The organism is Nonomuraea solani, from assembly GCF_900108335.1.
Classification (GTDB): domain Bacteria; phylum Actinomycetota; class Actinomycetes; order Streptosporangiales; family Streptosporangiaceae; genus Nonomuraea; species Nonomuraea solani.
Genome location: NZ_FNVT01000003.1, coordinates 283,304 through 340,974 on the forward strand (window position 1 = coordinate 283,304; position 57,671 = coordinate 340,974).

The window sequence follows — 57,671 nt, forward strand, 5'->3', positions numbered from 1 at the left end:
CCGGCGGCGTTGACGATCTGGGTGGTGACCTTGGTCAGCCGCTTGCGGGTGAAGAACGTCGGGGTCGTGCGGTCGGTGCACTTCACGCCGGAGTCGCAGATCTGGTCGAAGGGGACGTCCGGCCAGTGGCTGGCGGTCTCCTTCTTGAGCTGGTCGGCGGCGCAGGTGATCGTGCCGCTGGGCAGGCAGCGCTCGGCCACCTCGAACAGCACGCGGGCCGCCGGGGCCTTGGTGAACAGCTCGTTCTGCAGGTAGCCGTAGTCGATGCGGGCCAGGTAGGCGTTGCGCACGTACGGGGTGCCGAGCTCCGGCTTGGAGTTGCGGCCGTAGTGGTTGCCCTCCTGCGTGTACCAGTACGTGGTGGCGTTGCCGTGCGTGTCCACCTCGTAGTCGAGGTTCCACCGGTACGCCTGCTGGCACCAGGCGTTGGCCGGGGTGCTGTTGTAGCAGGGCTCACCACTGTTGTTGCCGAACACCGGCACCGTCTGGACCGACTTGGTCTCGGCCTTGCCGGTCGCCCAGCCGGGCAGGCGGTTCAGGCCGAAGGTGTACTGGGCGCCGTTGGCCGTGGTGACCCGCCAGTACTCACCGTTGTTGTCGCCGTTCGTGGCGCCGGTGAGATATTCGATGCGGGTGCCGTCGTCGCGCTTGGGCCGCCACTGCTTCGAGGTGGTGTCCTTGACGAGCTCGACGGAGGTGCTGCCGAGCGACAGGGTCGCGTTGTCCTGGTCCCAGCACAGGTCGCCGGTCTTCTTGCCGTCGAGGGTGCAGGACTTGTAGCGGCGCTCGATGAAGCCGCCGGGGTTGAGCTCGAAGCCCTCACCGACCCAGGAGGTCTGGTTGTTGGTGGAGGCGGTGCGGCCGTCCACGCTCTGCGAGGAGTAGCCGAGGCCGATCTCCGGCTCGTCGCCGCCCAGCGCGGGCGGCATGCGCATGTCGTAGGACCAGGAGAAGTCGCCGGTCTGGGTGCCGACGCTCCATTCCGCCGAGGGGGCCAGCGAGGTGGCCGAGTGGTCGCCCGACGGGCCGGAGGCGGCCGCGGTGAGCGCGTAGACGGCGCCGCTCTCGACCTCGGCGGTGATCGTACCGTTCTTGGCGTTGTTGTCGCTCTTCACCGGCTCGGGGGCCGCGCAGTTCGCCGCGCGGGCGTCCAGCGCGCACTCGTCCAGCTTGACCATCCGGAGCCGGGAGCCGTAGTCGCCGCCGTAGGCGTAACGGAAGCCGGAGTAGTCGATCTCCAGGCGGGTCTTCTTCGCCGTCCTGGCCGTGGTGCCCTGACCAGGGGAAACGCGCATCGCCAGGCCGAGCCGATCGGTGTCGAGCAACTCGACACTGACGGGGTCTGTCGCCTGTGCCGTCTTGGCCGTCCCTGGCGCCAGCTTCACGGGGAAGCCGGCGGCCAGGGTCGAGGCGGAGCCGCCCAGCTCCGCCTTCTGCGCTCGTGGCCAGCTGACGCCGGGTGGCGCCTTCCAGGCCTGTTTCTGTACGGGATCGGCCAGCGGCGGCTCGACCGGGACCGCCTTGCCGCTGACCGGGCTCTCCTGCTGCGTCGCCGGTGTCGGCCGCGAGGCGGCCTGGGCCGGCATGGTCTGCACGAGCGGCACGACCAGCATGACGGAGAGCATGGTCGCGAGCCGTCGTGGCCAGGCGGACTCGCGCTTGGGTCCCTCTTCGAAACGGTTCCAGGAGGGGTCGGGGAGGTCAGGTTCGTCGGGTGGTTGAAAACGGTTCCAGCGGGATTCGGGCAGCTCTAACTCATCCGGCAGATCCATGAACCTCTCCCAGTCGGGGGTGCGGTACGGGAGTTACTGGGCGGCTAGCTGGGCGATTTGCTCGGCGTTCAGAACACCGTCATAGGTGCGGACGTCGTCCACCGTCCCCGGCCAGTAGCCGGTGAAGGCGCCCGCGGTCTTGGTGCGGCCCAGTTGCAGCAGGCCGGTGGCGTTCCACGCGCTCAGGTGGTCGGTGACGGTGGTGGTGGACAGGCGGCCGTTGACGTAGATGCGGAGCTGACCGGCCAGCGGGTCGTAGACGCCGGCGATGTGGGTCCACTCCATCGCGAACGGGATGGCGTCGGACCGGGTACGGACGAGCGCCGCGGTGTCGGTGTCGGCCGCGGCCATGCCGAGGGTCCAGCGCTCCTGCTCCTTGTCGAAGCCGAGCTGGAACCCGGCGGCCCTGGAGCCCGGCTGGGCCACGGCCGCGGTGTCGCGGGTGGGCAGGTAGTCGAGCTGGGTCCAGGCGGCCACCGTGAATCCGGTCCCGGTGTTGACCGCGGGCGCGGTCGTCTGGGCGTAGCCGTTGACACCGTCGAGGGCGAGGGCGCCGTCCAGCCAGCCCGCCGTCCACGTGGCGGCTCCGGACAGCGTCGCGGCGGTCCCCCGGCCCGAGGAGTCGGCCGCCGTGGTGCCGGTCTCCTCGTCCAGCGTCCAGTGGCCGACCAGCGTGGCGGCGCTGTTGACCAGATCGGCGATCTCGTCGGCGAACATGGCGCGGCCGTAGGCCCGCACCTCGTCGATGTCTCCAGCCCAGTGGTCCGCGGCCACCCCGTTGACCTTGCCTCGTCCGATGGTCAGGGGGCCGGTGGCGTTCCAGGGTTGCGTGACGGTGGCGGTGCCCTCCAGCTTGCCGTTCACGTAGAGCGAGATCCGCTTCGCCGCCGAGTCGTAGACGCCGGTCAGATGGGTCCACTCGTTCAGCCTCGGGGCGGCGGCGGACAGGGCCCGCACCACCGGCGCGGCGTCCGCGTCGGAGCCGGCCACGGCCAGCGCCCAGCGGCCGTCGGTCTTCGAGTACTGCAGCGAGAACGCGCCCGTCCTGCCGCCCTCCTGGGTGACGGCGGTGGCGGAGGTCGTCGTGCCGGTCAGGCGGGCCCAGGCGGTGACGGTGTAGTTGCGGCTGGTGTCGATGACGGGGCCGGTGGTCTGGGCGTAGGAGTTGGCCAGCTTCAGCGCCGTGCCGGTCTTGCCGGAGGTCCAGGTGGCGCCGCGCAGCGTCGCCGGGTGGGCGCCCGTGGCGTCGGCGGCCGTGCTGCCCTGGCCCTCGTCCAGCGTCCAGTGGCCGCTGGCGGCCTTGCCCGGGTTGACGTTGAAGACGTAGGTGCGGATGGGGCCGGTCTGGCCCGCGCGGTCTTTGCTGCGTACCGAGAGCACGTTGGGGCCGTCGTGGCGCGGCGTCACCGCGATGGAGGCGGAGCCGTCCTGGCCGGCCGCGACCTCCGCCGTGGGCGTGGTGTCCAGGCCCCAGAGGTAGGAGGAGACGTCGGAGACACCGTTCGCGCCGAAACGGAACGTGCCGGGCAGGCCGACGCCGTCGCTCCAGCCGTTCTCGGTGTACTCGGGCGAGGAGATCTCCGGTTCCCGCCCAGGGGCCGTGGCGTCCACGGTGGCCTCGCACCAGGGGCCCCACGCGCTGCTGATCTTGCCGTCCTCGGCGCGGGCCCGCCAGCGGATCAGCGCGCCGTCGGCGTACAGGCTGATCGGGATGGCCGCGTGGAAGGCGTTGTTCGACGAGCCCATCGGGGTGAGGTGCTCGCCCGTCTTCAGGCCGGCCGCGTTGTACCACTCGAAGCGGCCCTGGACCGAGTTGTCGGCGTCCTTCAGCTTCGCCCACAGCTTCGGCGAGGCGGTGCTGATGATCGGCCGGCCGTCACCCGAGACGCAGGGGCCGCCCGGGTCCGACCACATGTCGGCGGCCACGGGCACGCTGGGGATCGAGTTGTACTCGATGACCAGGCTCGGGTTGTTCTTGAACTTCTTCCAGGCGTACACGTCGGTCTCGCTGGTCGCCCGCAGGCCGATGGTGACGTTGGCCCACTTCTTGGCGGCGGCGTTGACGACCTGCGGCGTCACGTTGAACTCGACCCCGCCGGGCAGGCAGCTCGCCCCCCAGCCCTTGGCGACGTTCACGGTGTCCAGCAGGGTGACCCACGACGGCTGCTTGGCCCAGGTGGTGGTCTTGCTGATGGTGTTGGTGGCCCACGCCTCGACCTTGCGGGCGGAGCATGAATACGACCACGTCTCGTACGTCCGCAGCGTGGCCTTGATGATGTGCTTGCCGTGGATCGTCGTACCGGTGTTCATCTGGTAGAACGTGCGGTTCTTCTGCGACTCCACGTGCCCCACCCGCGCGACGTCGCTGGAGTTGAGGTAGTTGGAGTTGGGCCAGTTGCTCCAGACGGCGGTCCAGGCGTTACGGGCGGCCGAGAAGAACGGGTCCAGGTACACGGGGAACTTGGTCCGCGCGTCCGTCATCATCTTCCGGTCCGGCCGCAGCCGCAGTTGCCGGCCCGTCAGCTCGACGCCCATCGTGGCCTCGTTGGCCTCAGGCGAGCGGCCCTCCTTGAGCGCCTGCGGGCTCGTGATCCCCTCGGAGTCCCACATCTTCGGGGTGGGCGCGATGAACAGCGTGCCCTCGTTGCGGTCGACGGCCTCCAGGTTGCCCGCCTGGTCCGCCTTCAGCGTCAGCCCCTTGGCGGTCAGCGGGAAGTTCAGCTCGGTCATCCGCGCCGCGGCCTCGCGCGACTTGACGACCAGGACGTGGGAGAAGCCATCCACGTCGGCGGTGACCTGGAGGTCCACGCCGGGCATGACCTCGGCGTAGGTGGCGGTGTCGCCGTTGAGCGTCGGCTTGGGCAGCGTGCCCGACCAGCCGAGCTCCATCGACTTGGCGCCGCGCGACAGGCTGGCCAGCGGGGCGCTGCCGCCGCCGGAGAACGTCAGGCCGACCGCGGTGGCCACGGGCTCGACCGCGCCATCCGGGCGCAGGCGGAGCGTGGTGTCCACGGGGACCCAGCCGTCGCCCTTGCGCACGCGTACGGGGCGAACGTTCATCTCCATGGTGAGTCTGCCGTCGGGCTGCGCGAAGACCTGACGGGTCTCGCTGCGCATCGACTCGACCTCGATGGGCTTGCCGGCGCTGCGGGCGAGCGTGAGCGCGCCCCGCTCGGTCTCCGCCTGCGAGGGCGGCGGCTCGACGGTGGGGACGCGTTGTCGTTCCTGATCGGCGGCCACCGGATGGGGCACCGCCAAAGTGGTGATCGTTAAAGCGGCCGCGACCAGTCCATGCACAACCCGCATACGTGCCTCGCCCATGCCGAGCAGAACGTCACGCTCGGACTACAAGCGCCCGGCGTCTCCGCGATCTTCGGTTGACGATCGGATTCTCACCCTCGTCAATCCGCAGGTCTAGAGTTTTGTTCGTTTTGCTCAAAAATTTCTTCATGACCGCAATCCGGCCGGAAATATCCGTCAGACCTCCGTGGGCAGCGGCTGAGCTGCGGGATTGACCCGCTTGACGATCTCGTTGAGGGCGATTCGGACGTACGGCTCCCCCACCCAAAGGTGCTTGGCCCCCTCGACTCCGATGACCTCCGCCTGAGGCACCCTGGCGAATCTGGTACGCGCCTCGTCGGGCCGCAGGTAGTCGTCGAACTCCGGCACCAGCGCCACCAGCGGCCGCCCGAACCGGGCCCAGGCGTCCAGATCCTCGTCGGTGGCCCTGTGCAGCGGCGGCGAGAGCAGGATCGCCCCCTCCACCAGCGGATCGTGCGCCCACTTCAGCGTCAGCTCGGTGCCGAACGACCAGCCGACCACCCACACATGGGGCAGGTCGTGGAATTCGGCGTATTCGAGCGCCGCGGCCACGTCGAACCGCTCGCCCTCACCCCCGTCGAACGCCCCCTGTGAGGTGCCCCGCTCGGAGGAGGTGCCGCGGGTGTTGAAGCGCAGCACGGCCAGGTCGGCCAGCGCGGGCAGCCGGTTGGCGGCCTTCTTGTAGACGTGGCTGTCCATGAAGCCGCCGTGGGTGGGCAGCGGGTGCAGGGTCACCAGCGTCGCCACGGGGGGCCGGTCGAGCGGCAGGGCCAGCTCGCCGACGAGGGTCAGGCCGTCGCCCGTGTGCAGTTCGATCGGCTCGCGCCGGGCGGGGAGCACGGTCGCCGCGCGAATCTCCACCTGAAGTCCTTTCAGTAACGGCTGCGGCCGGGGCCGCGGTCGAGTCTCTTACGCCAGCAGGTCTGGTGCCAGTGGCGGCGCTCCTGGTCGCCCCCGGTCCAGTTGGGCCAGGCCACGATATGCGGCTGGCCGCTGCGGATCTCCTGGTCACAACCGGGGCAGCGATAGTCCTTCGTCGAGGAGGCGCCGGTGAGCACGCGAACCTTCCACTCGCCGTCCGGCCACTCCTCCACCTTGTCCGTGCCGGTCGGGAAGCCGAGAGGGCGTGAGGCGTCCCTGCGGCGGGCGCGTCGGGGGCTCATACCGCGCTGTCTCCAGACCGTTCGAACACCATGCGTCCAGTTTTCCAGAGCCGCTAAGGTGGGTCGTCATGCGGCTGGTCATCGCGCGATGCAGCGTGGATTACGTAGGACGGCTCACGGCACACCTGCCGATGGCGCCGAGGCTCGTTCTGATCAAGGCGGACGGCAGCGTGAGCATTCACGCCGACGACCGCGCGTTCAAGCCGCTCAACTGGATGAATCCGCCGTGCAAGCTCAAGGAAGACGGCGAGACCTGGACGGTCACCCACGGCAAGACCGGCGAGAAGCTGGTCCTGACCATGGCGGAGATCATCCATGATTCCAGCTACGAGCTCGGCGTGGATCCCGGTCTGATCAAGGACGGCGTCGAGGCGCACCTGCAGGAGTTGCTCGCCGAGCACATCACGACCCTGGGCAAGGGCTACTCGCTGGTCCGCCGGGAGTTCATGACGGCGATCGGCCCGGTGGACATCCTGTGCAGAGACGCCGAGGGCGCGACCGTGGCGGTGGAGATCAAGCGCCGGGGTGAGATCGACGGCGTCGAGCAGTTGACGCGCTATCTGGAGCTGCTCAACCGCGATCCGCTGCTGGCGCCCGTACGCGGGGTGTTCGCGGCCCAGGAGATCAAGCCCCAGGCCCGCGTGCTGGCCACCGACCGCGGCATCTCCTGCGTCACCCTCGACTACGACTCCCTGCGCGGCATCGAACCGGAGAACCCGACGCTGTTCTAGCCACCCTGGTAAGCGATGGCTTACCGATCTATCGTGGCACTATGACGACGCTGACGTTCGACTCACTCAACCCGGCCACCGGCGAGATCGTCGGCAGTCACCTCAAGCACACCCCCGACGCCGTGCACGAGGCGGTGGGCCGGGCCGAGGCGGCGGCCGCCTGGTGGGCCGGCATCGGCGCCGCCGAGCGAAGGCGGCGCCTGCTCGACTACAAGGCGGTCCTCACCCAGCGCCTCAGGGAGCTGGCCGAGCTGGTCCACCAGGAGACCGGCAAGCCGGTCGGCGACGCCACGCTGGAGATCGTGCTGGCCATCACCCACATCGACTGGGCCGCCCGCAACGCGCAGAAGGTGCTGGGCCGCCGCCGGGTCGCGACCGGGATGATCGGTCTCAACCTGAGCGCCACCCTGGAATACCTCCCCCTCGGCGTCGTCGCCGTCATCGGCCCGTGGAACTACCCGGTCTTCACCCCCATGGGCTCTCTCGCGTACGCGCTCGCGGCCGGCAACGCGGTCGTCTTCAAGCCCAGCGAGCTGACCCCCGGCATCGGGGTGCGCCTGGCGGAGCTGTTCACCGAGTCGGTCCCCGAGCATCCGGTGTTCCAGACCGTGACGGGCCTGGGCGAGACGGGCGCGGCGCTGGCGGCCGACCCCCGGGTCAAGAAGGTCGCCTTCACCGGCTCGACCGCCACGGCCAAGCGCGTCATGGCGGCCTGCGCCGAGAACCTCACGCCGATCGTGGCCGAGTGCGGCGGCAAGGACGCGTTCATCGTGGACGCCGACGCCGATCTGGAGGCCGCCGCGGACGCCTGCCTGTGGGGCGCGATGTCCAACGCCGGGCAGACGTGCGTGGGCGTCGAGCGGGTCTACGTGGTCGACGCGGTCTATGAAAGTTTCATGCGGGAGCTGTCCGGCCGGGCGGCGAAGGTGAAGGCCGGCGAGGACTACGGGCCGATCACGATGCCGGGTCAGGTCGACATCATCAAGCGGCACATCGACGACGCCGCCAAAGCCGGGAAGGTGGTGTCCGGCGGGCCCGGGTCGGTGCGGGCTCCCTACGTCGATCCGGTGATCGTCGAAGACGTGCCCGAGGACTCTCCGTCCGTGCGCGAGGAGACGTTCGGGCCGACCATCACCGTCCGCCGCACCCGCGACGCCCAGGAGGCGCTGGAGCTCGCCAACGCCTCGGCGTACGGCCTGGGCGGCACCATCTTCAGCCGCAACGCCCGCCGCGCGACGGAATTGGCGCGCATGATGCGGTCCGGGATGACGGCCATCAACTCGGTCATCTCCTTCGCCGGAGTCCCGGCCCTGCCGTTCGGCGGCGTCGGAGATTCGGGGTTCGGGCGCATCCACGGGGCCGACGGCCTGCGCGAGTTCGCCAGGCCGAAAGCCATCTCGCGGCAGCGGTTCGCGCTGCCCGGGATGAACCTGACGTCGTTCGGCAGGGGGCCCGCTGAGCTTGAGCGGCTGATCAGACTTGTCACGTTCTTGCACGGTCGACGTAAAAGATAATCTTCTTGCCCTTTCCCAAAACCGATCATCCGTCCATAATTGTGTGCTCTGGGGGCCACGATCATGTTGGACGGGTGGAATGTGAACCGGTCTTACCGGGGAATGTCGGCTGAGCAAAGGCTGGCGGACAGACGCGAGCGGCTGATGACAGCCGCGTACACGCTATACGCGAAGCCGGGTTTCACGGCGACGACGATCGAAAGGCTGTGCTCGGAGGCGAGGATCTCCAACCGGGCCTTCTACGAATGTTTCGGCGGCCGCGAGGAGCTCCTCCAGGCCTTACACGAGCGCTGTGTGGAGGAAAGCCTCGCTACCGTGTCCAAGGCGCTACAGGACGCGCCCAACACACTGGACGGCAGGATCCGGGCGGGGATTCGCGCCTATATCGAGTTCACCACGGCGGACTGGCGGCGGGCCCGCATCATGCACGTCGAGGTACGAAGGTCGGGAGATGTCCTGACGCTCTCCCGCCAACGGGCGGTGGACGCGTTCGCCCGGCTCATCGAAGACGCGTCATCCGATTTCCCGCGGCCGGCGCCGTTGAATCGGCGGCTGATCGCACTCGGAGTAATTGGGGCGTTACAAGAGTTGCTCATCGAATGGCTACTCTCAGAAGATCAACCGGAGATCGACGAACTCGTCGCGGTGGCCGTGCACATCTTCAACCGCAGCCTCGAACCGGGCTGACCGCGCGATATAGGATTCACCACCGAGTTTTGTGCAACCGAAATCTACATTTTGTCTAAGTCGACAAGGAAAGAGCGGGTAACGGCTGATCGTCACCCGCTCCGATATGTCACATCAGGCCACCGCGGCTGCTGGAACCTCCACATGCAGAACCCGATTCAGCCGGGTCACCGCGAGTATCCGCATGATCCGCGGTGGCACCCCCCGAAGAACGAGGCGGCGTTGCACGCTCAGCGCGCGCCGATGCGAGCCCACGAGCACGCCGAGTCCGGTGGCGTCGATCATCTCCAGCTTGGAGAGATCGAGGATCAGGTCGCCGTCGCCGGAGTCGAGCGCCTTGTGCAGCCGCTCGCGCACTCCGGCGGACGTGCCAGCGTCGAGCCGCGCACCGATCCGCACCACCTGGGCCCTCGGATTGCCCCGGACGCGCATGCCACCTCCTCGATCAGGCCGTCTCCCGGCATCAGACATCGCCCCGCCGGGATGAACCCCCTGTACTCTCCCTACCCACCCAACGGGAGTGACACGACTGCGTTCAGCAGGAACTGTCCGCCGGCCGTCGGATGGGCCGTCAGCCTGCCGCCCAGAGACGCCAGCCGCTCGCGCATCCCGGTCAGGCCGGTGCCCAGGTCGGCTTCCTGCGGGCGGGTCACGCCGTCGTTGTGCACCCGCAGCTCCGCCTCCTGCTCGGTGAAGCGGATCGTGATCTCGCAGAAGCTCGCGGTGCTGTGCTTGAGCACGTTGGTCACGGCCTCGCGGACCACATAGGCGAACACCGGCCCCACCCCGGCCGGCAGCTCGCGGTAGGGAATCCCCACCTCACAGCGGACCCCTGCCGCTTCGAGCACACCCTTTACGCTATTCAACTCAGCGGTCAAGTCAAGCTCGCGGTAACCGCGTACGGCCTGCCGCAGCTCTTTGAGCGCCTTCCTGGTGAGCCTGTTCACCTCGGCCATCTCGGCCTGGGCGGCGTCGATGTCCACGTCCGACAGCCGGGTGGCCAGCTCGGTCTTGACCGCGATGGCGGAAAGCTGGTGCCCCACGAGGTCGTGCAGGTCCCTGGCGAACCGCAGCCGCTCCTCGGCCAGCGCCAGCCGGGTGTGGGCCTCACGGCCCTCGTGGGCCTCCTCGGCCAGCATCCAGATCCAGACCGACATCCGGGTGGAGGGCGGCATGATCCCGCAGAAGAACCCGTAGATGATCGCGTAGTAGATCATCGACGCCTGGAGGCCCATTTCGGCGGCCATGACGCTCGTCCCGATCACCGCGGAGAGGGCGCCGAACCCGACGCCCACGACGAAGGTCAGGCCCGACAGCAGGAAGCTCATGCGCCTCGGGATGTTCAGCGTGGCGACCGCCAGCCAGCAGATGAGCATGAAGCCGTAGCCGATCGTCTCGCCCCCGCCCACGCCGGTCCCCACCACCGCGAGAACCGCCGCCACCACCACCATCCTGGTGGGGTAACGACGGTCCAGCGCCGCGTTGACCATCTTGGGGAACAGCCAGGTGAACAGGACGGCCGCGATCAACGCGGGCCCGGCGCTCCACCAGTAGAGCCTGCCCACCTCGATGGCCGCCCCGGTCTGGAAGAGAATGACCAGCCACAGCATCACGATGTTCGACAGGAGCATCTTCCAGGTGAAGCGGCGCGCCCGGGTGATCGCGTCCATCTACTTGGCGCGCAGGACGTCACCGAGCTTGAGCCGGGCGCCCGTCCGCAGCACGGCCCGCTCGTAGACCTTGGCGCCCACGGACAGCACCCCCGCCACCGCCAGAACCATCGCGATCATAGAGGCACCCACCTGCCACAGCGGCACCTCGGTCGCGGCCATCCGCACCGGCATGATCATTGAGGAGAACGGGGGGATGTACGACATGACGGTGGCCAGCGTACCCGTGGGCTCGTTGGTGGCATAGAAGGCCACGAAGTACGTGATCATGATGGTCATGGTCAGCGGCGTCGTCACGGTGCTCACTTCCTCCTGGCGCGAGACCAGCGAGCCGAAGGCCGCCGACATCGTGGCGAAGAAGGCGTACCCGAGCACGAACCACACCAGCACGCCCGCCACCAGCCCGGGGACGCCGGGCGGGAAGTCGGAGGTGAGGCCGGAGACCGACGCCGAGATGAGGGTCACCACCAGGATCGTGACCAGGTTGATCAGGCCGACCACACCCAGCCCCACGATCTTGCCGCCGAGCAGTTGCCAGGGCCGCACCGAGGAGAGCAGGATCTCCACGATCCGGCTGCCCTTCTCCTCGACCACGCCCATGGCGACCATCACGACCTGCGACATGAGCAGGAAGAAGAGGATGAGAACGAGGAACACGGCGATCCCGGTGCGGGCGTCCTGGTAACGGGTGTCCGCGCCCACGGACTGCACCTGCAGCGGCGGCACGGACAGGGCGGCCTGGCCGAGCTTGGCCTCCCTGTTGACGCTCTGCAGGAGCACGCCGAGCTCCTCGTCGATCTCCCCGTCCGTGAGCACCCTGGCGTTGTCCACCAGCACCGCGTTCACATCGCCGTCGAGCACGGCCTTCTTGGCCGCGGCCTCATCGGGGAACGAGCGCCACTCGAACGTCGCGGCCGGCATGGCCGCCTGCAGCGGCAGTTGCTGGGAGTTGACGGTGCCGAGCGTGTAGGAGTCGGGGCTGTCGAGCAGCTTCGGCGCGAACGACACCGCCGCCGCCAGCACGGCCGTGATGAGCAGGCCGATCACAAATGCCCTGGTGCGCACCTGTGTGGTGATCTCGCGCCGGGCGACCAGCATCAGTCCGTTCACGCCACGGCCTCCTTGAAGATCTCGGTGAGGGTCGGCTGCTCGACCCCGAAGTGCTCGACGTGCCCCGCCTTGACGGCGCGGCGCAGGATCTCCTGGTCGTCGCCGTCGGTGGTGCGCAAGGTGTGCCGGTCGCCGTTCACGGTGACGTCGCCGGGCAGGCCGTCCGCCCAGCCGGGGGCCGGGTTCCTGACGACCACGCGCAGGGTGTCGCCCTCGGCGGCCCGCAGGTCGGAGACCGTGCCGGTGGCGACCATGCGACCGGCGGAGACGATGCCCACGGAGTCGCACAGGCGCTCGACCAGTTCGAGCTGGTGGCTGGAGAAGATGACCGGCACGCCGCCCCTGCAGCGCTCCTGCAGCGCCGTGGCGAGCGCGTCCACCGCGATCGGGTCGAGCCCGGAGAACGGCTCGTCGAGGACGAGCACCTCGGGGTCGTGCACCAGCGCCACGGCGAGCTGCACGCGCTGCTGGTTGCCCAGCGACAGCGCCTGTACGGCGTCGTTCCTGCGCTCGGTCAGCCCCAGCCGCTCCAGCAGGTCGTCGGTGGCCCGCTTCGCGGCCTGCGCGTCGAGGCCGTGCAGACGGCCGAAGTACTCGATCTGCTCGCCGGCCCGCATCTTCTGGTAGAGCCCGCGCTCCTCCGGCATGTAGCCGAACCGCTGCCGGTCGTCGTAACCGAGCGGCCTGCCCTGCCAGGTCACCGTGCCGGAGTCGGCTTGGAGCACGCCCATGACGATGCGCATCGTCGTGGTCTTGCCGGCGCCGTTCGCGCCGACGAACCCGTACATCTCGCCTGGCCGTACGGCGAAGCTGATCCCGTCCAGGGCGACCTTGCCACCGGGGGCGTCCGGGCCGCCCGCGAAACGCTTGCGCAGCTCGCTGATCTCGAGCATCACGTCATCTCCTTCGTCATGCATCAATAGTGGCTTTTGCGGCGTTCACCCTGGTAGTCGCTGAAATCACGCGCCCGGCATGGATCTCGCGTCCGATCCGGGTGACATTTGTCATCACCCGCTGCCCCGTTACGCTGGGGGCCATGACGCGCGCCGACAAGGACAAGCCGGTCGTTCTCTCCCGCATCTACACCCGCGCCGGCGACGACGGCACGACAGCGCTGAGCGACATGAGCCGCACCTCGAAGACCGACACCCGGCTGGCGGCCTACGCCGACGTGGAGGAGGCCAACGCCCACCTGGGGCTGGCGCTCGCGCACGGCACCCTGTCCGCCGACCTCGTGGGGGTGCTGGTCCGGGTGCAGAACGAGCTGTTCGACCTGGGGGCCGACCTGGCCACGCCGGTGGTCGAAAACCCGGAGTTCCCGCCGCTGCGGGTGGAGCAGTCGTACATCGACCGGCTGGAGGAGCAGTGCGACCGCCTCAACGCCGACCTCAAGCCGCTGCGCAGCTTCATCCTGCCGGGCGGTGACCCCGCCACGGCGGCGCTGCACGTCGCCCGCGTCACGGTCCGCAGGGCCGAGCGCACGACCTGGGCGGCGCTCCAGGACCACGACGACATCAACCCACTGACGGCGACCTACCTCAACCGCCTGTCAGACCTGCTCTTCATCGCCTGCCGGGTCGCCCACGCGGGCAACGAGATCCTCTGGAAACCCGGCGCCACCCGCTGACCCTTTCACCGGGAGAAGACCGCTAGGCGACGTCGAGGTAGGCGCTGGGCGGGGCCGACTCCAGCCACGCCAGAAACCCCGTGAGAGCGTCGGCGCTCATCGCGAGCGACACCCCGCGCGTGGTCCCCTCGAAGTCCACCGCGTAGAACCCGCCGTCGATCTCACGCCGGGCGGATACGACGAGGCCGCGCCTCGCGATCGCGTGGCGCGGCCTGAGTCGGACGCCCAAGAACGGGATCCAATGGAGCTCTCCGTCGGCATAGCGAGCTACTCCGCTCTGCCAGCCGCGCTCCCCCACCCGAAGTCGACAGGGCACATGCCCGCGCGAGCGGGCCAGCGTGACCCAGCGCAACACGAGAAGGGCGGCAAGTAGTACGAGAAACACAACCGTCGCTATCATGCCGCCCCCTGAGCCCGCTTTATTGTATTAAACCTCTTCGCCCGCCGCGCGCAGCCGAGCCTTGGCACGCTTGGCCTCGATCGCCGCGTCGGCGTCTTCCTGATTGGCCTCGATCGAGGCCTGGGCCCGGTCGAGAGCGTCACGGGCCGCGGCGACGTCGACCTCGGAACCGAGTTCGGCCACCTCGGCGAGCACGGACACCTCGTCGTCGGCCACGGAGATGAAACCCCCGTGCACGGCCGCCGCGAGATCGCCCTCGCCTTCCCGCTTGATGCGCAACACGCCGCCCTCGACGAGGACGCCGAGCACAGGTGCGTGTTGCGGCATAATACCGATCTCGCCGTCCACGGTCTTGGCAATCACCATGTCGGCTTCGCCCGACCAGATCTCACGCTCGGGTGAGACAACCCCTACGCGTAGCTTCGCCACTTCTGTAGGTTCCTTTCCGATCAGGTAGCGGTGCGGTCATGGAGCGACCGCACCACCACCGTAGGCGATTAGCGACGCTCGAGTTCCTTGGCCTTCGCGATGGCCTGCTCGATGCCACCGACCATGTAGAACGCCTGCTCGGGCAGGTGGTCGTACTCACCCGCGCAGAGGCCCTTGAAGGAGGCGATGGTCTCGTCGAGGGGCACGGTCTCGCCCGGCTGGCCGGTGAAGGCCTCGGCCGCGTACATCGGGTGCGACAGGAATCGCTCGATGCGGCGGGCCCGCTGGACGGTGACCCTGTCCTCTTCGGAGAGCTCGTCGATACCGAGGATCGCGATGATGTCCTGGAGCTCGCGGAACTTCTGCAGAATCCGCTTGGTCTCCTGGGCCACCCGGTAGTGCTCCTCGCCGACGATCTGCGGGTCGAGAATCCGGGAGGTGGAGTCGAGCGGGTCCACCGCGGGGTAGATGCCCTTCTCCGAGATCGGCCGCGAAAGAACGGTCTGCGCGTCGAGGTGCGCGAACGCGTTGTGCGGGGCCGGGTCGGTGATGTCGTCCGCGGGCACGTAGATCGCCTGCATGGAGGTGATCGAGTGGCCACGCGTCGAGGTGATGCGCTCCTGGAGCACACCCATCTCGTCGGCCAGCGTGGGCTGGTAACCCACGGCGGACGGCATACGGCCGAGCAGGGTCGAGACCTCGGAGCCTGCCTGCGTGAAGCGGAAGATGTTGTCGATGAACAGCAGCACGTCCTGCTTCTGCACATCGCGGAAGTATTCCGCCATGGTCAGCGCCGACAGCGCGACCCGCAGACGGGTGCCCGGCGGCTCGTCCATCTGGCCGAAGACGAGCGCGGTGTCCTTGAGGACGTCCGCCTCCTCCATCTCCAGCCACAGGTCGTTACCCTCACGGGTGCGCTCGCCCACACCGGCGAAGCACGAGGTGCCACCGAAGTTACGGGCGACCCGGCGGATCATCTCCTGGATCAGAACGGTCTTGCCCACGCCGGCGCCGCCGAACAGGCCGATCTTGCCACCCTGCACGTACGGGGTGAGCAGGTCGATGACCTTGATGCCGGTGACCAGCAGCTCCGTGCGGGACTCAAGCTGGTCGAAGGGCGGGGACGGCCGGTGGATGCCCCACCGCTCCTCGATCTTGAGGGAGGAGGTCGGGACGTCCAGGGTCTCGCCCAGAGCGTTCCACACGTGACCCTTGACGACGTCGCCGACGGGCACCGAGATCGGGTTGCCGGTGTCGGCCACGGCCTGACCGCGGACCAGGCCGTCGGTGGGCTGCATGGAGATGGCGCGGACGAGGTTGTCACCCAGGTGCTGGGCGACCTCGAGCGTCAGGGTTTTGGTCTCGCCGCCGAGGGTCACCTCGACCTTGAGCGCGTTATAGATCTCGGGCATCGCGTCGACGGGGAACTCCACGTCGACAACGGCGCCGGTGACGCGTGCCACGCGGCCAGTGCCGGCCGCGGGGGCTTCTACAGTTTCTACAGCCTCTGCAGTCATTTCACTCTTTCCCCGCTGCGGCGTCAGCGAGCGCGTTGGCGCCACCGACGATCTCGCTGATTTCCTGGGTGATCTCCGCCTGGCGAGCCTGGTTCATCTGCTGGGTGAGCACCCGCATCAGCTCGTTGGCGTTGTCGGTCGCGGACTTCATCGCGCGCCGGCGCGCGGCCTCCTCCGAGGCCGCGGACTGGAGCAGCGCCGTGAAGATGCGCGACTCCACGTAACGCGGCAGCAGCGACTCCAGTACGTCGCCCGCGGTCGGCTCGAACTCGAAGTACGGCGGGATCACGGTGGACTCCGTCGCCTCGGTCTCCTCGACCTCCAGCGGCAGAACCCGCTTGACCACGACGTTCTGCGTCAGCATCGAGACGAACTCGGTCGAGACGATGTGGATCTCGTCGATCCCGTTGTCGTCCTTGAACGAGTCGATCAGCGTGTTCGCGATCTCCTTGGCGTCGGCGTAGGCCGGCTTACGGGAGAACCCGGTCCAGCTACCGCCCATCTCCCGGCTGCGGAAGGTGTGCCAGGTGACACCCTTCCGCCCGGTGACGAACGGCACCACGGTCATGCCGCGGCCCTCCAGCAGGCCGCGCAGGGCCTCGGCCTCGCGCAGCACGTTGGCGTTGAAGCCGCCGCAGAAGCCGCTGTCGCTGGTGACGACGAGGACGCCTGCCTTGGTCGGGTTGTCCTTGGCCACGGTCAGTGGATGGTCGACGCTGGCCGCGTTGCTGACGACGCCCGTGACGGCGCGAGTGATCTCGCGCTCGTACGGCAACGCCTCCTGCATCCGCTGCTGCGCCTTCACGATCCGTGAAGAGGCGATGAGCTCCTGGGCGCGCGTGATCTTCGCGGTCGACTTGACCGAGCTGATCCGCCGCCGCAGCAGCCTTAGCTGGGCACCCATGACCTACTTCTTCTCCGCCGACCGGACGACCTTCTTGATCTTCTCCTGGCCGACCTCATCAGCCCCGAGGGGCGCCACCGGCTCGTCCTTGACCAGCAGTTCGCCGGAGGAGGTGGTGAAGCCCTTCTTGAACTCCGTGATGGCGTCCTTGAGGGCGGTCACCGTGTCGTCGACCAGCTCCCTGGTCTCACGGATCGTGTCGAAGATGCCCTTGTGCGACGACTGGATGTAGTCCAGGAACTCGAGCTCGAAGCGACGGACGTCCTCGATCGGCACCTCGTCCAGCTCGCCCGTCGTGCCCGCCCAGATCGAGGCCACCTCGCGCTCAAGCGAGAACGGGCTGTACTGGGCCTGCTTGAGCAGCTCGACCAGACGCTGCCCGCGCTCGAGCTGAGCCTTGGAGGCGGCGTCCAGGTCGGAGGCGAAGGCCGCGAAGGCTTCGAGGTCACGGTACTGCGACAGCGACAGACGCAGCGTGCCCGCGACCTTCCTCATGGCCTTGGACTGAGCGGAACCACCGACTCGGGACACCGACACACCGACGTTGATGGCCGGGCGCACACCCGCGTTGAACAGGTCCGTCTCAAGGAAGACCTGGCCGTCGGTGATGGAGATGACGTTGGTCGGAATGAACGCCGAGACGTCGTTGCCCTTGGTCTCGATCACCGGCAGGCCCGTCATCGAGCCGGCGCCCAGGTCGTCGGAGAGCTTGGCGCAGCGCTCCAGCAGCCGGGAGTGGAGGTAGAAGACGTCACCGGGGAACGCCTCACGGCCCGGCGGACGGCGCAGCAGCAGAGAAACGGCGCGGTAGGCGTCCGCCTGCTTGGTCAGGTCGTCGAAGACGATCAGGACGTGCTTGCCCTGGTACATCCAGTGCTGACCGATCGCCGAGCCGGCGTAGGGCGCGATGTACTTGAAGCCGGCGGCCTCGGAGGCGGGAGCGGCGACGATGGTGGTGTACTCCATCGCGCCGGCCTCCTCCAGGCGGGCACGCACCTGCGCGACGGTCGAGCCCTTCTGGCCGACCGCGACGTAGACGCAGCGCACCTGCTTGGCGGGGTCGCCAGAGGCCCAGTTTTCGCGCTGGTTGAGGATCGTGTCCACGGCGATCGCGGTCTTGCCGGTGCCGCGGTCGCCGATGATGAGCTGGCGCTGGCCACGGCCGATCGCCGTCATGGCGTCGATCGCCTTGATGCCAGTGGCCAGCGACTCCTTCACGGGCTGCCGCTGGACGACCGTGGGGGCCTGCAGCTCGAGGGCGCGTACGCTCTCGGCCTCAATGGCGCCCTTGCCGTCGAGCGGGTTGCCGAGGGGGTCGACCACGCGGCCGAGGAAGTTGTCGCCGACGGGCACGGACAGGACCTCGCCCGTCCTGCGGACCGTCTGGCCTTCCTCGATGCCGCTGAAGTCGCCCAGGACAACGACACCGATCTCGCGGGTGTCGAGGTTAAGTGCCAGACCGCGCGTGCCGTTCTCGAACTCGAGCAGCTCGTTAGCCATCGCCGAGGGAAGGCCGGAGACATGGGCAATGCCGTCGCCGGCGTCGACGACGGTCCCGATCTCCTCGCGCGCGGCGCCTTCCGGTTCGTACGCCTGGACGAAGCGCTCAAGCGCGTCCCGGATCTCGTCCGGCCGGATCGTAAGCTCCGCCATCTCTACTCTGTCTCCCTATTCGCCTTAGCCGGCCAACCGGCGGCGGACTTCTTCGATTCGTCCCACAATGGTGGTGTCGATGATCTCGTCGCCGATGCGGACCGAGAACCCACCGAGCACTCGCTTGTCCACCTCGACGTTCAGGTGCACGTCACGGCCGAACGAGGTGCGCAGCCACGCCGCCAGGCGATCTCTCTGCGCTCCGGTCAGCTCGACCGCGCTGCGCACCACCGCCACGAGGCGCTGGCGCTGCTGGGCCACGAGCTGACTGATCTCCTCCAGGCCCACTTCCAGGCTACGCCCGCGTGGGTGCACCACCAGCTGCGTGATCAACCGCAGGCTGGTCGGGGCGACCTTGCCGTCGAGGAGGTCGCGCAGCAGCTCGCGCTTGCCCTCCTCGGGCGCGCCCGCGTCGGCGAGCGCACGGCGCAGTTCGGGGTTGGCGGCGACGATGCGGCCGAAGCGGAAGAGCTCGTCCTCCACCTCGTCGAGCCGGCTGTGGCTCTCCGCCTCCGCCGCCGCGGCGACGACGCCGAGCCGTTCGAGCACGTCGGCCAGGTCGCCGGCGCGCGACCACCTGGCCGAGACCGCGGCCTCGGAGGTGGCCAGGGCCGCGTCGACGACCTTGCCCTGCAGCAGCGAGCGCGCGACCTGCGCCTTCTGCTCAGCGCTCCTGGCCGGGTCGGACAGGGCGCGACGCAGGCCGTGCTCACGGTCGAGCAGATCCGCGACCGCGAACAGATCGTCGGAGAGCGTACCGAGGGACGCACTGCCGGCGACCGCGTTGAACCGCTCTTCGACCTCGGCCAGCGAAGCCCTGCTCATACCGCGCATCAGCGCACCGCCTGCGCGTTGCTGTTCTCAAGCTCGTCGAGGAACCTGTCCACGATGCGGCTCTGCCGGACCTCGTCCTCGAGCGACTCGCCGACGATGCGGCCGGCCAGGTCGGTCGACAGGCGACCGATCTCCGAGCGGAGCTGCGAGAACGCCGCCTGGCGGTCCGCCTCGATCTGCGCGTGCGCGGCCTCGACGAGACGACGGGCCTCGGCCTGCGCCTCCTCGCGGAGCTCGGCCTTGATCTGGGCGGCCTGCTCGCGAGCTTCCTCGCGCAGCCGGGACGCGTCACGACGAGCCTCTTCGAGCTGCTCGGCGTAACGCTTCTGCAGGGCCTGAGCCTCGGCCTGCGCCTCCTCAGCCCTCTTGATGCCGCCCTCGATCGCGTCGGTCCGCTCGGCCAGAGTCTTCTGGATGCGCGGAACGAGGATCTTGCCGACGACGAAGAAGACGACGAGGAACGCGAAGATACCGACGACGAGCTCGTACGTGTGCGGGATAAGGGGGTTGAACTCACCCTCCTCCGCCGCGAGGAGCGTAGCTGCCATAGTCATGGGTGCAGCCTTTCGTCAGGGATTCTTCCGGCCTTTACAGGTTCGCGAAGAGGAACGGGGCGACCAGACCGATCAGGGCGAGGGCCTCGGTGAGGACGAAGCCGAGGAGCATGTTCTGGCGGATCAGGCCGTAAGCCTCCGGCTGGCGGGCGATGGCCTGCACGCCCTGACCGAAGATGATGCCGACGCCGATGCCGGGGCCGATGGCGGCGAGACCGTAACCGATGGCGGTGACGTTGCCGGAGACCTCAGCGAGAACGCTCATTGCTGTTATTCCTTTACTGGACGGCCGGTGAAGTGGAGTCTCACCGGTCATGGATATTCCGGTATGTGGTTCTCAGTGTTCTGCGTGCAAGGAGCCACCGATGTACATCGATGCCAGCATCGCGAAGAGGAATGCCTGCAGGAACTGGATGAAGATCTCAAAACCGGTGAAGATGATCGTCATGACCACGCCGACCACACCGACACCGGCGCCCAGCGGCGTGAGCTTCTCGAACAGGAACCAGAAGCCGACCATGCTGAAGAAGGCCAGCAGCATGTGCCCGGCGAACATGTTCGCGAAGAGTCGGACCGCGTGCGTGAAGGGCGCGATGATCATGTTCGACAGGAACTCGATCGGCGACAGCAGCAGGTAGATCGGCTTCGGCAGCCCGGGGGGGAACATCATGTTCTTGAAGTAGCCGCCGAAGCCCTGGTGCTTGATGCCGAGGTAGAGCTTGAGCACGTAGATGGAGATCGCGAGCACCGCGGGGAAGGCGATGTGCGAAGCAACGGGGAACTGGGCGATGGGCACGACGCCCATGAGGTTCCAGACCAGGACCAGGAAGAACAGCGTCACCAGCAGGCCCATGAACCGGTCGGAGTCCTTGCCCAGGAAGGGGCGGGCGACCTGGTCACGGACGAAGACGTAGCCGTATTCGACGACGTTCTGCATGCCCCGGGGCACGAGCTTGGGCTTGGAGAAGGCCGCCCAGCAAAGGCCGATCACCAGGACCGCGCTGAGGAGCGCCAGCAGAACCGGCTTGGTGAACCATTCGACCCCCGCGATGATCGGGGGCAGGTCGAACAGTTCGTTGGGCGTCGGCGCCCCGAACTCGCCTGGGGCTGGGGCCGTCAGCGTAATCACGCGGCGTTCCCTTCAACGTCGTAGTGGATCACAAGGGTTTCCTCGGCGGAGTTTTCGCTACGTCGGACTAGCGAGAGAACTTCCGGTAGGCCAGATAGCCGGCAAGCACCAACCCCAGGACGGTGCCTATGGGAAAGAACGCGGACATGTCTAGCCAGCGGTCCAGCAACCACCCGAGTCCGCCATAGATGGCCATCCCTGCGAGCAACATGCTGGGGATCGACCACATGGCGTCGGCGAAGTCGCGACCGTCTGTTTCCGGTCGGCGTTCCTGTGCGCTCATCGCGGCCCCGACGATAGCAGGCGAGTAGAGGACTAGTCATATCGGACCCCGTCCGTGAACCAGCCTCATGAGTCGCCCTGTCCGGGGACCTTGGCTTCGGGGTCGACGTAAAGCATCTTGGTCTTGATGAAGGCGCGTACTTCGAAGGCCGTCCACACCAGCGTGCAGATGACGACCGTCCAGGCGAACGCCTTGGGGTTCCAGGCGGTCGTGTCGCCGAAGACGCTCAGCACGATCATGATGGCGACGACTTTGACGAGGTAGCTGACCATCGCGGCGATCGCCATCATCTGCGGTGAGACGCGGGCGGCATAGGACACCGCTACCACGCTGACGCTGAAGAAAACCCCGACGAGCAAGGTGCCGATGCCCGCGCCCAGCGCTCCCTTGCCACCGGCGACCAGGAGCGCGACGATCACGGCGACCAGTCCGACCGCGAAGGTCGGAATCGCGGCGCTCTTGAGTACGCGCACGTCGTTGGCCTGCATCGGTGCTCCATCTACCAGTTATCAAGCGAGCGTTTGCTACCTCCAGAAGCGGTACATCTGGAGTCCCTGCTCGTGAAAGATATCACAAGCTCACGGAAGACCGCTTTTACCTGCCGTTTCTAGTTCGCGATCAAGAACGGCTCGGAAAGGCTGGTATGACCGGATTACCCTCGGCGGTCGCGCGCTCGGCCGACGGCCCGTCGGCGGGCGGCATCTGCCCTCTGACCTGGGTGTCCGGCAGGATGGGCGGCATCGGCCCGGTGGGCGGCCCGTCGTCGTCGGGCTGGCTGCCGCGCGACGCCGAGTGGGCCCCGCCCTTGCCCCGCCAGCGCGGAGCGGCCATCAGGACGAGCACGGCCAGCGCCAGCACGATGACCACCAGGAACATCAGCACGGGCACGCCCTCGCGGGACATCAGCACCATGCCGAAGGCGAACAGGAACGCCCACGCGTACATGATCAGAACGGAACGCCGGTGTGAGTGGCCGATGTCCAGCAGCCGGTGGTGCAGGTGGCCGCGGTCGGGCGCGAACGGCGACAGACCCTGGGAGGTGCGCCGCACCACGGCGGTGATCAGGTCGATGAGCGGCAGCACCAGCACCGCGGCCGGCAGCATCAGCGGGAGCAGCACCGGGACCTTGTTCATGTCCTCGATGGCGGCCGGGTCGAGCGGGGTCACGGTCACGATGGAGGAGGCCAGCACCAGGCCGATCAGCATGGCCCCCGTGTCGCCCATGAAGATCTTCGCCGGATGGAAGTTGTGCGGCAGGAAGCCCAGGCACGTGCCGATGAGGACGGCGGCGATGGCGGCGGTCGTCGTGATGTTGCCGACGCTCATGCTCTGCGCGAGGAAGATCGAGTAAGCCCACGTGGCCATGGCGGCGATGCAGACGATGCCGGCCGCGAGCCCGTCGAGCCCGTCGACGAAGTTGACCGCGTTGATGGTCACCACCACGATCAGGATCGTGATGATCGTGCTCAGCGCGTTGTCGAGGCTGGTGGAGCCGCCCCACGACTGGGGCAGCGGGATGTAGAGCAGCCGCAGGTCGAAGAAGACCAGCACACCGGCCGCCGCGACCTGCCCGCCGAGCTTGATGAAGGCGTCCATGCCCCACCAGTCGTCCAGGAACCCGGTCAGCGTGATGAGCCCGCCGGCCACGATCAGCGCCGTCACCGCGTTGGCGTCGGACTCCGCGAGCGCCTCGCCCGTGTGCGTCAGCCGGCTGGCCACCAGCAGGCCCACGACCAGGCCACCGTACATCGCCAGGCCGCCGAGTCTGGGCGTCGGCGTGGTGTGCACGTCGCGCTCGCGAACCTCGGGCATGGCTCCGATGCGGATGGCGAAACGTCGCACCAGCGGGACCAGGAGATAGGTCACCGCTGCTGAGATGAGCGCCATGAACAGGTATTCGCGCACGGACCTAGTTTCCCGGATGCTCCGGCCAGCTGTGACCGGAAAACGACACAGACCTGCTTAATATTCGCTGAGATATGGCTGATGGATGGCGAGAAGCGCCGAAACTCTTTCCCGAACCTCCTGCGCACAGGCCGGATCGCGCACCACCCGGCTCACCAGAGTCCCCACTTCCTCAAGTTCCTGGGGCCCCATGCCCTGGGTGGTCACGCACGACGTGCCGACGCGGATCCCCGAGGTGATCGTCGCGGGCTCCGCGTCGTACGGGATCACGTTGCGGTTGAGCGTGATCCCGGCCGCCGCGCACCTGCGCTCGGCCTCCGCCCCCGACACCCCCAGCGCGCTCAGGTCGATCAGCGACAGGTGGGTGTCCGTGCCGCCGGACACGGCCCGCATCCCGTCCACGGCCAGCGCGTCCGTGAGCGCCCGCGCGTTCACGATCACCCGGCGGGCGTAGTCGGCGAACTCCGGCCGCATCGCCTCACCGAACGCCACCGCCTTGGCCGCCACCACGTGCATGAGCGGCCCGCCCTGGATGAACGGGAACACCGCCCGGTCGATCTTCTTGGCCAGCTCCTCCGTGCACAGGATGGCGCCGCCGCGCGGCCCGCGCAGCGCCTTGTGGGTGGTCATCGTCACGACGTCCGCGTACGGCACCGCCGACGGGATCGCGCCGCCCGCCATCAGCCCGATCGGGTGCGCCACGTCGGCCAGCAGCCACGCCCCCACCTCGTCCGCGATGCCGCGGAAGGCGGTGAAGTCGATCAGCCTCGGGTACGCGGTCGCGCCGCACACGATGAGCTTCGGCTGGTGCCGCAGGGCCAGGTCGCGTACCTCGTCGTAGTCGATGAGTTCGGTGTCGCGACGCACGCCGTACGACACGACGTCGAACCATCTTCCCGAGAAGTTCACCTTGGAGCCATGGGTGAGGTGGCCGCCGTGCGGCAGGGCCATGGCCAGCATGGTGTCGCCGGGCTGCAGGAGCGCGGCGTAGGCGGCCAGGTTCGCCGATGCGCCTGAGTGGGGCTGGACGTTGGCGTGCTCGGCCCTGAACAGCCGCTTCGCCCGGTCGACCGCCAGCCGCTCGGCCCGGTCCACCACCTCGCAGCCGCCGTAGTAGCGCCTGCCCGGGTAGCCCTCGGCGTACTTGTTGGTGAGGGTGGAACCCAGGGCGGCGAGAACCGCGGGCGAGGTGAAGTTCTCGCTCGCGATGAGCTGGATCCCGCTGCGCACCCGGTCGAGTTCGTCGATCAGGATCTGCGCGATCTCGGGGTCCTGCTTCTGTAGCAGCCCGAAGTCCGGACCGTAGGAGGGCTCTGCACCCATTTCTCCACTGTACGACTTAATGCCCGTTTCTCCCATATGCCGGTGATGCCCGGAAATTTCATCTCATGGGAAGGCATGCGGTGCGTTGGCCGACGTCGGGATCCATCGCGGCGTATCGGCCGCCTCGTCGCTGATGGTGGTGAGCACGGCGTGCCGGTAGGCGGCGAGCCTGGTGCGCCACTCGTGAATGTCCTGGATGTACCGCTCACCCACCGGGGCGTCCCAGGTCTGAGGGCTCTTGGCCAGGCCGTACGCCTTGTCGAGGGCCGTTTTGAGGGTTTCGAGCTGCGGCAGCACGGTGTTCCATGCCACCACCAGGCGCTGGTAGTCGGGGTTGAACTCCCAGGCGCGCTGGGGGATGTCCAGGGGGCCGGCGGAGCTGATCGGGGGGACCTCGTCGGTCTCCTTCTCGCGGGGGGCCGGCGGGTCGGCGTACATCATGCGCTCCTCTCCGGCGTACCCGGACCGACCGAACCCGGACCGACCGAACCCGGCGGGCCGTCCGGCCTGACGTCCCCTGGCGGCCATGCGCCCTCGTCGTACTCGCCGGGCGGGATCTGGACGGAGGGCATGTCGGCGGGCTGGATGTCGCGGTGGTGCTCGATCACGGTCTGGAGGGCGTCCAGGCCGGGCGCGGTGACGTCGACGGAAACGACCTCGCTGCCGTCGACCGCCCACACCCCCACGCCCGGCCCCGCCTCACCACCGGTTTCTCCACCGAAAGCAACCTGCACCCGCACGCCGTCTCCAGTCGTCACGTCGTATGCCACATTCGCCCCACCGCGCGTCACAGGCTCACCCTCGGCCCCAGCACCCGCCTCCGGCTTGTCGGCGACCGCGCCGCCGTCGCACGTTTCCGGCCCATATGCCGACTCGGCCCCATAGCCCGACTCAGCGGCAGCCGCCGTACCTGGTGTCGCAGCCGCCGTACCTGGTGTCGCAGCCGCCGTACCTGGTGCCGCGGCCGCCGTACCTGGTGTCGCGGCCGCCGTACCTGGTGTGTCGTCCGTGGCACCGTTGGGCGTCTCGACCGAGGGCTCGGTCGGCGGGATCGTGACCGGCTTCCCCTGGCCACCGCTCCCCTGGTCGCCAGTATCCTGACCGCCGCCGCCCTGGCCACCAGGCTCTCGGCCACCCGACCCTCGGCCGTCACCCGCCCCCTGGCCGCCGCCGGCACCCTGATCGGCACCGGCCCCCCGGTCGTCGCAAACACCCTGGCCGGCACCCGTGTCCCGGCCTTCACCGATGCCCTGGCCGCCACCCGTGCCGCTGCCTTGCCCTGCGCCCTGGCCGGGGTCGCTGTCCTGGGTCGGTGTGTCGTTGGTCGGGAGGTCCGGGGTCGGGTACCGGCCGTCTGGGGGCGTGTCCTTGGCGGAGTCGCAGGTGCCGTCGGTGGCCGTGGGGGTGTCCGATACCTCCGCCGTTGAGCCACCGTCCGAGGCCGTTCCCGACGGAACCTCAAGGTCCGGTAGATCCTGGGGTGCGATGTCGCGGTGGTTCTCCACGATCGTCTGCAGCGCGTCCAGGTTGGGCGGGTTCGCCGTGGCGGACACCACGTCGCTCCCGTCGTCGGCCCAGGTGATGGCGTCCGTGGCGTCGGCGGGGAGTCTCGGCATCTCGGCCGGTTTCACGGCGTCGGGGTTTTCGAGCATGTCCTCCAACTGGGCGGCCGTCGGCGGGTCGAGCGGCACCTGCAGGACCTTCACCCCATCGACCACCACGACCTGCGGCTTGGTGATCGCGTCCTTGGCCGGGGTGTCGGTCGCGCCGCCGTCAGCCTCGGCCCCTCGGTCGCGCCTGCTGCCCGAGTCATCGTCCTTGGGCTGCTCACCGGTGTCGTCCCCGGGGTCGTCGCACACTTTCCCGTCGGGGTCCTTGCTCGGCTCGTCGCCCGTTCCCGGCTGCTCGTCGCCCTTGGAGGGTGGCTCGACATCCGCCTTCGGGGGTTCCTCACCCTTCGACGGCGGTTCGACACCCGTCTTCGGTGGCGGGTCATCGCGGGTATCTCCGGGAGACTCCCCGTCGGCGCGTGGGTTGTCGTACCTGTCCCGATCCTCCCGCACGTCCTTGGGCTCGTCACCCGCCCCAGGCTGCTCATCACCCTTCGACGGCGGCTCGGCACCCGTCTCGGGCGGGGACTCGTCGCCCTTCGACGGCGGCTCGACGCCCGTCTTGGGCGGGGACTCGTCACCCGTCTTCGGTGGCGGGTCGTCGCCGGTCTTTCCAGGGGACTCCCCGTCGGCGCGCGGATTGTCGTACCTGTCCTGATCCTCCCGCACGTCCTTGGGTTCGTCGCCCGCCCGAGGCGGATCCGCCCGTTTCTCCAGCGTCTCCAGCCGGACGTTGACGTCCTTGACCATCGTGTCGGCCGCCTCGGCGACCTGGACGGGACGGTGGGTGGCCTGGGAGGACAGACCTGCCCGGCTCATGGCGAGCCGGACCCGATCCTCGACCGTACGTAGCTGCCTGGCCGCGTGTTTCACCTCGGCCAGCAGGTCACGGACCAGCTTGGGATCCATGCCGTCGTACTTGCCCACGGGCCCCTCCCGGATGAATCACCGCTCCGGGCCTCACCGTAATCACGGCCCGAGCGCGATAGCAGCCGGAATAAGCAGCGGGTATACGTCAGTCGTCAGTGGCGACGTAACCGATGATGCCGCGCAGCTTCTCCACCGGGATGGCTCCGCGCCGCAGCAGCCGGGGCACGGCGGTGGTGAGGTCGAGGATGGTGGAGGGCGTGTGGTCGGTGGTCTTTCCGCCGTCGAGGTAGACCGCGACCGAGTCGCCGAGTTGCTCTTCCGCGTCCTCCGCCGTGGTGGCGGCGGGCGAGCCGGAGCGGTTGGCGCTGGAGACGGCCATGGGGCCGGTCTCCTTGAGCAGGTCGAGCGCCACCGGGTGGAGCGGCATCCGGATGGCCACCGTCCCCTTGGTGTCACCCAGGTCCCAGGAAAGGGCCCTGTTGGCCTTGCAGACGAGCGTGAGCGGCCCCGGCCAGAACGCGTCTATCAAATCCTGCCCGTACGGCCCGAGGTCGTCTATGAGCGCTGTGGCGGCTCTGACGGTGCCCACGAGCACGGGCGGCGGCATGTCACGGCCCCGCCCCTTGGCGTCGAGCAGCGCGGTGACGGCCGCCGGCGTGAAGGCGTCGGCGCCGATGCCGTAGACGGTGTCGGTCGGCAGCACCACGAGCTCGCCGCGGCGTACGGCGGCCGCGGCCTCCGTGAGACCCTCGGTCCGCTGCTCGAGGTCGGAGCAGTCATAACGTCTTCCCACGGCGTGCATCCTAGTCCTGGCCGAGTCTGGCGGTGACGAAGCGGTCCCTTCGCGTGAGGTCCTGGCGCAGGCGCACGTCGCGCCAGCCGTGGTCCTCGGGGAAGGTCAGGTAGACGGCCCTGCCCTGCTCGTCGGCGTGCTCGACGGCCATCCAGCCGCCGGGGCGCAGCAGCCGGCGGGCCGTGCGCTCGACCGCGCGCACCTCGCCGAGCCCGTCGTCGCCCGATCCGTAGAGCGCCCTGGACGGGTCGTAGTCGCGCACCTCGGGGTCGCGCGGGATCGCGCCGGGCGGGATGTAGGGCGGGTTGGAGATGACCAGGTCGACCTTGCCGTTGAGCTCGGGCAGAGCGGAGGCGAGGTCTTCCGGATGCAGGTGCGTGCGGCCCTGGCCGAGCTCGGAGATGTTGCGCTTGGCCCAGGTGTAGGCCTCGGGATCGACCTCGACGGCGTGCACCTCGGCCAGCGCCACCTCCTGGGCGATCGACAGCGCGATCGCGCCCGAGCCGGTGCCGAGGTCGACCACGAGCGGCGCGGTGACGTCCATCTCGCGCAGGGTCTCGATGGCCCAGCCGGCCACCACCTCGGTCTCGGGGCGTGGCACGAACACGCCGGGCCCGACGGCGAGCTCCAGGTAACGGAAGTAGGCGTGCCCGGTGATGTGCTGCAGCGGCTCACGGGCCTCGCGGCGGGCGACGCCCTCCCAGAACAGGGCGTCGAATTCGCCGTCCCTGACGGTGTGGAGCTCGCTTCTGCGCACGCCGTGGACGAATGCCGCGATCTCCTCCGCGTCCGTGCGTGGTGAAGGCACACCTGCCTCGGCCAGCCGGGCGGTGGCTAGGGCGATCTCGTCCAGCAGAAATGTCATGAGTGTTGTGCGAGCTTCTCCGCCATCTCGGCGTCGATGAGGGCTTGGGTCACGGCGGTGAGCTCACCGTCGAGAACCTGGTCGAGGTTATACGCCTTGAAGCCGACCCGGTGGTCGGAAATGCGGTTTTCCGGGAAGTTGTACGTGCGTACGCGCTCGGAGCGGTCGACCGTACGGACCTGCGACTTGCGCTCGGCCTGGGCCGCGGCCTCGGCCTGCTCCTGCGCGATGGCCAGCAGGCGGGCGCGCAGGATGCGCAGGGCCGACTCCTTGTTCTGGAGCTGGCTCTTCTCGTTCTGGCACGAGACGACCACGCCGGTGGGCAGGTGGGTGATGCGGACCGCCGAGTCGGTGGTGTTGACGCTCTGGCCGCCGGGACCGCTGGAGCGGTAGACGTCGATGCGCAGCTCGTTGGGGTCGATCTGGACGTCGACCTCCTCCGCCTCCGGATAGATGAGCACGCCCGCGGCGCTGGTGTGGATGCGGCCCTGCGACTCGGTGACGGGCACCCGCTGCACGCGGTGCACACCGCCCTCGAACTTGAGCCTGGACCACACGCCCTCGTCGCCCTTGGCCCTGATGCCGACCGTGACGTCTTTGTAGCCGCCCAGGTCGGAGGGCTGGCTGTCGATGACCTCGGTCTTCCAGCCGAGCCGCTCGGCGTAGCGGAGATACATCCGCAGCAGGTCGCCGGCGAACAGCGCGGACTCCTCACCGCCCTCGCCCGCCTTGATCTCCATGATGATGTCCTTGTCATCGTTGGGATCACGCGGGATGAGCAGGTGTTTGAGCCGCTCTTCGAGCTGCGGGATGCGCGCTTCGAGCTCGGCGGCCTCGGCCGCGAACCCCTCGTCCTCACCGGCCAGCTCCTTGGCGGCGGTCAGGTCCTCGCGGGAGGACTCCAGCTCGCGGTAGGTGCCGACGATGGGCGTGAGCTGGGCGTAGCGTTTGCCGAGGGTGCGGGCCTTGTTCTGGTCTGCGTGCACGGCGGGGTCGGCGAGCTGCAGCTCCAGCTCGGAATACTCCTTGAGCAACTCGTCGAGGTTCACCGTGGGTCCTTCTTGCTAGGTCTGGCAATATGGCCATTTCACCGACAACGCCGACCCGGCGCACCGGGGGTGCGTCCAGGTCGGCGTCGGTGGAGCTACTTGCCGGAGGCCTTCTTGCCGAAGCGCTTCTCGAAGCGAGCCACCCGGCCGCCCGTGTCCAGAATCTTCTGCTTGCCCGTGTAGAACGGGTGGCAGGCGGAGCACACGTCGGCGTGGATCACGCCGTTCTTCGCGGTGCTACGGGTGGTGAACGAGTTGCCACAGGAGCAGGAAACCTGCGTCACGTGGTAGTCGGGGTGGATGTCGCTCTTCATTGCTGTCCTTTCGGGCTGCGGCCGCCGGGTCGCCTTCACGCATGGCGTGAACCGGAACCGCAAAATGGTCAGCTACCAGTGTGCCAGATCGTCCAACCATCCCAAGCCATCGGACATTCCCTCGATCTTTATGACGCGGCCACACCGGTCACATTAGGCTCCATCAGCATCAATCATCACTTTTCCCTGAAGGATGACCTCATCAGATGAAGAGAAGCGCGCGGTTGCTGCTTGCGACCGCCACGGGGGCCGTCATTCTCGCCGGAGGCATCGCCCTCCCCGCCACCGGCGCGTCAGCCGCCCAGTACGCCGTCACCATGGCGGACGACTTCTCGGGCAGCGCCTCGGCTGAGGCGTACATCCCGATCGCGAACGACGTCGACGGCAAGGTGACCCTCACGCTCAAGGACCCCGGGAAGGTCACGAGCGTCAGCGGCACCATCGAGCCGCCCGGCAAGTCCGGCAAGTCGGTCTCGTTCGATTTCAGCACGGGCGGCACGGGGGCCGAGCAGACCATCACCGGCCGGTGGCCGATCAGCAAGGACGACCCGGCCGGCGACTGGCAGCTCAAGGTCACCGTCACCCGCGACACCGGCACCAACACCACGCCGTTCGTGGTCCAGGTCTCCGACAAGCAGGGCATCACCGGCGCGAGCGTCAACCCCGACCCTGTCAAGCTCGTCAAGGGCCAGGACGTCAAGGTCACGGTCGAGGCCACGGTGAAGGACGCCAGCGGCGTCTCGGCCAAGCTCGTCAGCGACGCCAGCCGCGAGTACTACGACCTCGGTGACCTGTCCAAGGAGTCCGACGGCTACTACCGCGGCACCACCTACTTCGCCGACGACACCCCGGCCGGCTCCTGGACCCTGGAGATCTACGCCCGCAGGGGCGGCCAGACGCTCAAGGGCGAGGCGGCGTTCTCGGTCGAGGCGGCCGCGGGCGGCTCGACGAAGAAGACCAAGACCCGGGTGACGATCGCCGCGGCCAACAAGGTCAAGAAGGGCAAGACCTTCAAGGTGTACGGCAAAGTCTACCGGGGCTCGAAGGCGTACAAGGGCAAGAAGGTCGAGGTGTACTTCAAGGCGAAGGGCACCAAGACGTACCAGCTCGTGGGCTTCGCCAAGGCCACGTCGACCGGCAGGTACAGCAGGTCGTTCAAGGCGAAGAAGGACGGCTACTTCCAGGTCAAGGTGCCGGGCACGAGCAAGACCCGCAGCGCGCTGTCGCCGCAGGAGTTCGTGGACGTCAGGTAGTCACCGGCCCAGGTAGGTCAGGACGGCGAGCACGCGCCGATGGTCCTCGGGCGCCGGCCCGAGGGCCAGCTTGGCGAAAATGCTGGAGATGTGCTTCTCCACGGCGCCCTCCGAGACCACCAGCCGGGCCGCGATGGCGGTGTTGGAGCGGCCCTCGGCCATCAGGGCGAGGACCTCGCGCTCACGGGGGGAGAGCGAGTCGAGCGGGGCGCCGCGGCGCTGGCGGCTGAGCAGTTGCACGACGACCTCGGGGTCGATGACCGTGCCGCCGGCCGCCACCTGGCGCACCGCCTCCAGGAACTCGGCCACGTCGGCCACCCGCTCCTTCAGCAGGTAGCCGACGGCCCGGCCGATGAGGTCACCGGCATATTGCTCCTCGACGTACTGCGACAGCACCAGGATCGGGAAGTCGGGCCTGGCCTGACGGACCTGTAACGCCGCCCTGAGGCCCTCGTCGGTGTGGCTGGGCGGCATGCGTACGTCGACGATCGCCAGGTCGGGCTCGTGCTCCAGCACCGCCGCCACCAGCGCGGGCCCCTCGGAGACGGCCGCGACCGTCTCGATGCCGCCGTCGGCGAGCAGCCGCGCGAGCCCTTCACGCAGCAGTACGGAATCCTCGGCGATGACGACGCGCATGGCCCATGACTACCACTCGCACGGCAACTCCGCACGCACGAGGGTGGGGCCGCCGATCGGGCTGTGCAGGACGAGCACGCCGTCGATGGTGGCGGCCCGGTCGGCCAGCCCCGACAGCCCGCCGCCCGGGCAGACCAGGGCGCCGCCGATGCCGTTGTCCCACACGTCCACGACCACGCCCCGGTGGTCGCGCAGCACCGTGACCGACGCCTCGGTGGCGCCGGAGTGCTTGGCCATGTTGGTCAGGGTCTCGGCCACGGTGAAGTAGGCGATGCTCTCGACGGCCGCGGGCGGCCGGTCGTCCAGCTCGACGGACACGTCGACCCTGATGGGCGCCCGCGCCGCCAGCCCCGACAAGGCGGCGTCCAGCCCGCGGTCGCTGAGGATGGCCGGATGGATGCCCCTGGCCAGGTTGCGCAGCTCGGCGATGGCGGCCTTGGTGCCCGCGTGGGCCTGGGCGATGAGGTCTCTGGCCTCCTCGGGGTCGGTGTCGAACTTCGACTGCGCCCGTCCGAGGTCCACCGCCACCGACAGCAGCCGCTGCTGGGCGCCGTCGTGCAGGTCGCGCTCGATCCTGCGCCGCTCGGCCTCGGCCGCGTCGATCCCCCTGGCCCTGCTGGCCCGCAGCCGCTCCTCCTGGCTGCCGCCGAGCAGCACCGTGGCCAGCATGCCGTGCAGCCAGGCCATCCCCCGTACGAGGTAGGCTCCCAGCACCACCGCCACCACGCCGAAGAGCGCGGCGACGCAGGCACCCCGCCAGTCGTCGATGGTGAGGTCGCTGTAGACGCCCATGAACGCGTACAGGCCGTAGAGCAGGGGCTGGATCAGTAGCAGCGCCGCCGTCAGCCACACCACCAGCGACACCGCCGACTCGACGAGCCCGAGCGGGAGCAGCATCAGCAGGTAACCCAGGTCCTGCCAGGTGGCGCTGTCGGCCAGCAGCCAGCGCAGATGCGCGCCCAGCCCGCGATCGGGCCGCGGCAGGTAGGGGTCGTCGATCCTGATCCCGAGCGCCGCGGCCATCAGCCGCCGTTCCACCATCGCCCCGCCGCGCCACATCAGGACGGTGGCCATCGTGAGGGGTACGCCCACCCAGACGACGGCCAATGTGAGCGAGACCGGCACCGCGAAGCCCAGCACCACGAACCAGCCCAGCCCGAACGCCCCGGTGACCAGCAGGTAGGGGGCCGCCCGCCAGGTCATCGGATCGACCACGACCCCGATCGGCCCATAGGGCCCGAGCGGTACGCGGTCCTTCAACGCCACTGATCGCATGCCCCAAGCCTGCACGCGCGCGGCCCCGCCGTGAATCCGGGAAGCGCCCGTCGGGGGGTGGGGCTAGCCCCAGTATGCGGAAAAGGGGCGGTGGGGAGGGCATCCCCACCGCCCCTTTGCCAGGAGCCGCTAGTCGCGGTCGTTGCTCACCGTGGTCTTCTGGACCTGCAGGAGGAACTCCGCGTTGGACTTGGTCTCCTTCATCTTCTCCAGGAGCAGCTCCAGCGCCTGCTGCATGTCGAGCGCGTGCAGCACCCGGCGCAGCTTCCAGACGATCTGGAGCTCGTCCTTGCCCATGAGGATCTCTTCCTTACGGGTGCCGGACGCGTCGACGTCCACCGCGGGGAAGATCCGCTTGTCGGCCAGGGAGCGGTTGAGCTTGAGCTCGGCGTTGCCGGTGCCCTTGAACTCCTCGAAGATGACCTCGTCCATCTTGGACCCGGTCTCGACCAGGGCCGTGGCGAGGATCGTCAGCGAGCCGCCGTTTTCGATGTTGCGGGCGGCGCCGAAGAACCGCTTCGGCGGGTAGAGCGCCGTGGAGTCGACACCACCCGACAGGATGCGCCCGGACGCCGGGGCCGCCAGGTTGTAGGCGCGGCCGAGGCGGGTGATCGAGTCGAGCAGCACGACGACGTCGTGGCCCAGCTCCACCAGGCGCTTGGCCCGCTCGATGGCGAGCTCGGCGACCGTGGTGTGGTCTTCGGCGGGACGGTCGAAGGTCGAGTGGATGACCTCGCCCTTGACCGACCGCTGCATGTCGGTGACCTCTTCAGGCCGCTCGTCCACGAGCACGACCATCAGGTGGCACTCGGGGTTGTTGCGGGTGATCGCGTTGGCGATCGCCTGCAGCACCATCGTCTTACCGGCCTTGGGCGGCGAGACGATGAGGCCGCGCTGGCCCTTGCCGATGGGCGAGACGAGGTCGATGATCCTCGTGGTGAGGATGTTCGGCTCGGTCTCGAGGCGCAGGCGCTCCTGCGGGTAGAGCGGCGTCAGCTTGTTGAAGTCGGGCCGGTTGCGAGCCTGCTCCGGGTCCATGCCGTTGACGGTGTCGAGGCGGACCAGGGCGTTGAACTTCTCGCGGCGCTCGCCGTCGCGCGGCTGGCGGACGGCGCCGGTGATGACGTCGCCCTTGCGCAGGCCGTTGCGGCGGATCTGGGCCAGCGAGACGTAGACGTCGTTGCTGCCCGGCAGGTAGCCGCTCGTCCTGACGAACGCGTAGTTGTCGAGGATGTCGAGGATGCCGGCGATCGGGATGAGCACGTCGTCGTCGCCGATGACCGGGTCGCTGCTCTCGAAGCGCTCACGGCCCCTGCCGCGGTTGCGCTCACGGAAGCGGCCTCTGCGGCCACGCCGGTCGTCGTCATCGCCGCCGCCGCGCGGGTCGCTGCGCTGGTCGCCCCGCTGGTCACGGCCGCCGGAGTCGGCGGCGCGCTCGCGCTGGTCGCCACGGCCGCCGTCGCGGCCACCGTCACGACCGTCGCGGCCGTCGCGGCCGTCACGGCCATCGCGACTGTCACGGCCATCGCGGCTGTCACGACCGTCACGAATGTCACGGCCGCCGTCGCGCCCGCTCTCGACGCGACCGCTCTCACCGCGGTCACCGCCGGAGCGGTCACTGCGGTCACTGCGGTCGCTACTGCGGTCACTGGTGCGGTCGGTGCCACGGTCACCGCGGTCGCCGCGCTCACGGCGCTCGCCACGGCTGCGGCGCTCACGACGGCTCTCGCCACGGTCGGTACGCGAGTCGCCCTGTCCGGCGTCCGCGAGCGGAGCCTGCTGCTCCACGACCGGCTCGGCCGGGGCGGCGGCGACGGGCTCGGGCGCCGTCACGACGGGCTCGGCGGCCGGGGCCGCGGCCTGCGGAGCGGGCTCCTCGGCGGCCTTGGGGCGGGACCGTTCCCTGCGTGCGCGGGTGGGCCGTTCGGCCGCGGGCGGCGCCTCGGTCGTGACCGGGGCCGCCGCCTCCGCGGCGGGCGCGGCCGACGGTGCGCCTTCTCCGGATCCGCCACCCTGCTTCTCCTGGATGGCCGCGATCAGCTGGCTCTTCCGCATGCGCCCGGTCCCGCTGATGCCCAGCTCCGCAGCCATTTTCTGCAGCTCGGGCAGCACCTTGGCGGACAGGCCGGTGCCAGAGCGACGCGCACGCGGCTTGGCCGCTGCGCGGGTGGGGGTGTCGCCGGACGCCGGCTCAGCGCCTGATGCGTCGGAGAGGAGTTCGGTGGTGTCGCTCAACTAAAAGGTCCTTCCCAGGGGTCGGGCGCCGGTTTTGTTCTGCCGGGCGTCCCGGAGGTGCTTGCGATCCGGCGGGACAGACCGGGTCGGGGTGCACTTTGCGATCTTCGGCTGTCGCTGGGGACGGCCGCCACTCATAGAGGAGGGGCACGTCCACGCGGCCGATGGGCCCTGGCGCGTGGCTGACACACCCCCCAGATTGCTGTCGCCAACCAGATGTCGAGATGATTCGAACGCGCAGGTCCCCGTCGTCGCCACCTCGCGTTGCGCCAACCGGGTGTGGGCCAACCGGAGGCAACGGATTCCGGGGAGACAGCCGCGCTGCTCACGCCTCGCGACGTGAAGCATGATGCAGCGATGTATGGCTGACAAGCACGCACCCACCAAGGGGGCATCTGGTGCGGCTATCAGCCTAACATCACCAGCGCACACGGCTATTCCCTGAAGGTCTAAAGAGGCATCAGCGTGTCTCGGGGAACTGAACGTTCGCACCAACCGGGTCGACGTCCATTAGCTGGATGTGCCAGTCATTACCCACTTCTGGCGCGATCAAATCCTGCGTATCCGATGTCGAAAACGCAAGAATCGTGGGACCCGCTCCCGAAACGACCGCGGGCACGCCCACTGCACGCAGACGTTCTACCAGATCCGCGCTCTCCCGCATCGCAGGCGCGCGGTAGTGCTGGTGGAGACGATCTTCCGTGGCGGCGAGCAGAAGCCCTCGCTCGGGCCGCTGGGTCAGCGCGGCGATCAGCAGCGCGGCCCGGCCGGCGTTGAAGGAGGCGTCCTTGTGGGGCACGTCCTTCGGCAAGAGCCCCCGCGCGGCCTCCGTGGACAACCGCGTCTGCGGGACGAGCGCCACGGGACGGATCCGCTGGTCGGGAGCAAGCTTCACCATATGTGGCAGGCCGGCGTGGTCGGACCACGACACGGTCAGCCCGCCGGCCAGACAGGGGGCCACGTTGTCGGGGTGGCCCTCCAGCTCGGTCGCGAGCGCGAAGACGGCGTCGTCGGAGAAGGCGGCGGCGCGTTCGCTATCGGCCAAAGCGCGCGCGGCGAGAATGCCCGCGCACACCGCCGCCGCCGACGAGCCGAGACCGCGGGCGTGCGGGATCCTGTTGAGACAGCGCAGGTCGATCGCCTCGGGCTGAGGAGCCCCCATGCGGTCGAACGTCGTGCGCATCACGCGGACGATCAGGTGCCCCTCGCCGAGCTCGACCTCGCCCGCCCCTTCGCCCCGCACGCTGACGCGCACTCCAGGCTCCCCGCCGATCGTGGCCTCGATCTCGTCGTACAGGTTCAGTGCCAGCCCCAGCGTGTCGAACCCCGGCCCCAGGTTCGCCGACGTGGCGGGCACGCGGATCTCAACGGTCCTCAAATCTGTGTTCACTCCCCGTATGTCCCCGTCAGGCGAGGTTGAGCGCCGCCGCGGCGGCGTGGACATCGATGGGGATGACGACCGGCGCCGGCGCCCCCGAGATGGCCCAGTCAGGGTCCTTCAGCCCGTTACCGGTGACCGTGCAGACGATGCGCTGCCCCGGCTCCACCAGCCCCTGCGCGTGGGCCTGCAGCAGGCCCGCGACGCTGGCGGCCGAGGCGAGCTCGACGAACACGCCCTCCTCCTGCGCCAGCAGCTTGTACGCCGCCGCGATCTGCCGATCGGTCACCGCCTGGATGGCGCCCCCCGAATCGTCGCGCGCCGCGGTGGCCAGCGACCAGGAGGCCGGGTTGCCGATGCGGATCGCGGTGGCGATCGTGTGCGGATGGACGACGGGCGCGCCCTCGACGATGGGCGCCGAGCCGCTGGCCTGGAAGCCGAACATGCGCGGCCGCTTCGTCGACACCCCGTCGTCGAAGTATTCCTGGTAACCCATCCAGTAGGCCGAGATGTTGCCCGCGTTGCCCACCGGGATGCAGTGGATGTCGGGGGCGTCACCCAGGGTGTCGACGATCTCGAACGCCGCCGTCTTCTGCCCCTGCAGCCGGAACGGGTTGACCGAGTTGACCAGCGCGATCGGATAGCTGGACGACAGCTTGCGGGTCATCTCCAGGCAGTCGTCGAACGACCCCTCGACCTGCAGCAGCGTGGCCCCGTGCACGAGCGCCTGGGCCAGCTTGCCCATGGCGATCTTCCCCTTCGGCACCAGCACGGCGCAGGTCAGCCCGGCGCGCACGGCGTAGGCCGCCGCGGAGGCCGAGGTGTTGCCGGTGGAGGCGCAGATGACCGCCTTGGCCCCCTCCTCGACCGCCTTGCTGATCGCCATGGTCATCCCGCGGTCCTTGAAGCTGCCCGTCGGGTTGGCCCCCTCGACCTTCAGGTAGACGTCGCACCCCGTGAGAGCGGAGACGCGGTGTGCCGGCACCAGCGGCGTGCCGCCCTCGAGCAGCGTGATGACCGGCGTGTTCGCGGTGACCGGAAGACGCTCGCGGTACTCCTCGATGAGGCCACGCCACGACCTGCCCATGATGACTCCCTACCTGCGGTGTTGGGCACAGAGTGTACGGGGTGCGGCGGCCCCCCGCCGCGCCGCGTCCACAGGTCGGACGCACCCGTTGGACAGGGGCACTATTCAGGAAATTCTCAGCATCTCCCGATAAGGTCTCGGCAGGGGGTCACCACCATGAACGCGCGTCCTGCTCTGAGGCAGAACGACTTTTCACCAGTAGCGGCACCGCAGCTCGGCGCCTGGTCGCCCGCCCTTTCCGTGAGCGTGGTGATACCCGCTCACGGCGGGCAGGACAAGCTCGACCTGACGCTGGCGGCGCTGGCCGCGCAGACATATCCGGACCACCTGATGGAGGTCCTGGTCGTCGACGACGGCAGCCGCCCGCCGCTCCGGTTGCCGGAGCTGCGGCCGGTCAACACCCGTCTCGTACGAGTCCGCGACGGCTGGGGCATCTCCAACGCCGTCAACACCGGCGCCAAGGCCGCCGACGGCGAGATCATCCAGCGGCTCGACGCCGACATGGTGGCCTGCCGCGAGCACATCGAGGCCCTGGCCCGCTGGCACCACGTGACCGACTACCTGGTCACGATCGGGATGAAGAAGTTCGTCGAGGTGCCGCCGGTCACCGCCGCCCAGGTCTTCGAGGCCAAGCGGCTGGGCGAGGTGTTCGACCTCGACTCGGCCGTGTCGAGCTCGACCGAGGCCACGATCGCCAAGACCGACGGGCTGCGCAAGAGCCGTAATCCGTACCACGTGTGCACCGGGCCGACGTTCGCCCTGCCCAGGGAGGTCTTCCACGCGGTGGGCGGGCTCGACCCGACCGTGGCGCGCGGGGAGGACACCGAGTTCTCCTACCGGCTGGCCATGTACGGCGTCGTGTTCGTGCCCGACCTGGCCGCGGAGGCCGTGCATCTGGGGTTGCCCGCCCAGCATCGTAACCGGGAGCGGGCGGTGCGGGCGGTGGAGCCGTACCTGGCGCATCGGATCCCGCTGCGCAGGGACCTGCGCAAGGACCGCGGACGGCGGTGGCTGGTGCCGTACGTGGAGATCGTGCTCGACGTGACCGACACCTCCGAGGCCGTGGTGCGGCGGGCGGTGGCGGCGGCGCTGGACGGCAAGCTGCAGGACGTCGTGGTGACGCTGGTCGGGCCGTGGTCGCGGCTGGACGACTCGCGGCGTTTCGCCCTGTCCGACGCGTGTTTCGAGCTGCGGCTGATGCGTGACCTGTACGCGCACGACGAACGCGTCCGGCTCATCGACGAGGCCGCGCCGACGCCCGCGCCGACGCCGTTCCGCTATCGCGGGCCGGTGGACGTGCCGCTGCACCGGGCGACGCTGGAGCGGATGATCGAGTCGGTGCAGAAGGATCTGACCGGGGTTCTGGTCGTGGACCTGCCGGACGGGCGGACGGCCCGGCTCGAACGCACCTCGGCCCTCGGCCGCGCGGCCCTGCTGACGGACGGCGACTCCGACGTCGACGACGTCATCTCCGTCACGCACGGGGTGCGCCACGAGCCGCCGGACCGCTTCTGGCCCGCGCCGACGCAGCCCGAGCCGGTCACCATCCCCGCCCCGGTGGCGGTCGTCCCGGCGGAGCCGCCGGAGAAGACGCTGCTGCGCCGCCTGAAGTCGGCGCTCCGCCCGAACTGACGCCGAAAGCCCTCAAAGCCGCGCGAGCCGCCGGCTCTCGATCGCGCCGGCCGGCCCTCAGCCGCGCGAGCCGTCGGCCCTCGATCGCGCAGGCCGGCCCTCAGCCGCGCAGGCGGCGGCGGAGCGCGCGTTTCATCGTCGTGGACACCAGCGTGCGCAGGCTCTGCTGGGCCCGGTCGGCGGCGGCGAGCTGGCGGCGCAGCGTGCCGACCTCGCGGCGCAGCTCCACCGCCGACTTGCGCCAGCGGGTGGACTCCTCTTTCCACTTGGCCACCTGCTCGCGCAGCCGCTGGTTCTCCTTGGCCAGCCTGGCGGCCTCCGCCTGCGCCTCCAGGCGCGCCCGGTAGGCCCCTCGCCGTCCCAGCGGCGGCACCGGTTCGGTGGTGAAGCCGTAGGTTCCGGCCTCGACCCAGGAGACGCCCGACACCGCGTCCACCACGTCGTCCAGGTCCTCGCCGGGGGCGGCGACGACGCGGGCCCTGGCGAAGGCCGAGACGCGTTCGAGCCGGGCCGCCACGACGCCCTCCGACGACTCGTGCAGCAGCACGTTGACCAGGCCAAGGCCCTCGTCGCGGGCCAGGTCGAGCAGCCGCGCCAGGGTGTCCTCGCCGGGGATCCAACCGGCGGGCAGCCGCAGCACGAACGGCACCGCCGGGTCCACGTCGGGGGTCGTGGCCAGGCGTACCCGGCCGTCGTGGAGGTAGTGCCCGTGGACGAGCACCCGCTCCAGATCGGGGTCGCGGAGCGGGGCGCGGCGGTCGCGGTCGAGGGTGTCCCAGGGGCCGACGACGTGCGCGTGCAGGTCGGGGATGGTGCCGGCGAGCACCGCGTCCACGCTCGCCCGCACCTTGTCGTAGCCCGCCGTCCCGTCCACGACCACGGCGACGTACGGGACCTTCCACTGCCGCCCGGGATGGCCGCGCAGCCAGCGGTAGGCCGGGATGCGGTCGGCCACGAACGCGTGGCTGACCCGGTCGATCGGCGCCTTGTCGCGCATCCGCATCGTCGGCCCGAGGTGGTAGGCGCGGGCCGACGGCTCCGGTACGAAGACCGCCCCCGCCTGCCCCAGCCGGTAGCCCATCTCAGTGTCCTGCCCGAGGATCAGCTCCTCGTCCATCGGCCCGGCCGCCTCGATCAGCCGGGCACCGACCGAGGTCGCGCCGCCCACATGGAGGCTGAACGGACGCTGCGGGTTGTCTGTGAGGCCGTCGGTGCGCTCGACCAGGTCGACGATCCAGGCGTGCGGCTCGGCGGGCTCGAAGTACGCGGCGAGGTCGCCGGGCAGCTCGGCGGGCGGCGCCACGTCGGTGAACCGGATGTATCCGGTCACGACCAGGTACGGGGCCGCGTGGTGCCACCGCATGTGGGCCTCGATCGCGCCCGGGGTGAGCACCACGTCGGAGTCGAGCCAGTGGATCACGTCGCCGGTGGCCTCGGCCAGGCCGGCGTTGCGGGCCGCGGCCCGGCCTGGGCGCGAGCAGGTGATCAGCCGGGCGCCGGCGGGCGCGCCGGCGGGCAGCCGCAGCGGCGGCGCGCTGCCGTTGTCGACGACGATGACCTCGATGAGCCCGGCCGGGTACGTCTGCCGCGCCAGCGCGGCGAGCACCAGGTCGAGCTTGTCCTGCCCCCCGTAGGCCGGGATGACGACGCTGACCCTGAGCCGCGGCGTGAAACGTTCGTCGGGCTTCAGGGTCCGATAGTCGTTGCCGCGCACCCTGAGGCCGTCCGGCACCGTCATGCGGCTTCCATCAGCAGGCTCGGGCGGAACCCCCGCCACTGGTTGGCCGCCACCTTCACGAAGTGGGCCAGCGGGAGCTGCCAGGTGTGGTCGTCGCTGAGCCCCCTGCGCAGGACGTAGCCGAGCCCGTGCGTGCGATAGACGCGCGCGCCGGCATTTTGCGCCGCTTTCAAGAATTCACGATCAACGGCGCGCGGCAACGCAGGAAATCCCCCTATTTCGCGGAATTTCTCCCGGGCAATCATGATCGTTCCGCCCGCCACATGATCGGACCACACCTCGCTCGGATAGCCCGCCCCACTCGCGAACGTCGTGCGCCTGATCGTCGCCTTCAAGGGCGCCAGGTAGAAGAACTCGGCCGTCGTGCCGACGACGTCGGCCCCCGCGTACGACCTGGCCATGAACAGGTCGGCCAGGTGGCGGGGGCCGTACCAGTCGTCGTCGTCCCACTTCGCCAGGTGGTCGGCGCTCGCCAGGGCCGCGGCCCGGTTGAGCACCTCGCCGAACGGCACGGAGGCGTCCGCCTCGACCCAGCGCACGGGCAGCGAGCAGGACTCCACCGCCGCGCGTACCTGCTCGAACGCCACTCCGTGCAGCCCCAGCAGCACCTCGGCCGCGACGTCGCGCTGGCGCTCCATCTGGGCCAGCGCCGCGCCGACCAGGCCGGGCCGCTTGGTCGACATGACGATGCCGACCTGGGGCGCCGGGCCTGGGTGGGCCAGGCGGCGCAGGCGCACGCTGTGCTCCTCGCGCCGCAGGTCGGCCAGGTTGCCGGCGGTGCCGTCGGGGGCGTGGCCGAGCCAGGCGTGGTCGGTGAGCGGCGCGGCGAGGTCGCCGGGCACCCAGCGCGGCGCGTGGGCCGCCGTCAGCGGGATCCCGGCGGCGGCCAGGCTCAGCAGGCCGTCGAGCGGCACCTTCGCGGCCGGCCACTCGACTTCGAGGCCGCGCAGCGGCCGCAGTGCGGCCACGTCGGGCCGCTGACCATCGACCGCCCAGCCTTCGCCGGCCCAGTGCAGGCGGGCCAGCCCCTTCTCCGGCGTACGAGTGAAGCCGCAGGGGGTCGACATGGGTGGTGTGCTCCTTGACCGCTTGGGACTCAGTCGGCGCCTACCTTACGCCCGTTTTACTGGCGAGTAGACGCGGGTACCGGATTCGGCAGGCTCGGCCACGCAGGTCATGACGCCATGATTTCTCAGTTTTCCTCCAGGAACTTATGGCACGGTAGGTGCCGATGTTGATTAAGGTGTCAATAAATCCCCAGATGTCCATGACGCCTCTGATGTCCGATGCAGACGCCGTCAAGGCGTGAACGACGAAAGGTATGCGCGGATGCTCTCGCCCCGCCGACTGGCAGCGACCGCCGCACTCGTCGCAGTACTGGCCCTTGGCGTGCTCACACTTCTCGTGCTGGCCGGCCTGATCACTCCCGGAGCGGCGGCCGCCACGGTGGCGTTCCTGGTGTCGTTCGCGGCCCTCGCCCTCCTCGTCCTGTCCGTACGCCGCCTCGACGGCAAGGCGCACCGGATCGACCTGCGGGCCAAGAAGCACGAGGCCGAGCTGGCCAAGACCACCGCGGCGCTCAAGAACGTCGAGACCAGGCTGGACGTGCTGGTCAAGGCCATCGAGGCGTCGGCCGCGCGCCGGGCCGACGACCTCGGCGCCATCCTGGCCTCGCTCGGCGAGGACCGGGTGAACGCCATGGCCAGGGCGCGAGAGGTGGAGGAGCTGCGCGACGAGGTTCGCGCGCTGGCCAAGGACCGGGTTTGACGCGGATCAGGCACAACGACTACGGGACCCTGCGGCCGCCGGCCATGGGGTCGTGGCGGCCTGAGCTGCGGGTCTCCGTGGTCATCCCCGCCTACGACTGCCAGGAGGCGCTGGAGCGCACGGTGCCCGCGCTGGCGCGGCAGACGTACCCGTCCGAGCTGGTCGAGGTGATCGTCGCCGACGACGGCAGCCGGCCGCCGCTGGAGGTGCCGGGGGCGCGGGTCGTCCGGGTGAGCGAGGGCTGGGGACGCGGCGCGGCGCGGCAGACCGGGCAGCTCGCGGCCACCGGCGACGTGATCCACTGGCTCGACGCCGACATGCTCCTGGCCGACGACCATCTGGAAGCGCACATGCGCTGGCACCACCTGATCGACTACGCGGTGGTCATCGGGGACACGCGGTTCGTGGACGCGCCGGGCGAGGAGGGCGTCCCGACGGAATACACGCGGAAGACGCTGGAGTCCACCAGGCGGCTGAAGGACGCGGGGGCGAGCGCGTATCTGCTGCACACGGGCGCGTCCTCGTCCGTGCGCGCCGGCCTGCTGCGGGCGGCGGGCGGCGTGGACGTCTCGCTCAACATGGCCGAGGACACCGAGCTCGGATACCGGCTGGCGCAGGCCGGCGCGGTGTTCGTCCCCGACGAGGAGGCCAGGGCCTGGCACGTCGGGCCCTCCACCGTGATGCTGCGGGAGAAGGAGGTGCACCGGCACAACTGGTCGTATCTCGGTGACCTGATCCCCGATCTGCGCTGGTTGCGCAAGCATCCCCGGCGTCACTGGCTGGTCCCGTACGTGCGGGTCGCGGTGCCGGCCACCACCTACGAGGAGACGCGCGCGACCGTGGACTCGGCGCTCGCGGGCACGCTCACCGACGCCGCCGTCACGCTCGTCGGGCCGTGGGGCAAGCTGACCGGCGAACGCCGCTCCAGCCTCGACGACCCGCTGCTGGAGCTGCGGCTGCTGCACAACCTGTACGCGCACGAGCCCCGGGTGGAGTTCGCGGAGAGCGTACCGGTCTCGGCCGCCCCCGCCCCCTTCCTGCTCACCGTGCCCGCCGGCTGGGTGCTCGGCGCCGACACGCTGGCCAAGCTCACCCGGCAGGCCGGCACCGGCCCCCTGGGCCTGATCTGCGTCGCCCTGGCCGAGGGCGCGGGCGGGGTCGTGAGCGCCCGCCTGGAGCGCACGGCCGCCTTCGCCCGCGCCGCGCTGCTGCCAGGGGCGGCCGACGACCTGGTGGACGAGATGTACGGCTCCGAGTGGGTCGGCGGGGCCGAGTACGACTTCGCCCCCGCCGACGAGGCCGAGCCGCTGACCGGCGAGCCCGCGAAGTGGCGAGCGCTGGCCGGGCAGCGGCTGAGCGAGGTCAAGGAGCTGCGCGAGCGGGTGGACCGGCTGACGGCCGAGGTCGAACGGCTCACCGCCGCCGTCGAGGAGCCCGCGGACGAGGAGTCGCGCGGCCCGCTCAGTTCCCTCATCAAGCACCTGCGGAGCGCTGGATGATCAAGCAGTTGCTGGCGGAGTGCCCCGGGGCGCGCGTGTTCTTCGCCGGGATCGACGACGTCGAACCGCTCTACACCTCCGGCGCCGCGGTGGTGGACCTGGACCGGGACCTGCTGGAGCCGCAGGCCGAGCCCGAGCTGTCGCAGGAGGTGCTCGTGCTGGCCAAGACGCCCGCCGACCTGCGCAGGATCGCCACGCTGCACAAGCTGCTGCCCCAGGCCGAGCGCGTGGTGGTGGCCGTGCTCGACACGCCGGCCTCCCATCCGGCGCCCGTGCCCACCCCGACGCCCGCGCACCGGTGGCGGTCGCTGACGGACCTGCGGGTGCACCAGCCGAAGAACCGGGTCTGGGTGGTGGACGCGCGCTTCTCCGCCTCGACACCCGCCGGGCGGACGGTGACGGCCACGGCGCGGGCGTTCGCGGGGCATCGTCTCGACGTGATCGCGGCCCCGGCGGCGGCGATCGCGGGCGTCGGATCGGCGGACTGGCGGCCGGGCGACCCGAACGCGACCCCCGCCGAGGTCGGCGGCCCGGTGCCCGAGCGCGTCGGCGCCCCCGGCAGCGACGTGGTGCTCCGCACGCTGACCGGCGCGGACCCCGACCTGAGCGAGGCCGACCCCGAAATGTGGGCCGGGGACCAGACGCCCGTCGAGCGGCCCACCCTGGAGGCCGCGAGCTGGGAACGGCTCGGGCGGCCCGGGATGGCCGGCTCGCCGCTGGCCGACCCCGACGTGCTCGGCGAACCTTCCATGATCCCGCCGGTGGACGAGCGGCTGGTCAACCCGCAGGGCTTCGTCACCACCCCCTCGCGCGGCGTGGCGGCGCTGGAGGAGCGCGACGGGCGCTGGGCGATCGTGCTGGACGGGAAGGTCCTGACGTCGTTCGCCGAGTCGGGCGGCGTCACCGACGCGGACGTGTCCAGGCTGCGGCAGGTCCGGGGCGTCGAGGTGGACTGGCGGCACGCGCACAGCGGGCCGCTGGCCGCCGTACGGCTGCTGGCCGGGCTCGCCGCCGCCGGGGTTCCGCTGCTGGCCGGGGCCGTGCCGCGATGGGCCGGGGCGCTCGGGGAGGAGCTCGTGGGGCTGCTCGAACTCTCCCCCGACCTCTCGGACGACCTGCGGCGGGAGGAGCACAGCATCCGGCTGCGGCGGGCCGCGCTGCGTACGCATGGGGTGGCGGCCCGGTGGGAACAGCTCGGGGCTCCGGCCCCCGCTCCCCCGCTGACGTCGGTGCTGCTGGCGACCCGGCGTACCGACATGGTGGGGTTCGCCCTCGACCAGATCGCCCGCCAGCGGGACGCGCAGCTCGAAGTGATCCTGGCGCTGCACGGCGTGCCCCGGCAACATCCGGACGTGGCGGCCGCGATCGCGGCCTTCGAGGGGCCGGTGACCGTGTTCGAGGCCGACCACCAGGCCGTCTTCGGCGAGGTGCTGAACGAGGCCGCCACCAGGGCCTCCGGGTCGTTCCTGCTGAAGATGGACGACGACGACTGGTACGGGCCCGACTTCCTGGCCGACCTGCTGCTGGCGCATTCGTACTCGGGGGCGCAGGTGGTGGGCACGGTGCCCGAGTTCGTGTACCTGTCGTCCATCGACGTCACCGTGCACCGCCGGCAGATCACCGAGCAGATCACCAGCTTCGTGGCCGGGGGGACGATCCTGGTGGAGCGCTCGGCGTTCCAGGCGGTGGGCGGGTTCAGGCCGCTGCGGCGGTCGGTGGACACCCAGTTCCAGGAGGCGCTGCAGGCGGCGGGCGGGCAGATCTACCGTACGCACGGCCTGGGCTACATCCTGCGCCGAGGCCCGGCGGCCAACCACACCTGGCAGGAGCCGATCGGCACGTTCCTGCAGCGCAACAGACAACAGTGGCGCGGCTTCCGCCCGAACGCCCTCATGGCCTTGGACGGGAGCCCCGTTCGATGAACATCCCGCGTATCCGCCACAACGACTACGGCGTCCTCGCGCCGCCCGCCCTGGGCACCTGGGAGCCGTCACTCTCCGTCACGGTCGTCGTTCCCGCCCACGACCGCCAGGAGACCCTCGACCTGACCCTGGCCGCGCTGTCGGCGCAGAGCTACCCCGAGCACCTGCTCGACGTCATCGTCGTGGACGACGGCAGCGCCACCCCGCTCCGCCTGCCCGAGCTCACGCCCTCCCGGACGAAACTGATCTCCAGCCCGCCGGGCGGATGGGGGCGGGCCTGGGCGGTGCAGGCGGGCCTCGACGCGGCGACGGGCGAGGTCGTCTTCGTGCTGGACGCCGACATGGTGCCGCACCGCCGGCACGTGGAGGCCCAGCTCCGCTGGCACCACCTGGCGCCGTACGTGGTGGCGCTGGGCTGGATCGACTTCACCGCCGCCACCGAGCTGCCCACCCCTGACCAGGTACGGGAGGCGCTGGAGACCGGCGCGGAGGACGAGCTCTTCCCCCTGTCGCCGCACCGGCACGACTGGGCCGAGAAGATCATCCATGATCACGACGGCCTGCGCACCGCGCCCAGCTCGCTGGCCACGCGGATTCACGTGGGGGCGACGGTGTCGTACCCGGCGGCGCTGCTGCGGGCGGCCGGGGGCATGGACACGTCGCTGAAGCTGGCCGAGGACACGGAGCTGGGGTATCGGCTCACGCAGGCGGGCGCGGTGTACGTACCGGATCCGGAGTCGAGGGCGTGGCACGTCGGGCTGCCCACGGCGATGCGCGACCACCGGGCGCTGAAGCGCTACAACGACCCCTACGTGGCCGACCGGGTGCCCGACCGCCGCTATCTGCGCGCGGACCCGGGGCGGCAGTGGCTGGTGCCGTACGTGGACGCGACCGTGCCGGCGGGAGCCTACGAGGACGTCCGGGCCACGGTGGACGCCCTGCTGGCGGGGTCGCTCCCCGACGTCAGGGTCACCATCACGGGCCCCTGGGACACGCTGACCACCACCCGCCGTTCCCCCCTCGCCGACCCGTCACTGGACCTGCGGCTCATCCACGCCACCTTCGACCACGACCCCCGCGTCCACCTCCGCACCGACGCCACCGCCCCGCTCCCCGGCACGGCCCCGTTCCGCCTGTCGGTCCCGCCCGGCTGGCAGCCCGCCAAGGACACCGTGGAGCGCCTGGTGGGGCACCTGGAGGAGCACGACGGGGGCACTTTGTGCATCGCCCTGGAGGAGACCGCCCAGGGCGTCACGGTGGCCCGCCTGGACCGCACCTCGGCCCTGTCCCGCGCCGCCCTGGTGTCCGCTCCGGACGAGCCGCTGGACGACCTGGTGGACGAGCTGTTCGGCCTGGAATGGGTGGACGGGCCGAGCTGGGGCTTCAAACGCCGCCCGGCCACCTACCCGCCACGCAGGCGGCCGCCGTCGGAGCTGGCCCAGCTCACCGCCAAGCACGAGAAGGAGCTCGCCCTCCACCGCAAACGCACCGCCGCCCTGCGTGCCGAGCTGGCGCAGCTGCGCAGGGAGGCGGGCAAGAACGGCCGGGACGCGGCGCGGTGGCGCGAGAAGGCGGAATCATGGCGCCAGGAGGCGGTGCGGCTGGCCCGCGAACGCAACCGCACCGTACTCAAACGAGCCGTCCGCCGCGTCCGCGACCTGGCCTTCCCCACCGACTGACCAGCCGGAACTCACGGCACGGCCACCTCACCGTGGTCCTCGTCCGGCAGGGAACGCCCGGACGTCCTCATCGGTCACGGGCACGCCGGAGCGAGCCGTCACGCCGTGACCGGATTACTCGTCGCCCTCCACCCGCATCACGCTCGCCACCGCCCGCACGATGTCGAGCTCACGCAGCCCCTCCATGGTCGCCGACAGGGCGGCGTCGGTGGCGCGGTGGGTGACGATGACGAGCTGGGCGTCGTCACCATGACCCTCCTGGCGGACGGTCTGGATCGACACGTCGTGCTTGGCGAACAGGTCGGCCACCCGCGCCAGCACACCCGGCTTGTCGGCCACGTCGAGGGCCACGTGGCAGCGGGTGACGGTCTCGCCCATCGGGTGCACCGCCAGGTCCGCGTACGTCGACTCCTCGGGCCCGCGCGTGCCCGCCAGACGGTTGCGGCCCACGGCCACCAGGTCGCCCAGCACGGCGGAGGCGGTCGGCGCGCCGCCGGCGCCCTTGCCGTAGAACATGAGCTGCCCCGCCGACTCCGCCTCCACGAAGACCGCGTTGTACGCCTCGCGCACCCCCGCCAGCGGATGCGAGCGCGGGATCATCGCCGGGTGCACCCGGACCCCGAACGAGCGGCCGTCGTCGGAGCGGGCGCAGATGGCCAGCAGCTTGATGACGTAGCCCATGGCGTTGGCCGAGGCCACGTCGGTGGCGGTGATCTCGGTGATGCCCTCCCGGTGCACCTCCTCGGCCGTCACGCGGCTGTGGAAGGCGAGCCCGGCCAGGATGGCGGCCTTGGCGGCGGCGTCGAAGCCCTCGACGTCGGCCGTCGGGTCGGCCTCCGCGTAGCCGAGCGTCTGGGCCTCCTCCAGAGCGTCGGTGAAGGACGCGCCTGTGGAGTCCATCTTGTCGAGAATGTAGTTGGTGGTGCCGTTGACGATGCCGAGCACCCGTTTGACGTGGTCGCCGGCCAGCGACTCGCGCAGCGGGCGCAGCAGCGGGATGGCCCCGGCGACGCTGGCCTCGAAGTAGAGGTCGCCGTTGCCGGACCGGGCCGCCTCGTGCAGGGTGGCGCCGTCTTCGGCGAGCAGCGCCTTGTTGGCCGTGACCACCGACTTGCCCCGGGACAGGGCGGCGACGATCAGCGAGCGGGCGGGCTCGATGCCGCCGATGACCTCGATCACGATGTCGACGTCGTCGCGGGTGACCAGCGCCTCGGCGTCGGTGGTCAGCAGGGCGGGGTCGACGTCGATGTCGCGCTTGCGGCCGAGGCGGCGCACCGCGACCCCGGCCAGCTCAAGCGGGGCGCCCACACGGGCCGCCAGGTCGCCGGCCTGCTCGTGCATGAGCCTGATGACCTGCGAGCCGACCACACCGCAGCCCAGAAGAGCCACTTTCAGCGGTTTCACAGCTGCCCCCTCAACAGGTCGTCCTCGGTCTCACCCTGCACGATCACGCGGGAGACGCCGCCGGAGACGGCGACCACGGCGGGCTTGGGCAGGTAGTTGTAGTTGCTGGCCAGCGAGCGGCAGTAGGCGCCGGTCGAGGCCACGGCGATCAGGTCGCCGGGGGCCAGGTCGGCGGGCAGGTGGCAGTCGCGCACCAGAATGTCGCCGCTCTCGCAGTGCTTGCCGACCAGGCGGCTGAGCATCGGCTCGGCCTGGCTCTCGCGGCTGACCAGCGCGGCGGTGTAGTCGGCGCCGTAGAGGGCCGTGCGCACGTTGTCGCTCATGCCGCCGTCGATGCTCACGTAGGTGCGCAGGCCCTCGACGTCCTTGACGGTGCCGACCTCGTAGAGGGTGATGCCGCCGGTGCCCACGATCGTGCGGCCGGGCTCGACGGTCAGGCGCGGCACGGGCAGGCCCGCGTCCACGCACACCTTGGTGACGATCTCGCGCAGGCCGTCGGCCAGCTCCTTGATGTCGAGCGCCTCGTCGCCCTCGACGTAGGCGATGCCGTAGCCGCCGCCCAGGTCGAGCTCGGGCAGCACCACGTCGTGTTCGTCCTTGATCTGCACGAGCAGCGCGGCGAGCCGCCGCGCGGCGACCTCGAACCCGGCCGTGTCGACGATCTGCGAGCCGATGTGCGAGTGCAGCCCGACGAGTTCGAGCTGCGGCAGGGCCAGGATGCGGCGTACGGCCTCCGCCGCCGCCCCCGTGCTCAGCGACAGGCCGAACTTCTGGTCGTCGTGCGCCGTGGCGATGAACTCGTGGGTGTGGGCCTCGACGCCGGTGGTCACCCTGACCATCACCTTGGGCCGCTTGCCCTGCTGCTCGGCGAGGTAGCCGAGCCTGGCGATCTCGTCGTAGGAGTCGACCACGATGTGGCCGACCCCGGCCGCGAGGGCCCTGCTCAGCTCGGCGACGGACTTGTTGTTGCCGTGCATCGTGATGCGCTCGGGCGGGAACCCGACGCTGAGCGCGACGGCGAGCTCACCGCCGCTGGCCACGTCGAGCCCGAGGCCCTCGTCCTGGAGCCAGCGCACGATCTCCTTGCACAGGAACGCCTTGCCCGCGTAGTGGACGTCGGAGCCGGCGAAGGCGGTGGCGTAGTCGCGCATCCGCGAGCGCACGTCGTCTTCGTCGAGGACGTAGAGCGGCGTGCCGTGGTCGCGGGCCAGGTCGCGCACGTCCACGCCGCCGACCGTGAGCGCGCCATCGGTCCGGGTCGACGTTCGGGGCCAGATCGCGGGATTGATCCGGTTGAGGTCGGCGGGCGCCAGCGGAGGGCGCTCGTGGGGCAGCATCTCGGCGTGCCGGTCCCCGGCTGGATGGACGAATCGACTCACCCGATCGAGGCTATCGGAAGCGCAAGTGAGCCATGACCCTGTGCCCACGTATCGAGACGCGATCAAGGCCCAGAAGGGATATTTTTACGATTTTTCGCCGTTTAGCCGGATATTTTGTAACCGATCACAACCGCTCCGGCCCGGGCAGCACCTTTCCCACCGTCTCCGCCAGCCGTATCCGTGCCGTGTGCACGGGCCCCGGCTCCTCGTCCCCCACCGGAACGGCGGGCGCCCGCTCGTGCGCGTCGTGATAGGCCAGGGCCAGCCGCACCAGGTACGTCTCCCACCCCGGCTCCCTGCTCACCCGCCGCCCGGGCAGCTCGGCCAGCACCCGCAGCACCCGCCGATCGTGCGCGCCGGACAGCAGCTCGGGCCGGAACTCCTCGGCGGACACCCCCAGCTCCCCGGCCCACCGCCGCACGGCGCAGGTCCGCGCGTGCCCGTAACGCACCACGAACCCGGGGTTGTCCCAGGTCCGGGGGAAGTCGGGCCACGTGGGTTCGAAGGGGATCTCGCCGGGGTCGGCCGCCGCCAGCTCTCCCGGCGTGCTGACGACGATCCGCAGGAACCCCTTCCCCTGGACGTCGGCCGAGGCCACCCCGTCGAGGGCGCGCACCTGGGCGGCGAGCGCCTCGGCGGGCAGGCCGCGCCGCAGCGCGACGGCGGAGACGTACACGGCCTCCCGCTCCCACGTCCCCTCGGGCGCGGGCGGCTCCCCGAGCACCCCGGTCAGCTCGTCGGGCGTCATGCCGACGACCCTAGATGAGCGCGTGGGGCTCCGCCGAGCCGTATTCGACCAGGTGGGCGGCGCCCAGGAGCCAGCGGTCCTCGTCGCGTACCCGGACGTAGCCGAACCGGTCCGCCGAGAAGACCTTGATCCCGTCCGTACGGCACTGCCGCATGAGCACCTCGTCCCACCCGTCCGTGAGGTCGGCGAAGCCCAGCTCGCGCAGGGTGTTGCGCCTGGCCAGCATGGTCGCGCCGGCGATCTCCTGGAGGTAGGTGTACTCGGCGTCCGGCTGCTTGAGCAGCGTGGCCTGCGGCTTGCGCAGGTGGGCGTAGAAGGCGGCCTTGCCGACGATGTCGGCCGTACTGAACAGGAAGGCCCGCCGCAGGTCGGACAGGTAGTGGGGGCCGTAGACGTCGCGCGGGTCCATGACCGCCACCAGGTCGGCCTCGCACAGGTCGATGCCCGCGTCGAGCATCGCGCCCTCGGTCATCGCCGGGTGCGGGCGGCGGTAGATGATCTCCACGTCCGGCAGCACGTCGCGGGCGCGCAGCTCCGACTCCGGCGGCCCGATGATGATGAGCTGGTCGACGCCCGACTGCTTGGCGACCTGCGCCAAGGCGTGCTCCATCAGGTACGGGTCGAGGATCGGCAGCATGACGGAGGTGTTGAGCGTCGCGCGGGCGCTGGGCAGGCCGATCGCGTCGAGCAACTCGTCGATCCGCTCGGTCATCGTGCCCATCTGGTACGCCCGCCGCAGCGCCACGTGCGCCCGCCGCGAGTCGGGCTCGGTGCCGATGGGCGTGCCGCAGGCGGCGATCTCGGCCAGCCGCCACTGAGGCGTCCCTGGCGGGCAGTCGGCCGCGGCCGGCCACCGGTAGGAGGTGAGCACGTCGGGATAGGTCAGGTGCCCCGGCAGGAGCTGGTCGAGCGTGAGCACCCGGTCGATGCGGCCCCCGGCCAGCGGCACCGGGTTGTGCACCCGCGGCTGCACCCCGAACTGCAGCCGCGGCCAGGCCACGGTGAGGTCGGTGGTGAAGCGGTGCTCGAACAGCTCGGCCGCCTCCGCGTACGCCGCCACGTCGCCCTGCGTGTGCCAGAAGACCGTGCGGATGCCGCGCTCGTGACACCAGGCCAGCAGCGCCTTGAGGCCCTCGCCGGGCTCGCCGGTGATCTCCGCGGCCCACGGGCCCTGCGTGACGGACGCGACGACCAGCAGGTGCGGCACCTCAAGGGGCAGCACCCTGGCGAAGTCGCGGGGCGTGAAACCGGTCGTCTGCCGCCACTCGTAGCGCAGCAGCGCCTCGGCGTGCGCGTCGGCGACCACCGCGGCCGTCAGGTGCGGGCGCGTGTTGGGGCCGGTCGGTACCCGGTACGGCTTGAGCTTGAACGAGGCGCCTCCGAGCGTCCTGGTCGTGCTCGTGGCCTGGAACGCGGCCCCAGGGCGCTCGTCCTTGGGCTTGCCGGCGGCGGCCACGGGCTTGCGCTTGGGCGCGATGGGGCGCTTGACCGGCTTGGCGGCGCCCCGGAGGCCCTTGGCCAGGCGCACCGGGTTGCTCTTGCCGCTCTTGATGGCGTCACCGAGGCGGTTCCAGCGCGCGACCTTGATCGAGGACAGCTTCCAGTTGGCCACCTCGGCCTGGAACCGCTGCTCGGCCAGTTCTTTTCGCAGCTTGTCGGCGGCGGCCTGCTCGGCCTCCAGCCGCTCCTCGGTCTCGGTCAGCCGCTCGGCCAGCGCCTTGACCTCGTCGGCGCTCTGCTCGGCCGCGGCCAGCCTGGCCTGCGCGGCGTCCAGCAGCCTGGCCAGCTCGGCCGCCCGCTCCGCCTGGGAGATGGCCTCACGCAACGCCCGTCGCGTGCTCTCAAGCTCAATGGACACCGATCCTCCTTCGTCGGCCCGGCGTCAAGACGGTGCGTCTCATTGTTCGCTCGCTCCGCTCACTCACGAGCCTCCGCTCTCTCAGCTCGCAAAGGATACTCTTTTGCGGGAAGCGTCTCGAAGGGATGAGATCCGGTGCAGTTCAACGTGCGACCCTACATATCAGGCGCTCTCGGCCGGATCGACACTGCCATATTGGGCAAACTGACCGCCGCGGGCCCCAAGGTGCGGCCGGCGCTGCAGACGCCCGAGGCGGCGCTGTTCAGCTCCACGCCGCTGCCGCCCTACCACCGCGCCGGCGGGGCGTTCGCGTTCGCCTGGGGCGAGCGCAGGCCGAAGGCGGCCGACGAGTGGATCACGATCGCGGAGACGTACGAGACACCGGGGCTGATCGGCCAGGGTGAGCGGGTGACGCTGCACACGGGCGCGCTGGGCCTGGTGGACGTCTACTACGTGCGCCACGGCGACGCGATCTACTTCTCGTCGCTGATCCAGCCGCTGCTCAGCCTGGTGCCGATCGAGATCGACTGGTCGGCGTGGGCCTCGATCCTGCAGGTGACGTTCCCGCTGGGCGAGGCGACCCCGTACGCCGGGGTCAAGCGCCTGCCCGGGGCCGGCGCGCTGGTCTACGAGCACGGCAGGCTGGCCACCGAGCGCCGGTTGCCGCGGTGGCTGCGTACCGAGCCGTACGAGTCCTGGATCAGCCCGCAAGAGATCGTCGAGCTGCTGGACCGGGTCTACGACGACTACGAAGGGCGCAAGCTGCTCGTGCCGGTCAGCGGCGGCTACGACTCGCGGCTGCTGGCGAGCGTGGCCAAGGCCAAGGGCGCCGACGTCGAGTCGTGGACCACCAGCCCCGACGACGGCACCGACACCGACATCGCGTTCGCCAGGTCGATCACCAGGGAGCTGGGCATCCCGCACCGGGTGGTCTCCCAGCACGCGGCCGACTACCCGGAAGACGCGATGGAGGTGGCGCGCAGGCTCGAATACCTGACGCCGCACCACGCCTGGTACGCCCCCTTCGCCAAGGAGGTGCATGGCGCGGGCCGGATCCTGATCGACGGGCTGGCCGGCGGGCCGCTGCTGAAGAACTTCATGGTCAGCGGGGCCGCGCTGGAGGCCAGGACGCAGGCCGAGCGGTCCGCGGCCGTGCTGGGCTCGCTGTCGCTCGGGCAGCCTTCGGTGCCGTTCCTGTCCAAGGCCGCGGCCCAGTGGATGGAGGAGACCGTACGCGAGCAGTTCGCCGCCGCCACCTCCATGCTCCACGGGCACCGGGCCGAGCTGCCGCTGTCGGTGCTGCACACCAGGACCGTGCGGGGCATCGCGCGCTCGGCGGTCAACCTGGTGGGGCCGGAGGCGTCGTTCGCGGCGCCGTTCATCCATCCCGAGTTCTTCGACGCGGCCCTGTCGGTCGGCGTGGCCCGCAAGGACAAGGGCCGCTTCTACCGCGAGGTGCTGCACGCGGCCAACCCCCGGGTGGCCGCCCTGCCGTCCACGAACGTCATCAAGCAGCCGTTGCGGCGGGTACCTTTGCGGTCAACGGCGGCTCCCGCCCGGAAATATTCACATAGCATGCTCGAAACCGTGGCCAACCGGGTGCCGGGACTGCTGTCGGACGAGCTGCACGAAGTGATCGCGGGCGGACCCGACGCGCTGACCAGGTTCAACGGGTGGAACGAGCGGTTCTGGGTGCGCGGTCTCGTGCTGTTCGGCCTGTGGCTGAGCGACTTCGAGAACGACCTCTCGGACCTCGCAACACCTTTTTAGTGAACTCTCGGTAACAGGGCGATTACATATGGATCTCGCGGGTATTACACCCGGCACAGCAGAAGCGGGTTCCGGAAAGCCAACGGGCTGGTAGTGTTCGGCCCGTAAGCGCCGCACAAACGGGCACCAGATCACAAATCCGGTCTCGTTCGAGGGCATGGAGTTCGCAGGGATGACGACTCCACGCGGCGCGGTCACCACATAAAAACGCCGGGGCAACCGGTGACTTCGTCCTGCCCACATCTCTTCCTGTGAGCGACATATGATCAACGCATCCCCATTGCCAGAGCCGATCTCCGAGGCCTTCGTCTCGGAGGATCCCGCCTGGTACAAGCGGGCGGTGTTCTACGAGGTTCTCGTCCGGGGGTTCAAGGACTCCAACGGCGACGGCACCGGCGACCTGCGCGGTCTCATCGAGAAGCTCGGCTATCTCGAGTGGCTGGGCGTGGACTGCCTGTGGCTGCTGCCGCTGTACGAGTCGCCGCTGCGCGACGGCGGGTACGACATTTCGGACTATATGAAGATCCTCCCCGACTTCGGGGACTTGGGAGACTTCGTCCAGCTGATCGAGGCGGCGCACGAACGCGGCCTGCGGATCGTCACCGACCTGGTGATGAACCACACCAGCGACCGGCACCCGTGGTTCCAGGCGTCCCGGCACGACCCCGAGGGGCCGTACGGTGACTTCTACGTATGGTCCGATCATCCCGGGGGCTACCCCGACGCGCCGATCATCTTCATCGGCGCCGAGGAGTCCAACTGGACCTACGACCCGGTGCGCAAGCAGTACTACTGGCACCGCTTCTTCCACCACCAGCCGGACCTCAACTACGACAACCCGGCGGTCCAGGAGGCCATGCTGGAGGTGCTGCGGTTCTGGCTGGACCTGGGGATCGACGGCTTCCGGCTGGACGCCGTGCCCTACCTGTTCGAGCGCGAGGGCACCGCGTGCTCCGGGCTGCCGGAGACGCACTCGTACCTGAAGAAGATCCGCTCAGAGATCGACCGCCTCTACCCGGACCGGGTGCTGCTGGCCGAGGCCAACGGCTGGCCCGAGGACGTGGTGGAATATTTCGGCGACCCCACCACGGGCGGCGACGAATGCCACATGGCCTTCCACTTCCCGCTGATGCCGCGCATCTACATGGCGGTGAAGAAGGAGACCCGCGAGCCGATCTCCGAGATCATGTCGCGCACGCCCAAGCTGCCCGAGCACGCGCAGTGGGGCATCTTCCTGCGTAACCACGACGAGCTGACGCTCGAGACGGTCACCGAGGAAGAGCGCGACTACATGCACAAGGAGTATGCCAAGGACCCGCGCATGCGGGCCTACCTGGGCATCCGCCGCCGGCTGGCCCCGCTGCTGGACAACGACCGGGATCGGATCGAGCTGTTCACGGCGCTGCTGCTGTCGCTGCCGGGCTCGCCGATCATGTACTACGGCGACGAGATCGGCATGGGCGACAACATCTGGCTGGAGGACCGCGACTCGGTCCGCACGCCGATGCAGTGGAGCCCCGACCGCAACGCCGGGTTCTCCTCGGCGGACCCGGGGCGGCTCTACCTGCCCGCGGTCATGGACCCGATCTACGGCTACCAGGCGGTCAACGTGGAGGCCCAGCAGCGGCACGAGGGGTCGCTGCTGCACTTCACCCGCAAGATGCTGGAGATCCGGCGCAGGCACCCGGTGTTCGGGGTCGGCGCATACACGGAAATGTGGTCGTCGAACCCCTGCGTGCTCACCTACGTGCGCGAGGACGGCGACGACGTGATGCTGTGCGTCAACAACCTGTCGAAGTTCCCGCAGCCGGTGGAGCTGGACCTGCGGCGCTTCGAGGGCATGACGCCGGTCGAGGCGCGCGGTGAGGTGCCCTTCCCGCCCGTCGGGGAGCTGCCCTACCTGCTCACGCTGCCGGGTCACGGCTTCTACTGGTTCGCGCTGAAGAAGCCGGGGATGAGCCTCAGCGAGACGTGACGGGCACCTGGGCACGGGCCGCGCGGCGGGCGGGAATGAGCGCCACCGCGAGGGCCGTGCCCACGGCGATCAGCATGGTCAGGATCAGCGTGAGGGCGGAGGGCGCCCGGCCGATGCCGGCGCCCACGCCGCTGGTGTGGCCCTGAAGGTCGATCAGGCCGGTGACCACCGAGGCCCCGGCCGCGGCCCCCACGCACACCCCTAGCACGACCAGCAGGCCCGTGCCGGTCACGAGCGTGGCCATGACCTGGCGTGGCGTCAGCCCCATGGCCTTCAGCACGGCCAGGTCGAAGGCGTGGTCGCGCAGGCCGAGCGCGCTGGCGGTGAGCAGGTTGGCCAGGCCGATGAGGGTCAGCACGGCGATCAGCAGCACGATCACGATCCTGATGACCGCCAGCCGGTCGGCCGG

General features: G+C 69.9%; 51 protein-coding genes (2 of these 51 running past the window's edge). 12 read left to right on the top strand and 39 right to left on the bottom strand.

The features are described 5' to 3' along the window. The 4 genes from C4V41_RS12385 to C4V41_RS12400 form a co-directional block, all read right to left on the bottom strand. Positions 1-1,772 carry the beginning of an RHS repeat-associated core domain-containing protein gene (locus tag C4V41_RS12385; protein WP_146103634.1) on the bottom strand. The gene continues 4,477 nt to the left of window position 1, outside the view, so the window shows 1,772 of its 6,249 coding nt (coding positions 1-1,772); its start codon is at positions 1,770-1,772; its stop codon lies beyond the left edge, outside the window. A 33-nt stretch (positions 1,773-1,805) separates the two neighbouring features. Continuing rightward, entirely contained in the window at positions 1,806-5,078 is a 3,273-nt protein-coding gene (locus tag C4V41_RS12390; RefSeq protein ID WP_103955975.1) for a LamG-like jellyroll fold domain-containing protein, read from the bottom strand. 171 nt (positions 5,079-5,249) lie between these two features. Beyond that, a complete protein-coding gene (locus C4V41_RS12395; RefSeq protein ID WP_103955976.1) occupies positions 5,250-5,954 on the bottom strand; it encodes an alpha/beta hydrolase in 705 nt (234 codons plus the stop codon). An 11-nt stretch (positions 5,955-5,965) separates the two neighbouring features. After that, positions 5,966-6,256 carry an ATP/GTP-binding protein gene (locus C4V41_RS12400; RefSeq protein WP_103955977.1) on the bottom strand — a complete coding sequence of 97 codons (291 nt, stop codon included), beginning with the start codon at positions 6,254-6,256 and terminating at the stop codon, positions 5,966-5,968. A 68-nt stretch (positions 6,257-6,324) separates the two neighbouring features. Here C4V41_RS12400 and nucS point away from each other — a divergent pair, with 68 nt between their 5' ends. The 3 genes from nucS (at position 6,325) to C4V41_RS12415 (ending at position 9,188) form a co-directional block, all read left to right on the top strand. Then, entirely contained in the window at positions 6,325-6,987 is a 663-nt protein-coding gene (gene nucS, locus C4V41_RS12405; RefSeq protein WP_103955978.1) for an endonuclease NucS, read from the top strand. Between the two features lie 41 nt (positions 6,988-7,028). Further along, on the top strand, positions 7,029-8,501 hold the full coding sequence (locus C4V41_RS12410; RefSeq protein WP_103955979.1) for an aldehyde dehydrogenase family protein: 1,473 nt from the start codon (positions 7,029-7,031) through the stop codon (positions 8,499-8,501). 144 nt (positions 8,502-8,645) lie between these two features. Then, the gene (locus tag C4V41_RS12415) at positions 8,646-9,188 is read left to right on the top strand and encodes a TetR/AcrR family transcriptional regulator (protein ID WP_235030080.1); all 543 of its coding nucleotides are present in this window, start codon (positions 8,646-8,648) and stop codon (positions 9,186-9,188) included. A 114-nt stretch (positions 9,189-9,302) separates the two neighbouring features. Here the strand turns inward: C4V41_RS12415 and C4V41_RS12420 are convergent, their stop codons facing one another. The 4 genes from C4V41_RS12420 to C4V41_RS12435 form a co-directional block, all read right to left on the bottom strand. Continuing rightward, entirely contained in the window at positions 9,303-9,620 is a 318-nt protein-coding gene (locus C4V41_RS12420) for an STAS domain-containing protein (protein ID WP_103955981.1), read from the bottom strand. 71 nt (positions 9,621-9,691) lie between these two features. Then, positions 9,692-10,858, bottom strand: coding sequence for a sensor histidine kinase (locus C4V41_RS12425; RefSeq protein ID WP_103955982.1), 1,167 nt, complete (start codon positions 10,856-10,858; stop codon positions 9,692-9,694). Continuing rightward, positions 10,859-11,968: an ABC transporter permease gene (locus C4V41_RS12430; protein ID WP_103955983.1), complete on the bottom strand. Its 1,110-nt coding sequence runs from the start codon at positions 11,966-11,968 to the stop codon at positions 10,859-10,861. Next, the gene (locus tag C4V41_RS12435; RefSeq protein WP_103955984.1) at positions 11,965-12,861 is read right to left on the bottom strand and encodes an ABC transporter ATP-binding protein; all 897 of its coding nucleotides are present in this window, start codon (positions 12,859-12,861) and stop codon (positions 11,965-11,967) included. Before C4V41_RS12435 ends, C4V41_RS12430 begins: the two co-directional genes overlap by 4 nt. Positions 12,862-13,004: 143 nt before the next feature. On the opposite strand from C4V41_RS12435, the gene C4V41_RS12440 reads away from it, so the two are divergent. Beyond that, on the top strand, positions 13,005-13,595 hold the full coding sequence (locus tag C4V41_RS12440; RefSeq protein WP_103955985.1) for a cob(I)yrinic acid a,c-diamide adenosyltransferase: 591 nt from the start codon (positions 13,005-13,007) through the stop codon (positions 13,593-13,595). A 22-nt stretch (positions 13,596-13,617) separates the two neighbouring features. Here C4V41_RS12440 and C4V41_RS12445 read toward each other — a convergent pair whose 3' ends face one another. From C4V41_RS12445 to rpmE, 19 genes are all read right to left on the bottom strand, one after another. Continuing rightward, positions 13,618-13,995: a DUF2550 family protein gene (locus C4V41_RS12445; protein WP_103955986.1), complete on the bottom strand. Its 378-nt coding sequence runs from the start codon at positions 13,993-13,995 to the stop codon at positions 13,618-13,620. A gap of 27 nt (positions 13,996-14,022) precedes the next feature. Then, a complete protein-coding gene (locus C4V41_RS12450) occupies positions 14,023-14,424 on the bottom strand; it encodes a F0F1 ATP synthase subunit epsilon (RefSeq protein ID WP_103955987.1) in 402 nt (133 codons plus the stop codon). 68 nt (positions 14,425-14,492) lie between these two features. Continuing rightward, complete coding sequence (gene atpD / locus C4V41_RS12455; protein ID WP_103955988.1) at positions 14,493-15,941, bottom strand: F0F1 ATP synthase subunit beta; 1,449 nt, start codon at positions 15,939-15,941, stop codon at positions 14,493-14,495. Position 15,942: 1 nt separating this feature from the next. Beyond that, entirely contained in the window at positions 15,943-16,845 is a 903-nt protein-coding gene (locus tag C4V41_RS12460) for a F0F1 ATP synthase subunit gamma (RefSeq protein WP_103955989.1), read from the bottom strand. Between the two features lie 3 nt (positions 16,846-16,848). Then, positions 16,849-18,498, bottom strand: coding sequence for a F0F1 ATP synthase subunit alpha (atpA, locus tag C4V41_RS12465; RefSeq protein WP_103955990.1), 1,650 nt, complete (start codon positions 18,496-18,498; stop codon positions 16,849-16,851). A gap of 24 nt (positions 18,499-18,522) precedes the next feature. After that, complete coding sequence (locus tag C4V41_RS12470; RefSeq protein WP_103955991.1) at positions 18,523-19,332, bottom strand: F0F1 ATP synthase subunit delta; 810 nt, start codon at positions 19,330-19,332, stop codon at positions 18,523-18,525. Beyond that, complete coding sequence (locus tag C4V41_RS12475) at positions 19,332-19,886, bottom strand: F0F1 ATP synthase subunit B (protein ID WP_235030081.1); 555 nt, start codon at positions 19,884-19,886, stop codon at positions 19,332-19,334. Before C4V41_RS12475 ends, C4V41_RS12470 begins: the two co-directional genes overlap by 1 nt. A gap of 34 nt (positions 19,887-19,920) precedes the next feature. Further along, on the bottom strand, positions 19,921-20,151 hold the full coding sequence (gene atpE / locus C4V41_RS12480; RefSeq protein WP_103955992.1) for an ATP synthase F0 subunit C: 231 nt from the start codon (positions 20,149-20,151) through the stop codon (positions 19,921-19,923). Between the two features lie 72 nt (positions 20,152-20,223). Next, positions 20,224-21,015: a F0F1 ATP synthase subunit A gene (gene atpB / locus C4V41_RS12485; protein WP_103955993.1), complete on the bottom strand. Its 792-nt coding sequence runs from the start codon at positions 21,013-21,015 to the stop codon at positions 20,224-20,226. A 67-nt stretch (positions 21,016-21,082) separates the two neighbouring features. Next, positions 21,083-21,298: an AtpZ/AtpI family protein gene (locus tag C4V41_RS12490; RefSeq protein WP_235030082.1), complete on the bottom strand. Its 216-nt coding sequence runs from the start codon at positions 21,296-21,298 to the stop codon at positions 21,083-21,085. Positions 21,299-21,363: 65 nt separating this feature from the next. Then, entirely contained in the window at positions 21,364-21,786 is a 423-nt protein-coding gene (locus tag C4V41_RS12495) for a hypothetical protein (RefSeq protein ID WP_103955995.1), read from the bottom strand. A gap of 130 nt (positions 21,787-21,916) precedes the next feature. Beyond that, positions 21,917-23,203, bottom strand: coding sequence for a glycosyltransferase family 4 protein (locus C4V41_RS12500; protein ID WP_103955996.1), 1,287 nt, complete (start codon positions 23,201-23,203; stop codon positions 21,917-21,919). 57 nt (positions 23,204-23,260) lie between these two features. After that, positions 23,261-24,526, bottom strand: coding sequence for a serine hydroxymethyltransferase (locus C4V41_RS12505; protein WP_103955997.1), 1,266 nt, complete (start codon positions 24,524-24,526; stop codon positions 23,261-23,263). Positions 24,527-24,589: 63 nt separating this feature from the next. After that, entirely contained in the window at positions 24,590-24,967 is a 378-nt protein-coding gene (locus C4V41_RS12510; RefSeq protein ID WP_235030083.1) for a hypothetical protein, read from the bottom strand. Next, on the bottom strand, positions 24,964-27,063 hold the full coding sequence (locus C4V41_RS12515) for a hypothetical protein (RefSeq protein WP_103955999.1): 2,100 nt from the start codon (positions 27,061-27,063) through the stop codon (positions 24,964-24,966). The genes C4V41_RS12510 and C4V41_RS12515 overlap by 4 nt, the downstream gene beginning before the upstream one ends. A gap of 88 nt (positions 27,064-27,151) precedes the next feature. Beyond that, a complete protein-coding gene (locus C4V41_RS12520; RefSeq protein WP_103956527.1) occupies positions 27,152-27,799 on the bottom strand; it encodes an L-threonylcarbamoyladenylate synthase in 648 nt (215 codons plus the stop codon). Positions 27,800-27,809: 10 nt separating this feature from the next. Next, a complete protein-coding gene (prmC, locus tag C4V41_RS12525; RefSeq protein ID WP_103956000.1) occupies positions 27,810-28,664 on the bottom strand; it encodes a peptide chain release factor N(5)-glutamine methyltransferase in 855 nt (284 codons plus the stop codon). Further along, entirely contained in the window at positions 28,661-29,713 is a 1,053-nt protein-coding gene (prfA, locus tag C4V41_RS12530; protein WP_103956001.1) for a peptide chain release factor 1, read from the bottom strand. The genes prmC and prfA overlap by 4 nt, the downstream gene beginning before the upstream one ends. 95 nt (positions 29,714-29,808) lie before the next feature. Then, on the bottom strand, positions 29,809-30,027 hold the full coding sequence (gene rpmE, locus C4V41_RS12535; protein ID WP_103956002.1) for a 50S ribosomal protein L31: 219 nt from the start codon (positions 30,025-30,027) through the stop codon (positions 29,809-29,811). 206 nt (positions 30,028-30,233) lie between these two features. On the opposite strand from rpmE, the gene C4V41_RS12540 reads away from it, so the two are divergent. Further along, positions 30,234-31,280, top strand: a complete 1,047-nt coding sequence (locus C4V41_RS12540) for a hypothetical protein (RefSeq protein WP_103956003.1) — start codon at positions 30,234-30,236, stop codon at positions 31,278-31,280. On the opposite strand, the gene C4V41_RS12545 is transcribed toward C4V41_RS12540, so the two are convergent. The 5 genes from C4V41_RS12545 to thrC form a co-directional block, all read right to left on the bottom strand. Then, the gene (locus tag C4V41_RS12545) at positions 31,281-31,916 is read right to left on the bottom strand and encodes a response regulator (protein ID WP_103956004.1); all 636 of its coding nucleotides are present in this window, start codon (positions 31,914-31,916) and stop codon (positions 31,281-31,283) included. A gap of 9 nt (positions 31,917-31,925) precedes the next feature. Next, positions 31,926-33,191 carry a sensor histidine kinase gene (locus tag C4V41_RS12550; protein ID WP_200823927.1) on the bottom strand — a complete coding sequence of 422 codons (1,266 nt, stop codon included), beginning with the start codon at positions 33,189-33,191 and terminating at the stop codon, positions 31,926-31,928. 129 nt (positions 33,192-33,320) lie between these two features. Further along, on the bottom strand, positions 33,321-35,426 hold the full coding sequence (rho, locus tag C4V41_RS12555; RefSeq protein WP_103956005.1) for a transcription termination factor Rho: 2,106 nt from the start codon (positions 35,424-35,426) through the stop codon (positions 33,321-33,323). A 460-nt stretch (positions 35,427-35,886) separates the two neighbouring features. Continuing rightward, positions 35,887-36,804 carry a homoserine kinase gene (thrB, locus tag C4V41_RS12560; protein ID WP_456093851.1) on the bottom strand — a complete coding sequence of 306 codons (918 nt, stop codon included), beginning with the start codon at positions 36,802-36,804 and terminating at the stop codon, positions 35,887-35,889. A 28-nt stretch (positions 36,805-36,832) separates the two neighbouring features. Continuing rightward, entirely contained in the window at positions 36,833-37,891 is a 1,059-nt protein-coding gene (gene thrC, locus C4V41_RS12565; protein ID WP_103956007.1) for a threonine synthase, read from the bottom strand. A 156-nt stretch (positions 37,892-38,047) separates the two neighbouring features. Here thrC and C4V41_RS12570 point away from each other — a divergent pair, with 156 nt between their 5' ends. After that, positions 38,048-39,523, top strand: a complete 1,476-nt coding sequence (locus C4V41_RS12570) for a glycosyltransferase (RefSeq protein ID WP_103956008.1) — start codon at positions 38,048-38,050, stop codon at positions 39,521-39,523. Between the two features lie 100 nt (positions 39,524-39,623). Here C4V41_RS12570 and C4V41_RS12575 read toward each other — a convergent pair whose 3' ends face one another. Continuing rightward, positions 39,624-41,261 (bottom strand): glycosyltransferase, encoded by a 1,638-nt coding sequence (locus tag C4V41_RS12575; RefSeq protein ID WP_200823928.1) that lies wholly within the window; start codon positions 41,259-41,261, stop codon positions 39,624-39,626. Continuing rightward, positions 41,258-42,328 carry a glycosyltransferase family protein gene (locus C4V41_RS12580; RefSeq protein ID WP_103956009.1) on the bottom strand — a complete coding sequence of 357 codons (1,071 nt, stop codon included), beginning with the start codon at positions 42,326-42,328 and terminating at the stop codon, positions 41,258-41,260. Before C4V41_RS12580 ends, C4V41_RS12575 begins: the two co-directional genes overlap by 4 nt. Positions 42,329-42,650: 322 nt before the next feature. On the opposite strand from C4V41_RS12580, the gene C4V41_RS61780 reads away from it, so the two are divergent. Genes C4V41_RS61780 through C4V41_RS12595 form a run of 4 tightly spaced genes read left to right on the top strand, consistent with a single transcriptional unit; the run spans position 42,651 to position 48,128 of the window. Then, positions 42,651-43,028, top strand: a complete 378-nt coding sequence (locus tag C4V41_RS61780; RefSeq protein WP_160150256.1) for a hypothetical protein — start codon at positions 42,651-42,653, stop codon at positions 43,026-43,028. Continuing rightward, complete coding sequence (locus tag C4V41_RS12585; RefSeq protein WP_160150257.1) at positions 43,025-44,527, top strand: glycosyltransferase; 1,503 nt, start codon at positions 43,025-43,027, stop codon at positions 44,525-44,527. The genes C4V41_RS61780 and C4V41_RS12585 overlap by 4 nt, the downstream gene beginning before the upstream one ends. Then, a complete protein-coding gene (locus C4V41_RS12590) occupies positions 44,524-46,449 on the top strand; it encodes a glycosyltransferase (protein WP_103956011.1) in 1,926 nt (641 codons plus the stop codon). Before C4V41_RS12585 ends, C4V41_RS12590 begins: the two co-directional genes overlap by 4 nt. Next, the gene (locus tag C4V41_RS12595; protein ID WP_103956012.1) at positions 46,446-48,128 is read left to right on the top strand and encodes a glycosyltransferase family A protein; all 1,683 of its coding nucleotides are present in this window, start codon (positions 46,446-46,448) and stop codon (positions 48,126-48,128) included. The genes C4V41_RS12590 and C4V41_RS12595 overlap by 4 nt, the downstream gene beginning before the upstream one ends. A 114-nt stretch (positions 48,129-48,242) precedes the next feature. On the opposite strand, the gene C4V41_RS12600 is transcribed toward C4V41_RS12595, so the two are convergent. The 4 genes from C4V41_RS12600 to C4V41_RS12615 all read right to left on the bottom strand — a co-directional run bounded on the left by C4V41_RS12600 (position 48,243) and on the right by C4V41_RS12615 (position 53,517). Continuing rightward, a complete protein-coding gene (locus C4V41_RS12600) occupies positions 48,243-49,532 on the bottom strand; it encodes a homoserine dehydrogenase (RefSeq protein WP_268808588.1) in 1,290 nt (429 codons plus the stop codon). Continuing rightward, positions 49,529-50,911: a diaminopimelate decarboxylase gene (gene lysA / locus C4V41_RS12605; protein WP_103956013.1), complete on the bottom strand. Its 1,383-nt coding sequence runs from the start codon at positions 50,909-50,911 to the stop codon at positions 49,529-49,531. The genes C4V41_RS12600 and lysA overlap by 4 nt, the downstream gene beginning before the upstream one ends. 124 nt (positions 50,912-51,035) lie before the next feature. Further along, positions 51,036-51,659: a DALR anticodon-binding domain-containing protein gene (locus C4V41_RS12610; RefSeq protein ID WP_103956014.1), complete on the bottom strand. Its 624-nt coding sequence runs from the start codon at positions 51,657-51,659 to the stop codon at positions 51,036-51,038. Positions 51,660-51,669: 10 nt separating this feature from the next. After that, positions 51,670-53,517, bottom strand: coding sequence for a hypothetical protein (locus C4V41_RS12615; protein ID WP_235030085.1), 1,848 nt, complete (start codon positions 53,515-53,517; stop codon positions 51,670-51,672). Between the two features lie 195 nt (positions 53,518-53,712). On the opposite strand from C4V41_RS12615, the gene C4V41_RS12620 reads away from it, so the two are divergent. Beyond that, the gene (locus C4V41_RS12620) at positions 53,713-55,287 is read left to right on the top strand and encodes an asparagine synthetase B family protein (RefSeq protein ID WP_235030086.1); all 1,575 of its coding nucleotides are present in this window, start codon (positions 53,713-53,715) and stop codon (positions 55,285-55,287) included. 262 nt (positions 55,288-55,549) lie between these two features. Then, positions 55,550-57,262, top strand: a complete 1,713-nt coding sequence (gene treS, locus C4V41_RS12625; protein WP_103956016.1) for a maltose alpha-D-glucosyltransferase — start codon at positions 55,550-55,552, stop codon at positions 57,260-57,262. Here the strand turns inward: treS and C4V41_RS12630 are convergent. Next, positions 57,249-57,671, bottom strand: the end of a protein-coding gene (locus C4V41_RS12630) for an ABC transporter permease (RefSeq protein WP_103956017.1). 1,845 nt of this gene lie beyond the right edge of the window; the window shows 423 of its 2,268 coding nt (coding positions 1,846-2,268); the start codon falls outside the window, past its right edge; its stop codon occupies positions 57,249-57,251. The two genes, treS and C4V41_RS12630, sit on opposite strands and share 14 nt — an antisense overlap.

What these genes read in the sequence shown, in the direction of transcription:
- C4V41_RS12425 (WP_103955982.1), bottom strand. Translation starts at nt 10,858, where the DNA reads ATGGACGCGATCACCCGGGCGCGCCGCTTCACCTGGAAGATGCTCCTG.
- nucS (WP_103955978.1), top strand. Translation starts at nt 6,325, where the DNA reads ATGCGGCTGGTCATCGCGCGATGCAGCGTGGATTACGTAGGACGGCTC.
- C4V41_RS12390 (WP_103955975.1), bottom strand. Translation starts at nt 5,078, where the DNA reads ATGCGGGTTGTGCATGGACTGGTCGCGGCCGCTTTAACGATCACCACT.
- C4V41_RS12410 (WP_103955979.1), top strand. Translation starts at nt 7,029, where the DNA reads ATGACGACGCTGACGTTCGACTCACTCAACCCGGCCACCGGCGAGATC.
- C4V41_RS12445 (WP_103955986.1), bottom strand. Translation starts at nt 13,995, where the DNA reads ATGATAGCGACGGTTGTGTTTCTCGTACTACTTGCCGCCCTTCTCGTG.
- C4V41_RS12475 (WP_235030081.1), bottom strand. Translation starts at nt 19,886, where the DNA reads ATGACTATGGCAGCTACGCTCCTCGCGGCGGAGGAGGGTGAGTTCAAC.
- C4V41_RS12415 (WP_235030080.1), top strand. Translation starts at nt 8,646, where the DNA reads ATGACAGCCGCGTACACGCTATACGCGAAGCCGGGTTTCACGGCGACG.
- C4V41_RS12610 (WP_103956014.1), bottom strand. Translation starts at nt 51,659, where the DNA reads ATGACGCCCGACGAGCTGACCGGGGTGCTCGGGGAGCCGCCCGCGCCC.
- C4V41_RS12595 (WP_103956012.1), top strand. Translation starts at nt 46,446, where the DNA reads ATGAACATCCCGCGTATCCGCCACAACGACTACGGCGTCCTCGCGCCG.
- C4V41_RS12505 (WP_103955997.1), bottom strand. Translation starts at nt 24,526, where the DNA reads ATGGGTGCAGAGCCCTCCTACGGTCCGGACTTCGGGCTGCTACAGAAG.
- thrC (WP_103956007.1), bottom strand. Translation starts at nt 37,891, where the DNA reads ATGGGCAGGTCGTGGCGTGGCCTCATCGAGGAGTACCGCGAGCGTCTT.
- C4V41_RS12590 (WP_103956011.1), top strand. Translation starts at nt 44,524, where the DNA reads ATGATCAAGCAGTTGCTGGCGGAGTGCCCCGGGGCGCGCGTGTTCTTC.
- C4V41_RS12570 (WP_103956008.1), top strand. Translation starts at nt 38,048, where the DNA reads ATGAACGCGCGTCCTGCTCTGAGGCAGAACGACTTTTCACCAGTAGCG.
- prmC (WP_103956000.1), bottom strand. Translation starts at nt 28,664, where the DNA reads ATGACATTTCTGCTGGACGAGATCGCCCTAGCCACCGCCCGGCTGGCC.
- C4V41_RS12435 (WP_103955984.1), bottom strand. Translation starts at nt 12,861, where the DNA reads ATGCTCGAGATCAGCGAGCTGCGCAAGCGTTTCGCGGGCGGCCCGGAC.
- C4V41_RS12550 (WP_200823927.1), bottom strand. Translation starts at nt 33,191, where the DNA reads ATGCGATCAGTGGCGTTGAAGGACCGCGTACCGCTCGGGCCCTATGGG.
- atpD (WP_103955988.1), bottom strand. Translation starts at nt 15,941, where the DNA reads ATGACTGCAGAGGCTGTAGAAACTGTAGAAGCCCCCGCGGCCGGCACT.
- atpE (WP_103955992.1), bottom strand. Translation starts at nt 20,151, where the DNA reads ATGAGCGTTCTCGCTGAGGTCTCCGGCAACGTCACCGCCATCGGTTAC.
- C4V41_RS12545 (WP_103956004.1), bottom strand. Translation starts at nt 31,916, where the DNA reads ATGCGCGTCGTCATCGCCGAGGATTCCGTACTGCTGCGTGAAGGGCTC.
- treS (WP_103956016.1), top strand. Translation starts at nt 55,550, where the DNA reads ATGATCAACGCATCCCCATTGCCAGAGCCGATCTCCGAGGCCTTCGTC.
- C4V41_RS12440 (WP_103955985.1), top strand. Translation starts at nt 13,005, where the DNA reads ATGACGCGCGCCGACAAGGACAAGCCGGTCGTTCTCTCCCGCATCTAC.
- C4V41_RS12400 (WP_103955977.1), bottom strand. Translation starts at nt 6,256, where the DNA reads ATGAGCCCCCGACGCGCCCGCCGCAGGGACGCCTCACGCCCTCTCGGC.
- C4V41_RS12540 (WP_103956003.1), top strand. Translation starts at nt 30,234, where the DNA reads ATGAAGAGAAGCGCGCGGTTGCTGCTTGCGACCGCCACGGGGGCCGTC.
- C4V41_RS12580 (WP_103956009.1), bottom strand. Translation starts at nt 42,328, where the DNA reads ATGTCGACCCCCTGCGGCTTCACTCGTACGCCGGAGAAGGGGCTGGCC.
- C4V41_RS12490 (WP_235030082.1), bottom strand. Translation starts at nt 21,298, where the DNA reads ATGAGCGCACAGGAACGCCGACCGGAAACAGACGGTCGCGACTTCGCC.
- C4V41_RS12575 (WP_200823928.1), bottom strand. Translation starts at nt 41,261, where the DNA reads ATGACGGTGCCGGACGGCCTCAGGGTGCGCGGCAACGACTATCGGACC.
- rpmE (WP_103956002.1), bottom strand. Translation starts at nt 30,027, where the DNA reads ATGAAGAGCGACATCCACCCCGACTACCACGTGACGCAGGTTTCCTGC.
- C4V41_RS12495 (WP_103955995.1), bottom strand. Translation starts at nt 21,786, where the DNA reads ATGCAGGCCAACGACGTGCGCGTACTCAAGAGCGCCGCGATTCCGACC.
- atpA (WP_103955990.1), bottom strand. Translation starts at nt 18,498, where the DNA reads ATGGCGGAGCTTACGATCCGGCCGGACGAGATCCGGGACGCGCTTGAG.
- C4V41_RS12420 (WP_103955981.1), bottom strand. Translation starts at nt 9,620, where the DNA reads ATGCGCGTCCGGGGCAATCCGAGGGCCCAGGTGGTGCGGATCGGTGCG.
- C4V41_RS12460 (WP_103955989.1), bottom strand. Translation starts at nt 16,845, where the DNA reads ATGGGTGCCCAGCTAAGGCTGCTGCGGCGGCGGATCAGCTCGGTCAAG.
- C4V41_RS12470 (WP_103955991.1), bottom strand. Translation starts at nt 19,332, where the DNA reads ATGCGCGGTATGAGCAGGGCTTCGCTGGCCGAGGTCGAAGAGCGGTTC.
- C4V41_RS12510 (WP_235030083.1), bottom strand. Translation starts at nt 24,967, where the DNA reads ATGATGTACGCCGACCCGCCGGCCCCCCGCGAGAAGGAGACCGACGAG.